At 56.3% G+C, this 57,671-nt stretch carries 40 protein-coding genes (2 of these 40 only partly in view); 20 read left to right on the forward strand and 20 right to left on the reverse strand.

The features are described 5' to 3' along the window. Positions 1 to 89: the beginning of an ATP-binding protein gene (locus GGR27_RS15450; protein ID WP_168038920.1), read on the reverse strand. Its footprint begins 1,162 nt before the window's first position; 89 of the gene's 1,251 nt are visible here — the first part of the coding sequence; its start codon is at positions 87 to 89; its stop codon lies off the left edge, out of view. Between the two features lie 299 nt (positions 90 to 388). Here GGR27_RS15450 and GGR27_RS15455 point away from each other — a divergent pair, with 299 nt between their 5' ends. After that, positions 389 to 1,291, forward strand: coding sequence for a metallophosphoesterase (locus GGR27_RS15455; RefSeq protein WP_168038922.1), 903 nt, complete (start codon positions 389 to 391; stop codon positions 1,289 to 1,291). 202 nt (positions 1,292 to 1,493) lie between these two features. Here GGR27_RS15455 and GGR27_RS15460 read toward each other — a convergent pair whose 3' ends face one another. Then, positions 1,494 to 2,591 (reverse strand): nuclear transport factor 2 family protein, encoded by a 1,098-nt coding sequence (locus tag GGR27_RS15460; protein WP_209037956.1) that lies wholly within the window; start codon positions 2,589 to 2,591, stop codon positions 1,494 to 1,496. An 82-nt stretch (positions 2,592 to 2,673) separates the two neighbouring features. Next, positions 2,674 to 3,927, reverse strand: a complete 1,254-nt coding sequence (locus GGR27_RS15465) for a helix-turn-helix domain-containing protein (protein ID WP_209037957.1) — start codon at positions 3,925 to 3,927, stop codon at positions 2,674 to 2,676. A gap of 86 nt (positions 3,928 to 4,013) precedes the next feature. Here GGR27_RS15465 and GGR27_RS15470 point away from each other — a divergent pair, with 86 nt between their 5' ends. The 4 genes from GGR27_RS15470 (at position 4,014) to GGR27_RS15485 (ending at position 7,701) form a co-directional block, all read left to right on the forward strand. After that, positions 4,014 to 5,018, forward strand: a complete 1,005-nt coding sequence (locus tag GGR27_RS15470; protein WP_168038926.1) for a Gfo/Idh/MocA family protein — start codon at positions 4,014 to 4,016, stop codon at positions 5,016 to 5,018. Positions 5,019 to 5,234: 216 nt separating this feature from the next. After that, complete coding sequence (locus GGR27_RS15475; protein ID WP_168038928.1) at positions 5,235 to 5,996, forward strand: bestrophin-like domain; 762 nt, start codon at positions 5,235 to 5,237, stop codon at positions 5,994 to 5,996. Between the two features lie 137 nt (positions 5,997 to 6,133). Continuing rightward, a complete protein-coding gene (locus GGR27_RS15480; protein WP_168038930.1) occupies positions 6,134 to 6,985 on the forward strand; it encodes an ATP-binding cassette domain-containing protein in 852 nt (283 codons plus the stop codon). Then, a complete protein-coding gene (locus tag GGR27_RS15485; RefSeq protein WP_168038932.1) occupies positions 6,982 to 7,701 on the forward strand; it encodes a hypothetical protein in 720 nt (239 codons plus the stop codon). Before GGR27_RS15480 ends, GGR27_RS15485 begins: the two co-directional genes overlap by 4 nt. Before the next feature lie 18 nt (positions 7,702 to 7,719). Here the strand turns inward: GGR27_RS15485 and GGR27_RS15490 are convergent, their stop codons facing one another. Beyond that, entirely contained in the window at positions 7,720 to 8,655 is a 936-nt protein-coding gene (locus tag GGR27_RS15490) for a transglutaminase family protein (protein WP_209037958.1), read from the reverse strand. A gap of 247 nt (positions 8,656 to 8,902) precedes the next feature. Between GGR27_RS15490 and GGR27_RS15495 the strand changes: the two genes are divergently transcribed. Continuing rightward, positions 8,903 to 10,501, forward strand: coding sequence for a circularly permuted type 2 ATP-grasp protein (locus tag GGR27_RS15495; RefSeq protein WP_168038934.1), 1,599 nt, complete (start codon positions 8,903 to 8,905; stop codon positions 10,499 to 10,501). Between the two features lie 56 nt (positions 10,502 to 10,557). Continuing rightward, a complete protein-coding gene (locus GGR27_RS15500; protein WP_168038936.1) occupies positions 10,558 to 11,499 on the forward strand; it encodes an alpha-E domain-containing protein in 942 nt (313 codons plus the stop codon). Positions 11,500 to 11,721: 222 nt separating this feature from the next. Here the strand turns inward: GGR27_RS15500 and GGR27_RS15505 are convergent, their stop codons facing one another. Both GGR27_RS15505 and GGR27_RS15510 read right to left on the reverse strand, forming a co-directional pair. Beyond that, the gene (locus tag GGR27_RS15505; protein WP_168038938.1) at positions 11,722 to 14,256 is read right to left on the reverse strand and encodes a T9SS type A sorting domain-containing protein; all 2,535 of its coding nucleotides are present in this window, start codon (positions 14,254 to 14,256) and stop codon (positions 11,722 to 11,724) included. A 134-nt stretch (positions 14,257 to 14,390) separates the two neighbouring features. Beyond that, a complete protein-coding gene (locus GGR27_RS15510) occupies positions 14,391 to 16,499 on the reverse strand; it encodes a T9SS type A sorting domain-containing protein (RefSeq protein ID WP_168038940.1) in 2,109 nt (702 codons plus the stop codon). Positions 16,500 to 16,834: 335 nt separating this feature from the next. Between GGR27_RS15510 and GGR27_RS15515 the strand changes: the two genes are divergently transcribed. The 5 genes from GGR27_RS15515 to GGR27_RS15535 all read left to right on the forward strand — a co-directional run bounded on the left by GGR27_RS15515 (position 16,835) and on the right by GGR27_RS15535 (position 22,512). Further along, a complete protein-coding gene (locus GGR27_RS15515; RefSeq protein WP_168038942.1) occupies positions 16,835 to 19,192 on the forward strand; it encodes a TonB-dependent receptor in 2,358 nt (785 codons plus the stop codon). Positions 19,193 to 19,373: 181 nt separating this feature from the next. Continuing rightward, positions 19,374 to 20,312 carry a DUF4249 family protein gene (locus GGR27_RS15520; RefSeq protein WP_168038944.1) on the forward strand — a complete coding sequence of 313 codons (939 nt, stop codon included), beginning with the start codon at positions 19,374 to 19,376 and terminating at the stop codon, positions 20,310 to 20,312. 157 nt (positions 20,313 to 20,469) lie between these two features. Continuing rightward, complete coding sequence (locus tag GGR27_RS15525; protein WP_168038946.1) at positions 20,470 to 21,699, forward strand: MFS transporter; 1,230 nt, start codon at positions 20,470 to 20,472, stop codon at positions 21,697 to 21,699. 43 nt (positions 21,700 to 21,742) lie between these two features. Continuing rightward, on the forward strand, positions 21,743 to 22,066 hold the full coding sequence (locus GGR27_RS15530; protein ID WP_168038948.1) for a hypothetical protein: 324 nt from the start codon (positions 21,743 to 21,745) through the stop codon (positions 22,064 to 22,066). Beyond that, positions 22,066 to 22,512 carry a type II toxin-antitoxin system VapC family toxin gene (locus GGR27_RS15535; RefSeq protein WP_168038950.1) on the forward strand — a complete coding sequence of 149 codons (447 nt, stop codon included), beginning with the start codon at positions 22,066 to 22,068 and terminating at the stop codon, positions 22,510 to 22,512. The genes GGR27_RS15530 and GGR27_RS15535 overlap by 1 nt, the downstream gene beginning before the upstream one ends. Positions 22,513 to 22,517: 5 nt before the next feature. Here the strand turns inward: GGR27_RS15535 and GGR27_RS15540 are convergent, their stop codons facing one another. After that, positions 22,518 to 23,468, reverse strand: a complete 951-nt coding sequence (locus GGR27_RS15540) for a carbon-nitrogen hydrolase family protein (protein ID WP_168038952.1) — start codon at positions 23,466 to 23,468, stop codon at positions 22,518 to 22,520. A 104-nt stretch (positions 23,469 to 23,572) separates the two neighbouring features. On the opposite strand from GGR27_RS15540, the gene GGR27_RS15545 reads away from it, so the two are divergent. The 5 genes from GGR27_RS15545 (at position 23,573) to GGR27_RS15565 (ending at position 31,328) form a co-directional block, all read left to right on the forward strand. Next, positions 23,573 to 24,181 carry an HAD family hydrolase gene (locus GGR27_RS15545; RefSeq protein WP_168038954.1) on the forward strand — a complete coding sequence of 203 codons (609 nt, stop codon included), beginning with the start codon at positions 23,573 to 23,575 and terminating at the stop codon, positions 24,179 to 24,181. 177 nt (positions 24,182 to 24,358) lie between these two features. Next, positions 24,359 to 27,604, forward strand: a complete 3,246-nt coding sequence (locus GGR27_RS15550; RefSeq protein ID WP_245184690.1) for a S41 family peptidase — start codon at positions 24,359 to 24,361, stop codon at positions 27,602 to 27,604. A 197-nt stretch (positions 27,605 to 27,801) separates the two neighbouring features. Continuing rightward, the gene (locus GGR27_RS15555) at positions 27,802 to 28,065 is read left to right on the forward strand and encodes a 4a-hydroxytetrahydrobiopterin dehydratase (RefSeq protein WP_320060360.1); all 264 of its coding nucleotides are present in this window, start codon (positions 27,802 to 27,804) and stop codon (positions 28,063 to 28,065) included. Continuing rightward, a complete protein-coding gene (locus GGR27_RS15560) occupies positions 28,058 to 29,527 on the forward strand; it encodes a hypothetical protein (RefSeq protein WP_168038958.1) in 1,470 nt (489 codons plus the stop codon). The genes GGR27_RS15555 and GGR27_RS15560 overlap by 8 nt, the downstream gene beginning before the upstream one ends. A gap of 160 nt (positions 29,528 to 29,687) precedes the next feature. Continuing rightward, the gene (locus GGR27_RS15565) at positions 29,688 to 31,328 is read left to right on the forward strand and encodes an NAD+ synthase (RefSeq protein WP_168038960.1); all 1,641 of its coding nucleotides are present in this window, start codon (positions 29,688 to 29,690) and stop codon (positions 31,326 to 31,328) included. Between the two features lie 49 nt (positions 31,329 to 31,377). Here GGR27_RS15565 and GGR27_RS15570 read toward each other — a convergent pair whose 3' ends face one another. Together GGR27_RS15570 and GGR27_RS15575 are read right to left on the reverse strand one after the other, a co-directional pair. Next, the gene (locus GGR27_RS15570; protein WP_168038962.1) at positions 31,378 to 31,764 is read right to left on the reverse strand and encodes a group III truncated hemoglobin; all 387 of its coding nucleotides are present in this window, start codon (positions 31,762 to 31,764) and stop codon (positions 31,378 to 31,380) included. A gap of 220 nt (positions 31,765 to 31,984) precedes the next feature. Further along, the gene (locus tag GGR27_RS15575) at positions 31,985 to 34,258 is read right to left on the reverse strand and encodes an aconitate hydratase (RefSeq protein WP_168038964.1); all 2,274 of its coding nucleotides are present in this window, start codon (positions 34,256 to 34,258) and stop codon (positions 31,985 to 31,987) included. Positions 34,259 to 34,869: 611 nt separating this feature from the next. On the opposite strand from GGR27_RS15575, the gene GGR27_RS15580 reads away from it, so the two are divergent. Next, positions 34,870 to 36,225: a T9SS type A sorting domain-containing protein gene (locus tag GGR27_RS15580; protein ID WP_168038966.1), complete on the forward strand. Its 1,356-nt coding sequence runs from the start codon at positions 34,870 to 34,872 to the stop codon at positions 36,223 to 36,225. Here GGR27_RS15580 and GGR27_RS15585 read toward each other — a convergent pair. The 3 genes from GGR27_RS15585 to GGR27_RS15595 form a co-directional block, all read right to left on the reverse strand. Continuing rightward, complete coding sequence (locus GGR27_RS15585; RefSeq protein ID WP_168038968.1) at positions 36,222 to 36,902, reverse strand: NUDIX hydrolase; 681 nt, start codon at positions 36,900 to 36,902, stop codon at positions 36,222 to 36,224. The two genes, GGR27_RS15580 and GGR27_RS15585, sit on opposite strands and share 4 nt — an antisense overlap. Before the next feature lie 53 nt (positions 36,903 to 36,955). Then, the gene (locus GGR27_RS15590) at positions 36,956 to 37,735 is read right to left on the reverse strand and encodes a uroporphyrinogen-III synthase (RefSeq protein WP_168038970.1); all 780 of its coding nucleotides are present in this window, start codon (positions 37,733 to 37,735) and stop codon (positions 36,956 to 36,958) included. 91 nt (positions 37,736 to 37,826) lie between these two features. Further along, the gene (locus GGR27_RS15595) at positions 37,827 to 38,777 is read right to left on the reverse strand and encodes a DUF4271 domain-containing protein (protein WP_168038972.1); all 951 of its coding nucleotides are present in this window, start codon (positions 38,775 to 38,777) and stop codon (positions 37,827 to 37,829) included. A 167-nt stretch (positions 38,778 to 38,944) separates the two neighbouring features. Between GGR27_RS15595 and GGR27_RS15600 the strand changes: the two genes are divergently transcribed. Next, the gene (locus tag GGR27_RS15600) at positions 38,945 to 40,246 is read left to right on the forward strand and encodes a sensor histidine kinase (protein ID WP_168038974.1); all 1,302 of its coding nucleotides are present in this window, start codon (positions 38,945 to 38,947) and stop codon (positions 40,244 to 40,246) included. Then, positions 40,243 to 40,971 (forward strand): response regulator transcription factor, encoded by a 729-nt coding sequence (locus tag GGR27_RS15605; RefSeq protein ID WP_168038976.1) that lies wholly within the window; start codon positions 40,243 to 40,245, stop codon positions 40,969 to 40,971. The genes GGR27_RS15600 and GGR27_RS15605 overlap by 4 nt, the downstream gene beginning before the upstream one ends. A 45-nt stretch (positions 40,972 to 41,016) precedes the next feature. On the opposite strand, the gene GGR27_RS15610 is transcribed toward GGR27_RS15605, so the two are convergent. The 8 genes from GGR27_RS15610 to GGR27_RS15645 all read right to left on the reverse strand — a co-directional run. Beyond that, positions 41,017 to 41,460 carry a GxxExxY protein gene (locus GGR27_RS15610; protein ID WP_168038978.1) on the reverse strand — a complete coding sequence of 148 codons (444 nt, stop codon included), beginning with the start codon at positions 41,458 to 41,460 and terminating at the stop codon, positions 41,017 to 41,019. A gap of 133 nt (positions 41,461 to 41,593) precedes the next feature. Then, a complete protein-coding gene (infB, locus tag GGR27_RS15615) occupies positions 41,594 to 44,434 on the reverse strand; it encodes a translation initiation factor IF-2 (protein ID WP_168038980.1) in 2,841 nt (946 codons plus the stop codon). A gap of 497 nt (positions 44,435 to 44,931) precedes the next feature. Beyond that, positions 44,932 to 46,170 carry a transcription termination factor NusA gene (nusA, locus tag GGR27_RS15620; RefSeq protein ID WP_168038982.1) on the reverse strand — a complete coding sequence of 413 codons (1,239 nt, stop codon included), beginning with the start codon at positions 46,168 to 46,170 and terminating at the stop codon, positions 44,932 to 44,934. 6 nt (positions 46,171 to 46,176) lie between these two features. Beyond that, a complete protein-coding gene (locus GGR27_RS15625; RefSeq protein WP_168038984.1) occupies positions 46,177 to 46,647 on the reverse strand; it encodes a ribosome maturation factor RimP in 471 nt (156 codons plus the stop codon). A 276-nt stretch (positions 46,648 to 46,923) separates the two neighbouring features. After that, positions 46,924 to 47,868 carry a fasciclin domain-containing protein gene (locus GGR27_RS15630; RefSeq protein WP_168038986.1) on the reverse strand — a complete coding sequence of 315 codons (945 nt, stop codon included), beginning with the start codon at positions 47,866 to 47,868 and terminating at the stop codon, positions 46,924 to 46,926. A 255-nt stretch (positions 47,869 to 48,123) separates the two neighbouring features. Continuing rightward, positions 48,124 to 49,839, reverse strand: coding sequence for a SulP family inorganic anion transporter (locus GGR27_RS15635; RefSeq protein ID WP_168038988.1), 1,716 nt, complete (start codon positions 49,837 to 49,839; stop codon positions 48,124 to 48,126). Between the two features lie 127 nt (positions 49,840 to 49,966). Continuing rightward, entirely contained in the window at positions 49,967 to 51,352 is a 1,386-nt protein-coding gene (locus GGR27_RS15640; RefSeq protein WP_168038990.1) for an MBL fold metallo-hydrolase, read from the reverse strand. 366 nt (positions 51,353 to 51,718) lie between these two features. After that, a protein-coding gene (locus tag GGR27_RS15645; RefSeq protein WP_168038992.1) for a SprB repeat-containing protein crosses the window boundary here: on the reverse strand, positions 51,719 to 57,671 show its final stretch. Its footprint extends 16,349 nt past the window's final position; only the last 5,953 of its 22,302 coding nucleotides appear in the window; its start codon lies beyond the right edge, outside the window; it ends in the stop codon at positions 51,719 to 51,721.

The raw sequence follows: 57,671 nt of genomic DNA on the forward strand, positions 1-57,671 counted from the left end.
TCCGCAGCAAGGGAACGCGTAAAAGAACGGGGCGTAGCGGCTAATAAAGCGCGGTGACGAGCAGCGAATTTCAGAAATGCTGATTCCATTCAGCAAAAGTAGGTCAATTTTGCTGAATGAGATCAGCAAAATGGGTTTAGTGTTTCATGATGTGGAAATAGAAAGTCTCAGTGGCGCAGGTGAGATGGGAGGCCAACTATCTCATCACGCCGTCCAGCGAAAGAATCAGCCGAGCCGGACCCTACGGGATTAGTCGGGTGATGTTCAAAACTGACGCTATAAGTGGTTTTGAGCAGTTGGTATCAATATCCTTCCTTAACTTTTCCTCAGTAATCGCACCAATTTCTGGCCAACATGCTCTTAATTGAGGAAGAATAAGCAACCATCCATGCAAGACCTAATCGGCGACATCCACGGCCACGCCACCCACCTCAAAGCCCTACTCGCCAAACTCGGCTACGCGCACGACGGCCACGCCTACCGCCACCCCGAGCGCACCGTCGTTTTCCTCGGCGACTACATCGACCGCGGGCCGGAGAACCCGGAAGTCCTGCGGATCGTCCGCGAAATGACGGAGGCCGGCACCGCCGTGGCGCTGATGGGCAACCACGAGTTTAACGCCCTCGCCTTCAACACGCGACTGAAAACCGGCGGCTACCTCCGGCCCCACTTAATCAAAAACATCAAGCAGCACGCGGAAACCTTGATGCAATTCCAGAACCGCCAGGCGGAATACTTCAAGCACATCGAATGGATGAAAACCCTCCCGCTGTGCTACGAAACGGAACATTTCCGGGCCGTCCACGCCAGCTGGCACCAGCCCAGTATGGACCACCTCCGCCACACTTTGGTAAACAACAGGCTAACGGAAGCGGCGTTACTCGCTACCGCCGATGAGTTCGGCCCGACCAACGACGCCATTGAAAAAGTCCTGAAGGGCTTGGAACTACCGCTTCCGGCCGGTACTTCCTTCCTCGACAAGGACGGCACCGAGCGCCACCACATCCGCTACCGGTGGTGGGAAAACCCGGTGGGCGCTACTTACACGCAGTTGGGCATTCACCCGGATGAAGGGTTGCGGGAGGTGCTTTATGCCGGTCCGGATAGTGTACATTACGGGGAAGCGGAAAAGCCGGTTTTCTTTGGGCACTACTGGCTGAAGGGGGTGCCGGAGGTTATCCGGGGGAATATTTGCTGTTTGGATTTTAGTGTGGCTAAGGGTGGGTATCTGGCTGGGTATCGGTTTGATGGGGAGAAAAAATTGGTAGCGGAGAATTTGGTTTGGGTTTGAGAAGAACGGCTGGTACGGACTAAGTGTACGTAGGCGCGGCCGCGGGTGCAAGGTTTTGGGGTGCGGTGCGCGGTGTAAATTCGGCACTCCGTTGACTAAGCCTTTTCACGACTTTCACCTGACCAGCAATCCGTACCCGAGAAACTCCTCGCGAGCGCGTTCGCTCAATTCAGTAACGGGGGGGCAATTACCACATTATGTGCTACTCCTCCCCCAACAACCGCACTAGCTCCCTGCCCACCAACCCCGCCGAAGCCGGGTTCTGCCCCGTCACCAGCCGCCCGTCCACCACCATATTTTCCGCGTAGTTCTCCTTACCGGTAAATATAGCACCCCGCTCCCGCAACACCGTTTCCAGCAAGAACGGTACGACCTGTTCCACCCGGCCCCCCAATTCTTCACTATCCGTAAACGACGTCAGGCGCTTGCCGTCCACCAGGTAGGAACCGTCGGACAGCGTGACGTTGACGAGCCCCGCCGGACCGTGACAAACGCCCGCGACCAAGCCATCATTCTCGTAGATGGTCCGTACGAAGCTTTGCAGCTCGGCGTTGTCCGGGAAATCCCACATGGTGCCGCTACCGCCAACGAAGTAGATCGCGGCGTATCCCTCGGGGTCGATCGCGGCCGGGGTAGCGGCGTGCTGCAGGGCGTACCACGCGCTGGCGTTCTGAACGAACCACAGGTTAAGGGGATCATTCAGATCCGCCCCGTACAGGAATGGGCTTCCACCCCGCGGACTGGCGAAATCCACCGAATACCCGGCGTCGTGGAGGGGTTTGTAGGCGTGGGAAATCTCGCCGAGGTGCGCACCCGTTTTACGACCGGTGTCGCCCAGCTTTTCGTGGCTGGTAACGACGAAGAGTACGCGTTTGGGGTTCGTTTGCCGACCGGCCGCCGACTTTACCGCCACGATCCATTGTCCGTCGAGCTTAAGCAAGTTGAGGTAATCGGCAAACTGGAAGCCGGGATACTGGATCTCTACGTGGGCCATTGCGGCCGCTCCGGCGTAATCGACTTTGATGATCCGGCCCATGCAGTCTTGCTGCTTACCGGGCGTCACGCCGTCGATGTAATCACCGATCGGCCAGGCGTACAGCGTGTCTTCTTTGACGATGCGGATGTCGGCGTTCGGGTGAAAGGTCTCGCGGAGGAGTTCCGGCTTGCCGAGATTACGGCCGTCGATGTATTTCTGAACGGCGACGCGGATGGCTACTTCCTCTTCCGAATACGGGAGATCCTGGGCGGCGAGGGTGGTGGTGCAAAACAGTAGCGTAAGGAGAAAAAAGTAAAAGCGCATTGCGGGGAGGGTTTTGGTGTAGCAATGCTCAAAAGTGCCCCCGTGGGCTGATCTGGCCTACCGAGATCGCGATCCCGGCGGACTAGATCGCGATGTCGGCCGCTTTTTGGTAGGATTTGGCCGTTTGCCCCGTAAATTCTCGAAAGTAACTATTGAAGGAAGACAAGCTGTTGAAGCCGCTGTCGTAGGCGATGGCAGATATTTTGTGGTCCGCCCGGTTGGGGTCCAGCAGTAATTTTTGCGCCTCCGCCACCCGGGCCCGGGCGATGTAGCGGGAGTAATTCTCTCCAGTCGCTTGGTTGATGAGGCGCGACAGGTCTTTGCCAGGCGTGCCCAGCCGTCCGCCCAGTTTGGCCAGCGTGAGGTCGGGTTCCAGGTGGGGGCGGGCGGTGGTCATGTAGTCCGTGAGCTTGGCCATACCCGCCGCGAGTTCCGCCGCGCCCAGCTGCACGCCAACGGGTTTGATGGGCTCGTCCGTGGCGATCGGACGGTTGTTCCGGCGGAAAAACCAGTGCAGAACGGATACGTACAGCAGAAAAGTGAAGGAGAGCGCTCCGGTGATGTAGGACGTGTAACTGGCCGTCTCGTAGGCAACGTAAACCACCAGCGTGCCGCCGACGATGTTGAGTAGCCAGACTTGATCGCCGGTAAGTTTGCCGTGTTCTTCCCACGCCGCCTTCAGGACGGGCCGCAGCCGCCACAAACTAAGCAGGATGTACCCCAGCCAAACCTTATAGATCGCCTCGACGATCCACCCCCAGTTCAGGTTTGGGCCGCCGTAAGGGTAAGCAAAACCCAGCACGGCGAGGGCGACGGCCCAGGGCGCAACGTGCAGGTACCAGCGCCGGTTAGCGACCTCCCCCGACGCGGTCGTCATGCTGCGCACGTACAGGTACAGAAAGGGGCCGATCAGGCAGCAAGCGATGAGGCCGGTGGTGATGAAAAGTGAAAACAGTCCGCCGTTGAAGTACAGAAAGACCGATTTAATGATCCGAATACTCAGCATCAGTAGCAGTCCGCCGAGGAAATAATCGGAGCGCCTTTTCTCCCCGCGCTTCAGCAGGAACCACGCGCTGAGCGCGAATCCGTTCAGGGCTCCGAGCGCGGAAAACAGGAAGATGAACTGCTGCTCGATGGTCATTGGCCAGCTAAGGTTGTTGGTGAGGTTCAAAGATAGGGGCGTCCCGATTGCTATCGGGATGGGTGCCAAGCTCAGGGATTGCGGAGCGCGGTGTAAATTAGGTGCTTCGTCGCTCACCCGGTTCACTTCACCGTATTTTACCGCCAATAACATAGGCCATGCCTCCCTCCCAAGACTCCAGAGGAGTCCAACCATAAACCAAGGGTGCAACCCTGGACCTAGTACCCACCCAAAACCAAAGGTTACTCCACTAACCCAGCACCCGCGACCGCGCCGCCCCCATGCAAAAACCCATACCCAACAAACCTCTACGCTGGGGAATAATAGGCTGCGGAAACGTAACCGAAACAAAATCCGGCCCCGCCTACCAAAAAACGCCCGGCTTCCAACTAAGCGCCGTCATGCGCCGCGACGCGGAAAAGCTGGCCGACTACGCTCGCCGCCACAATATCCCAAAAACGTGCACGGACGCCCAGGCGCTAATCGACGACCCCGAGATCGACGCCATCTACATCGCCACCCCGCCGGATGCGCACAAGGAATACGGCCTCCGAGTCGCCGCCGCCGGCAAACCCTGCTGCATCGAAAAACCATTGGCGCCGTGTTACGCAGATTCGAAAGCAATCGTGGAAGCCTTCGCCACCGCCAACGTACCGCTCTTCGTAGCTTACTACCGACGAACGCTGCCACGCTTCGAACAGATAAAAACCTGGCTGCAAGAAGGTGCCATCGGCGAAGTACGCCACCTCAACTGGCAATTCTGCCGCCCCCCGAGCGCCACCGATCTTGCTCGCGAAGACAACTGGCGAACCGACGCCAAAGTCGCTCCCGGCGGCTACTTCGACGACCTGGCCAGCCACGGCCTTGACCTCTTCACCCACTACCTCGGAAACATAACTGACGTCCACGGTTTTGCCGTGAACCAACAGGGTTTGTACGGTGCCAAAGACGCTCTTTCCGCCACCTGGCTCCACGCAAGCGGCGCAACGGGCGCGGCCAGCTGGAACTTCGGTAGTTGGCAATCAATGGACCGGGTAGAAATTTTTGGCAGTAGTGGAACCATCGAATTCTCCGTTTTCGCCGACGGACCGGTTAAACTTACCACCGATGACCGGCAGGCAGCTTTGAATATTGACCACCCGCCGCACGTTCAGTTGCCCCACGTAGAAAGCATGGCGCGGCACCTTTTTGAAGCGGAATTTGAGCATCCGTCGCTGGGGGCAAGTGCACTGCACACCAGCTGGGTAATGGACCAGATCTTGGATCAAGTAGCTAAGCTTACGTAGAGGGGTTTTCCCTAGTCGCAAAAAGAGTAGAACACACAAGACACAAAATAGAACATAAGCATAAAATAGAGTGCGCACGCTGATTTTTACTAGCTTTTACTTTTGTGCTTTTCCCTTCCTTTTGTGCTTTATGTGTTAAAAATCAATCAGAGACAACTGAAGTAACCCACCAAAAACCAAGTCCCCCAATTCCAGGTTAGGCCACAAACCCATTCCATGTTTCAGTTCAACAGCCTGGTCATCGCCGGCTTTCTCTTCCTGCTGATCGTCATCGCCAACGAAGTCGGGCTACGGATCGGGGAGTATTTCGAAGGCAAGTCGGACGAAGACATCAAGTCACAAACCACCGCCATCCAGGGGGGCATCATCGGCCTGTTGGCCCTGGTGCTGGGCTTTTCTTTCAACATGTCATTGCAGCGCTACGACAGCCGGGCCGGCGCCGAAGTGGCCGAAGCCAACGCCATCGGCACCGCCGTTTTACGAACCGATTTACTGCCCGCGCCCTACTCCACCCGCGCCCAGGAACAACTCGACGAATACATCGCCCTGCGGCTGGAAATCAACGACACCGACCTGACGCAGTTAGACGTGCGCAAACAACTCAACAACCGCACGTCCGACCTACAAAATCGCATTTGGAACACCGGGATGGACGCTGCGGAGCGGGAGCCCAACCCGGTAAAAACGGGCTACTACGTCCAGGCCATCAACGACATGATCGACGCCCAGGGCGCACGCAACGACGTGCTTTCTCGCCACATCCCGCCGGCGATTTTTTACCTGCTGTTCGTCATCTTCGTCGCAACGGCCGGCCTCATCGGCTATTCCAGCGGCCTGGGGCGCAAGACGTCCCGCGCACCTGCGCTCATCCTCGGCCTGCTGATTTCCATGATGGTTTTCATCATCCTCGACCTCGACCGCCCGCGCCGGGGCATGATCGAAGTGAAGCAGGATAGTATGGAGGCGTTGGTGAAGTAGTCGCTGTTAAGGGCGCTGTCGCGGGTGCCGGGTAAGAACGTAAGCATCAGGGTTAAGAGGTTTACCCCGTTAAGACCAGCATCAAACCATCCTCCGTGCGATCAGTTTATCGGACGTAAGCACCCCCTACTCACTGAATGACCCTAAAAAACATCGGTTTCCGCTACGGTACCCACGAGGTTTTTCGCGGGTTGAATCTTCGGTTGGAGCCCGGGACTATTTACGGTCTGGTCGGCCCGAACGGCGTGGGGAAGACGACTTTGTTGTCCATCATCGCGGGCATTCTACCGGGCTATACTGGAGAACTGTCTGAGATAGACCGCCCGGGCTTGCTCTTACAAAACACCTCCTTCTACGAGAACCTGACCGGCTGGGAAAACCTACAATTGATCTGCCGGGAGAAAGGTATTAACCAACGCGAAGTAGCCAAAGTCCTCCACCTGGTGGACGTGAACGACGCGCTGGCGGCGAAGAAATTCCGGGCCTATTCCCAGGGCTACAAACAACGCTTCGGGATCGCCAGAAGCTTCTTATCCAACGGCAATCTGGTGCTGCTCGACGAACCCTTCACCGCCGTCGACGTCGACACGATCGGTCTGCTGAAAGCGGCGCTCCTGAAATTCGTCTCCGCAACCGGCAAAACCGTCGTTATCTCTTCCCACCAACTGCGGGAAATTGAGGAGATCATTGACGTTTCGCTGGTCGTAAATAATAAATGCGTCACTGAATTCCTGGCGACCGCTACGGAGTCAGCTACCATCAATACGCTCTACATTACGCTGGGTACTACCCCGGAAACGGATGCTGACCTAAGTAACTGCCCACTGTTGAATGATACCAAAACCGTCGGTAATATTGTCGCGGCCCACTTGTTGCCGGAGGTCAGTTCCGGCCAGGTGGTGGATTGGATGGAAACCCACAAAATTTCCTGGAAGCGGATCGACAAAAAGATGCCGCTGGAATACCTCTACGCAACAACGACCAAATGAAGGCACCCTCCCTCTTCGTGCTGGAATTCAAAAAGTTAAGCCCCGCCTTACTTGCCTTCGTCGTGCTCGGGTTCACCGGGCTTCCGTTTCTGCTTACGGAGGTGTTCGTGGTGTTCAAGCGAAGTGCGCTTTCCGGTCAGCCGGTGGAATTGGTCGTGTCCAACAACGTCGGCTCCTGGTCAGCGCTGCTGTATCCGCTGCTCGTCATCGTGCTGACGCAGTCGGTGGTCGATGTAGAACGGCAGGGGAATCTGTTGCTCTACGGAAAGTCTTACCGGCGGACTTGGGTGGGTTTTTACGGGCGGAAAGTGGCCGTCGTGTTTACGCTCCTTACCCTGGTAACCTTGCTGAACGTGCTTTTCAATGGCTTGCTGGTCTGGTCCGTAACCGGGTTCATGGTGGCGAAGGACGCGGGTGCAATGATCGTTAGTGCGAGCCTGGATTTTTTGGCGGTACTGCTAGCTTTCATACCGATGATCTGCTTTCACTTGACGATTGCGTTGGTGGTCAGGAAGCCCGGGGTAGCCTATCTGGTTGGTATCTTGTTGGTAATCCTGGGTATACCGATCATCAATCTAACGGATTTAGTGGTCAATCCCTACAGTTTCGGAATCGCGGCGTTAAAGCCCGGGATCGATTATTTAGCCATTGCTGCTTCCGGAGCTATCATTACAGTAATGTCGTGCTACGCCGCTATTTGGAGGCTGAAGAAGTGAGGCCCCGTACGGTTTCCTTTAAACCCGCTCCACCTCCGTAGTATAATTAAACGTCACTTTTCCCAAATCCGCAGTCCCCACGATCGGCGCGGCGTTGGCCGGGTCGGCGGTGGCGGCCAGCGGAATGTGTCCTTCCCCGGTAAACAGTCCGGAAGTAGCGTCGATTCCCACCCAGCCGGCACCGGGGAGGTAGACTTCGCACCAGGCATGGAGATCGGCAAAATCTTCCTTAATACTATTCGGCTCGGGCTGTTCGGGAACGAGCTGGATGAGGTAACCGGAAACAAACCTTGCGCCCAGACCGAAGTGACGCAGCACCTGAATGAGTAACCAAGCCGAATCCCGGCAAGAACCATTCCGCCGGGAAAGGGTCGTCTCGCAAGTCTGTACGCCCGGCTCCATCCGCACGTCGTAGTCGACGTAGCCGGCGATAAATCCGGCGAGCTCCACGAGGGCATCCACCGTGCTTTTACCAATTAAACCTTGCACCTGCGGCCGCGCCACAAAATCTTTTAACAAGGGACCGCGCTCGGAAAGCTCCAGGTAAAGCCCGAGTTGCTTGCGAAGAGCAGGGGTGTAATCAAAAGGAAAATTCAGCGCCTCGTGCTCCAGGAAAAAGTCGAAAGGGTTGATGACGGACATCTCCGTGACGAGCTCCACGTCGATCGTCAGGTGGTCCGTCGGCTCCGTGAAAACGGCGCGTGCCTGGAAGTTGCCGAGTGGATCTTGCTGCCAATTGAGATAGTGGCCGGGCGGGTCGATGCGCAAACTATAGCGCTCGATCAGGTTACGCGCGTGCGGCGCCGGGCGGAGCCGGATCACCTGCGGCGACAGTTGCACGGGCTGGTCGTAACGGTAACTCGTGTGGTGACGTAAAGCTACGCGGAGGGGCTTGGGGGCCTGGTTGTCTTGTGGTCTGATGTTGTGGTAGTCTGGTGGTGTGGTAGCTATCAAAAAAAACGCTCCCGTCCTAATTGCTGGTGAATATAGCTGGTTTGTCGGAAGGTATTACCACAACCCGTGTTCGTTGATGAAGGTTATGAACGGGGCGATAGTGTGCAAGCCGGCAGCGCGTGTTTTTTAACAATATGGGGCCACGGTTCCTTTGTCAAGTCAATTGTGCCTACCTTGTACGATCGTAGCCGAGCTAATCTCAGCCACCGTTTTCTACCTTTTCGTTTCTCTAGTTCGACCATCAAGAATGAATAATAGCGCAGGTTTATTTGCCAATTACGACGTGCAGAAAGGCACGCTCGACGAGGCCTTTTCCAATTTTAAAGCAGCTTATCCGAAGTACAACCTCATTCGGGAACGATTCGGAAAACTGAAACTGGCCGAATTCCGCCGACTCAACGAAAGTGCTAAATTATCTTTCCTCAATCAAGGAATTACCTACGCCGTCTACTCGGATCAGGGTGGCGGCACGGAGCGCGTCTTCCCCTTCGATCTCTTCCCCCGCGTCATCACGGCCGGGGAGTGGGCGGACCTCGAAGTCGGCCTGCTGCAACGCAACAAAGCCCTCAACTTATTCCTGGAGGACGTTTACAACGACCAAAAAATCCTGAAGGATAAGGTCGTCCCAGAATCCATCATCCGTAGCTCGGCCCACTACGTCCCGGCCATGGAAGGCTTCAGGCCCGCCGGTGGCATTTACACCCAGATTTGCGGTACCGACCTGGTGCGGCACACGGATGGCAATTTCTACGTCCTCGAAGACAACCTGCGCAGCCCCTCCGGTGTCAGCTACGTGCTCTCCAACCGGCAGGCGATGCGGCGGACGCTTTACGACCTGTTCACCCAGACGCGGGTGGAAGACGTGAGCGAGTACCCGAAAATGCTGCTGGATACCCTGAAATCAGTAGCCCCACGGCCGGATAATCCTAATTGCTGCGTCCTCACGCCGGGTCACTTCAACTCAGCTTACTACGAACACAGCCTCCTCGCTCAGCGAATGGGAATAGACCTCGTGCAGGGCTCCGACCTGTTCGTCGATAAAGACGACATCGTTTACGTAAAGACCATTCGCGGCCCGCAACGGATGGACGTGATCTACCGCCGCATCGACGATGATTTCCTCGACCCGGAAGTCTTCCGTAAAGACAGTATGCTGGGCGTCTCCGGCCTCATGCGCGCCTACCTGGCCGGCAACGTGTCCATCGTGAACGCTCCCGGCACCGGAATCGCCGACGACAAAGCCATTTGTGCCTACGTACCCGATATGATCAAATACTACCTCGACGAGGAGCCGATCATCGCCAACGTAAAAACGTATATCTGCGACAAGCCGGAAGACCTGAAGTACGTGCTGGAAAACATGAAGGAACTGGTCGTTAAGCCGGTCGATATGTCGGGCGGATACGGCGTGCTGATCTGCGACAGGCTTAGCAAAGCCGAGCTGGAAGAAGCCGCAGCGGCCCTAAAAGCTAATCCCCGCAACTTCATTGCCCAGCCAAAGATCATGCTCAGTACCCACGGTACTTTCATTGAAGAAGAGAACGAATTTCAAGCCCGTCACATCGACTTACGCACCTTTACCCTGCTCGGTAAAGACACCGCCAAAGTCTTACGCGGTGGCCTGACGCGGGTGGCCCTGACGAAGGGGAGCCTCATCGTTAACTCGTCGCAGGGTGGCGGCTCTAAAGACACCTGGGTAATTGCCGAGGACGGCGTAACGCCAAAGGTGAAGCCACGCCACGCCGGTATGACGGCCAAGGGGCGGGCTAGTTTCCAGTCACAGTCCGGGGGCGGGAGTTCCCAGCAGCAAGAGAGCAGTGACGGCTCTCAGCAGCAACAGGGTTAAGCCAAGCCCAACCTTTTTTCGGGGTCCAACCCCACCAACCAACTTAGAATACCAGCATGCTCGCAAGAATTGCCAACTCCCTTTACTGGACCGGTCGCTACCTCGAACGCTCCGAACACCTGGCCCGCTACCTCGGCGTCCAGTATTTTTCCATGCTCGACGCGCCGATGAGCCAGAGCCGGGATTTTACGCTGACGAGCATCATCAATATGTACGGCTTGTCCGACGTACAAACGGGCGAACTTAAGGAGACGGATGTTCTGCGTTCCGCGGCGATGGATTACGATTCTCCCCTCTCGATCCGGTCCACGGTCCAGCTCGCGCGGGAAAACGCCCGGGTGGCGCGCCACGTGATCAGTACGGAATTGTGGGAAGCCATCAACGGCTTTCACCTGAACATGCAACGGGTAGACCCGGAATTTTTTCTCACCCACGGTTTACACGATTTCACGACGGACGTCGGCCGCAATTGCGCGATCGTCCGTGCACGGATCGACGATACGCTACTGCACGACGAGACGTGGATATTCATCAAACTGGGCATTCACATCGAACGGGTCATTCAGGTGATGCGGATTTTGGACAGTAAGCTGCACGATATCGACCTGATGACCGACCGTGGGGAGAACCGCGCGCTGCGGCAGTACCAGGGTACGGTAATCCTCAAGATCGTTGAGGGTTTTGATATGCACAAAAAGCTTTACCAACACTTACTTACACCCAAGACAACCATCGACTTCCTCGTCGGTCACCCTAATTTCGCCCGCTCGCTTACCTATAATATGAAGGCGGTCACCGATCTGTTGAAGCGGATGGAGGCTAGTGAATCGCGTAAGCCGAATAAGCTGCTGTTTAAGTCCGGTAAGATCTTTAGTGGTTTCCGCTACCTGGAATACGAAGACGTAAAGTCTGACATTGGCGGCTACCTCAATGATAGTTTGACGGAGGTTTATGCCTTGCACGACGCAATCGTGGCTAATTACTTTGGCGAGGAGTAGCTTTGTACTAAGGTTGAGGGCATCCTGCCCGAACGTAACGGCGGCAGCTCGATGTATAGCTACCGCCGTTACGTTCGGGCAGGATGCCCTCAACCTTTCCGTAGTAAGGGGGCGCAGACGCCGGTGCAGGAAGGATGGATAATGAGCAACATATACATAAAGAAAGGGAGTGAATGATTCGTCATTCACTCCCTTTTTCAGTGCCGTAAAACCCCCCTCAACTCAACGCTTCACAATCCGACGCATCACACCAGCCCCCGACGCATCGACAAGTTGCAAAAAGTAAACCCCCTGCGGCGCGGCGCTAAGGTCCAGACGAAGCTCACCGTAAGAAAGGTCACTGAGCACGGCAGGAACATGGCGCCCGTTAACGTCCAGCACGCGAGCCGTCATCCGGTCACTTTGGCCCGCCAGCGCGGGAGCTCTCACGGTGACTACACCCGAAGTCGGGTTAGGGTAGAGCTGCATTCCAACAGCCCAGTCCGCCTCGTTGGTGCTCACCGTCAGGTCGGGAAGTCCACAGGGGGAAGCATCCGCGGCGTCAGGCTTGGAGCCGATGGCGATGTAATCAATGATCAACTCGTTGCCGGGGAAGTTGTCGTTCTCCCGGTCGAGGTAAATCCATACGTCGACCAAGTCCGTGGCGTCGAAATTGGCCAGGTCGGTGGCGCTGAAGTTGAACTCCAGGTTAGACCAGCCCGTCAAATCACCCTGCACGGTATCGGTCAGGATCGCGGACCGGAAGTCGGCGGAGCCATCTCCTGAACGGAAGAGGATAGAGATCGGAACGGCCTCGGCGCTGCGGGCACGAACGTAGACGGTCGTAAATCCTGCAACGTTGGTGATCTGCGAACCGTCCGTGTTGACGGGGTTGATGACGAGGGGGCGGAAGGCACCGAAAGGAGCGTTCGCGGGGTCGATAACGGAAATGGACACTTCTTCACAATCAGGAACGAAGTTGATGCTCAGGCGATCCGATTCGGTGCCGCCGAGAATGGTCTGGTCCGTCAGGGTATCGAATTGTACGACGAACTCCGTGGGCTCTACCCTGAAGGTACAGGGCGTGTTCTGCGCGGCGTCGGGTGCTGTTCCCGCCGTGATGTGGTCGATGGAGAAGAAATTCCCCGGGAAGTTCTCCGTGCCCCGGTCGAGGTAAAACCAGACATCCTTGAAGCTAGCGGAGTCAAATCCGGCTAAATCAGCTTCGGTAAACGTAACGGTAATCTCCGTCCAGTCTTCGAGACCCGCGGGGATGTCCGTTTCCAGTAGTTCAGAGCGCTCGTCGGGCGTTCCTTCACCCGAACGAAGTAGGATGCTCACGTTGACCATCTCGGCGGAACGGACGCGCATCGTAACCGACAGCGGGCCGTCGACGCTCGTCAGCCGTTCGCCGCCTGCGTTGGTGGGGTTGACCTGGAAGGCGTTGAAGGGTGGAAGGGGCGCACCTACCGGATCGGTAATTGAGAGGTTAAGGATTTCGCATTCCGTATCCAGGTCAAAAGTAGCCGAGCTGCCCGCTCTGTTATCGGTACTGAAAGACGTAAGGGAATCAGTCTGGAAGTATTCCACGAAAGTACCCGCCACCACTTCCGCGAGGGAACAAGGTGAATTCTGCTCCGCATCAGCCATGCCACCAACGACGATGTGGTCGACGTAAAACTCGTTGCCCGGAAAATTATCGTTGTCACGGTCCAGGTAGAACCACAAATCCCTGATGTCGTCAAGGTTGAAATTAGACCTGAAACTTGACGAACCGAAGTTGACCGTTACTTCCGTCCATTCCTCGAGGGAAGCGGGTACGTCGAAACTACTAATGGTCGTCCGGCCACTGGGGCCACCGTTGCCGGAGCGGAGAAGCACGTCCACGGAAAGCGCGGCGGCGGAACGAACGCGCATCGTAACCGAAATACTATCCGGTAAGCTGGTAACGTCGTTTCCGTCGGCATCCAGGAGACGGACTGAGTAGGGCTCAGTCGCGCCCAGTGGTGCGTTCACCGGGTCAGCCACCTCGATCTTGAGTTGCTCGCACGTGGTGTCGAGGGTAAAAGTAGAAACCAGGCCCGCCCCGTTCATCGCGTTGAATTCCGTGAGCGTATCTCCTTGAAAGTAGTTTGCCGACAGCATGGGGTTCGTCATCGAACCACCACCACCGTCCAGTTCGCAGGGAGAGTTCTGCGCCGCATCGGCCGCGCCACCAATAACGATGTGGTCGACGTAGAATTCGTTACCGGCAAAATTGTTGTTCCCCCGGTCAAGGTAGAACCACAGGTCTCTGATGTCACTCGGATCGAACGAACTGCCAAAATCAGCGGAACTGAAGGTGACGCTCGCTTCCGTCCACTCGTTGAGGCCAGCCGGGACGTCAAAGCTCAGTGCGCTGGTCCGAAAGTCGGACGTCCCCTCGCCGGAACGAAACAGGATGCCGACCGGGAACGCCCCGGCGGAACGGACGCGCATGGTAACGGTCAGGCGATCAGTGAGGTCCTTGATGTCTTCGCCGTCCTCATCACGAACGCGGACGACGTAGGGGCTAGACGCCCTGAGCACTGCGCTATCCGGGTCGGTGACCGTGATTTGCAATTGCTCGCAGGGTGCGTCGTAGGAAAAGGTGGTGACGCTCGCCGCGGAGCCAGACTGGCTTAGCTCCACCAGGGTGTCCCCCCGAAAATAGTTGGCAGAAACCGCCTGGGCGCTCAGCTGGCTAAAACCCAGCGGGGCGAGAAACAGTAGTAAAAATGGTAAGTAGCGTGTTGACATAATTGACTTTTGTGTGGCTTGGAAAGTTGTTAAATATATTGAGTTCTTGCCGATCTCTATCCGGTATGATTCCTCGCACCCGTCCCGATTTAGTCGGGACGCCCCAGACAAATACGGAGATCAGGACCCCAGTGCTATTTTTTTACGATCTGGCTGGAAAGATACTCACCGTTGCGCATTTTGATTTTGAGAAAGTAGATGCCCGCCGGCCACCGGCTAGCGTCGAGGGTATCCTGACGGCCACTCTTCAAAATGAGTGCGCCACCTGCGTTGAAGACTTCGACGGACTCGTACGGCTCATCAGCGGCGATGGTGAGGCGATCGGTGACGGGGTTGGGGGAGACCGTGAATTCCGCGGCCGCAGCTTCGCGGGTAGCCGTCGTGCCGGAGCCGGTAAAGGTCAGCGTATTGGAGAACGGCGACGGGCAATCGGCACCGGTCGCGTACACCCGGTATATGAATTCACCCGAGCCGGTCGGGTAAGGCGTAGCGTAAAAGAAGGTGTTGGGGGGCAGGGTAACCAGCACGGAATCCGTCGCGCCGCCGTCACTGGAGACGACGACTTCGTAGCCCGTCTCGTTGGCGGCAACGTCGATCCACCGCAGCGAGATGTCGGACCCGGGGAGGGGAACCCGGGAAAGGCGGGCGGGCGCATCCGGACCAACGCCCCGTGCCATTCTTTGCGCCAGCTGAGCTGCGTAGAGGGAGGGGATGGCCAACTCCTGATTGCTCAGCTCGATGTAGCCGGCCGGCTGAGCAAATGGACCAGCACCGGTAACGTTGCTGCGGCAACCGACGGCGTAGTTCTGCCGGCGCGGGGGCTGCTGGATGATGATGCCGCGCGTCGGGGGCGTGCTCACGTTCCAGGCTACGCTGTTGGTGCTCGCCCAGCCGTGGCCGGTGCCGAAACTGCCCCGGTTGTAGAGGCCGATCAGGTTCCTGGTGCTGGAATTGATGAAGTCGATGTTGTCGTACAGTAAACCCTGGCTCCAACGGCGGTGCCCCTCGCTGGGGCTGTAATCGTTGTCGCTCACGGCGTCGTGGAAGACAATACCGGAGACGCTGCTCGTGCCGTTGGACACGAAGGAGTGGCGGCCGCCTTCGGCGCGGTTATCCGTAAAGAGGACATTATTGGTAAAGGTGCTGACGCAAAAGTTGTACCGGCGGCCCCCCGTGATGGGCGAGTGCGGCTCGCGGGCGGAGCAACCCGTCACCGTCACGCGGTTGCTGACGCTCATGTCCACCAGCGCGTAGCTGAAGTGGAGGGCCGTCACGTTGCGCACCCAGGCGTCTTCCACGCCGTTGAGGAAAATGGCGTTGCGGGCGTGGTCTTCGTCCAGCGGGTCGGTGCTCTCGATGTCGATGCGCAGGTTTTCGATGCCGACTTCGCGCAGGATTGTCCGGTCGTCGAACACGTAAATTTCGGACTGGGCCAGGGCGCGGTCGAGGTGGTCGAACACGGGGACGTCGAGCGTGACCTTATTTTCGGGAATATTGACGCCGGTGATGACGCGGTTGTAGTAAAGGTCGATCGTGCCGGGCGACCAGCCGGCGTCGTCGGCCGTGGCTCCGTTGTCGATGCTGGCGAGCCACTCCGGCGTGCTGGGTTGGGTGATGATGACTTTGTCGCCGACGCGGTAAAATTCGGCGGCGGCTACTTCGAGGCTGCGGGAGCCGGCGGGGACGAAATCACTCGTCACGTTGGAAGTCGAGCCGGCCACCGGGTTCCGCCAGGTCGGAGAGCCCTCCCCGCGCACGACGATGAGGTCGCGCTTTTCGGGGACGTTGCCCACGCCGCTGATGATGGTGTTGGCCGAAGCGTCCGTGCCCTGGCCGCTGCCCCGCAGGACTACGCCGCTCGCGCGCATAAAGAGTTGGCCGGAAACAACGTAGGTGCCGGGGTCGAGCAGTAGCGCACCCCGGTAGCCATTGGCGTCGGGCGTCCGGTCGGCAACCTGATTGAGCGCGGCCTGGATGCTGGCGGTGTTGTCGCCCGCTACGGGTTGGATGGTGAGCACGGTCGGTACGGTCGGCAGCGCGGTGGTGCCGTTCTTGTAGCCGGCGTGGCTGAAGTCGGGGAGGTAGTTGTTCTGGTTGTCGGCGCGGTAGCGGAGGCAGCTGTCCTGGTCGAAGTACACGATTTCGGCGGTGGCCTGGGCGGTTAGATTCAGGGCGGCGCTACAGAGGAACAGTAGGGTGAGAACGCGGCGGGGCAGGAAATAAATGGGAAACTGATTTGGCATAATCTGGAATAGGTGGGAGCGACCGGATTGGGAAAACTGCAACTGTGTTAAATGTACACAATTTATGTTTTGCTCCCGAAGATTATTGGGGGTAAGATTTGTCTTCACGTTGCTATTCCCCAAATGTACGGCACCCGCGGCCGCGCCCCGTTCAGGCTTGCTGGGGGGATGGGTGCGCGGACGCAGGTGCAAAGAAAAAGAAGGGGCAAGCGGCAGAAACGGTGGGTTAAACACCCGTTGGTAATAAGTTAAAAGTGGGACAAAGGCACCGGATTACTGAAGGGCGGCGTCATTTTGAAGTCTATTCCCCACTCACTCACCTCAAGAATAGCTTTTTGCAACGACTTCTCACCTGCCTCGCCCTCCTGGTTTCCGTGTCGCTTTCCGCGCAAACGACCATCTCCGGCTACCTCACCGACGCCGCCAGTGGTGAGCCTTTACTGAACGCGACCGTCCTCGACGTGCCTTCCGGCAAGGGAGCAATCGCCAATACTTACGGTTTTTACAGCCTCACCCTCCCCGCCAGCTCCGATACGGCCGTGCTCCGCTACAGTTACCTGGGCTACCGAAACCAGGAAATTTCCCTTCGGCTGACCGGCGACGAGAGCCGCAACGTTCAACTCAGCGCCTCGGCCGATCTACAAGAAATCGTCGTCACCTCCGACCGCGGCGAACGCATCGAGCAACAGACCCAGATGAGCCGCACGGAAGTCCCCGTCGCCCAGATCAAGCGCATCCCCGCCCTGCTCGGTGAAGTGGACATCCTCAAAACCCTGCAACTCCTTCCCGGCGTACAGTCCGGTGGGGAGGGGGCAACTGGCCTCTACGTCCGCGGCGGTAGCCCCGGCCAGAACCTCGTCCTGCTCGATGGCGTACCGATCTACAACGTCAGCCACCTGCTGGGCATCTTCTCGGTCTTCAACGCCGACGCCGTCCGCAGCGTAGCCCTGACGAAGGGCGGTTTCCCGGCCCGCTACGGCGGCCGTCTGAGTTCCGTGCTGGAGATTAACATGAAGGAGGGTAACCTTAATGAGTGGGAAGGCGAGGGCTCCATCGGCCTGATCTCCTCCAAATTGACCCTGAGCGGCCCGCTCCAGAAGGGGAAAACTTCCATCCTCGTCTCCGGCCGTCGCACCTACGCGGACTTCATCGCCAAGCCCATCATCAAATCTGCCGCCGCCGAGGAAGAAACGGACATCGACCTGAGTCTCTACTTCTACGATCTCAACGCCAAGCTTCAACACAAGATCAACGACGAACACCGGGTCTTCCTCAGCTTCTACAACGGCGCGGACGTATTCGGCACCGAGATCGAAGACCGCTTCGAAACCTTCGGCGCCGGCACCGACTGGGGCAATCTCGTCACTTCCGCCCGCTGGAACTGGGAAATTGACCCTAAACTGTTCATGAACACTACGGCGACGTACAGCCGCTACGACATCAATATCGATGCTTCACAGGATGACGGACGAGAGACGTTCGAAGCAAGATACCTCTCGGGCATTTACGACTTCGGTGGTAAGGTGGACTCCGACTACATTCCCAACCCCGACCACTACGTCCGCTTCGGTGCCGGCTGGACGAACCATACCTACCGGCCCGGGGCCGTGTCCATTAATGCTACTACCGGCGGGGAGGTAGACATCGATACGTTGGTGGGCTCCCAGGATGATTACGGTAACGAGTTTCAAGCTTACATTGAAGATGACTTCCGACTGGGCGCACTCAAGATCAACGCCGGCCTGCACGCTTCCGCCTTCGCGGTGGACGATGAGTTCTACACCAGTCTCCAGCCCCGCCTCGGCCTGCGCTACCTCCTGAAAAACGACCTGAGCCTGAAGGGCAGTTTCAGCACGATGCAGCAGTACATCAACTTGCTGACGAGCGAATCCCTGAGCTTACCGACGGATCTCTGGGTACCGAGCACGGGCCGCGTCAAACCCCAACAGAGTTGGCAGGTAGCGACGGGGGTGGCGAAGACGATCGATAATAAATTCGAGATCAGCGTGGAGGCGTATTACAAACAGATGAAGAACGTCGTGAGCTTCCGCGAGGGCGCTTCGTTCATCCGTGGGGTGGAGGACGCCTGGGAGGATAACGTCACGCAGGGCGACGGCGAAGCCTACGGGCTGGAACTATTTGTCCAGAAAAAGGAAGGCCGTTTTACCGGCTGGCTCGGTTATACGCTGAGTTGGAACTGGCGGCAGTTCGACGAGATTAATAACGGCGAGCGTTTCCCTTTCCGCTATGACCGGCGGCACGACTTGAGCGTGGTAGGGAATTACGATCTTTCGGATAAGGTGTGGGTGAGTGGCGCTTTTGTTTACGGGACGGGAAACGCCGTTTCGCTACCGACCTTCGGCTACCAGACCGCGCAGCGGCCGGACGTGCCGATCCGTGAGATTAGTTCGGAAATTGGCTTTCAGGAGGTCGGATCGAGTAAGAACAGCTTCCGGATGTCGAACTATCACCGGCTGGACGTGAGTATTTCTTTCCGGAAAGAGAAAAAGTGGGGGACGCGTACCTGGGTCGTTGGCGCTTACAATGCTTACTGGCACCGGAACCCTTATTTCCTGACGGCCGGGGAGGTGACGGACTGTAGTAGTGGCGGTGGTTGTGAACGTCGGCGGCGGGTTCGGGAGATTAGTATTCTGCCGATTATTCCTTCGGTGGCTTATCAGTTTAAGTTTTGATGGGTGGGTGATTAATGGATTAGGGTGTTTGTAATTTAATTAAAAGAGTCTTTATTCTAATTTTAGCTAGGATGTGACTATTGAAAATCAGTAAATATTTTATATCATAAACGTGGGGACAAGCCCCCACGCAACGTTAGATGGCCCTCCGAGCCTAAGAACAAGTTCTAAATTAATTGATATGCGTTATTTAGTATTGGCTGCCATATCTGCCTTATTCTTTTGTTCCTGTGGGGAAGACGCTTTCAGTACCACCGTAGAAATTCCCTTCCCGGAGCACGACCCGTTACCGGTGTTCACCATGGACACCAGGAGTGAGGATTCTACGCTGAACTTCAGGGTGAACCTGAGCAGAGGATTACTGGAGGAGCCCGTCAGTGCTGAGTACCGCTACGACATCAGCTTCCTGCGGAATGGGGAAGTTTTTTTTGCGAGGGAGGCCGTTACGATAAACAGTTCGGACGGAAACCCGAACAAAGTTAGACTCAACGCCCCCATTTCCGGTGACGTGGCCGATTACGAAGTGCAAGTAAATTTTGATGGCTACGAGGAGATGTCCGCCCGGCAGACAATGCCGACGAAGCCTTTTATTTCCAACGTAAGCTACGAGCGGGAGGGCACGGTAGACTTCGAAGGCTTTCGGCTGGACGAGATTGAGTTCGACCTTCAGGATGACCCGAATACTGTTGATTACTATGGTTTTCGCGCGGTAAACATATCGCGACTGTTCCGGCTGGATTGTGAGCCGGATACGGTAGCCGGGCAGACACCCGTCTGTGATACCGTCGCTTTTGATCGGTACGGGAGTGGACTCTTCCACCAGAGCCCGGACCCCACCCTCAGGCAGAGCGCCGGCTACGGACTGGTTGTTTCCGATGCGGCCTTTTCTGGCGGTCAGTTCCGCGTGCGCATGGCGGTAGAGAACAACAACGACGCCGACCTCACGCTGGAAGTCTACCACCTAACGGAGGATGCTTACCGCTACGGCATCTCGCGCCGTGCCTACGTCGATGCGGGAGTCAACCCTTTTGCGGAGCCGGTGAATGTGCACGATAATATAGAAGGTGGGTACGGGTATTTTATTCTTGCCAATCGCATTCAGGTGGAGCTGGTGGAATAGGTGTGGGTTACTACACTGATGCTCCTCCCGCATACCCCGCACCTGCGACCGCGCCCCAGGATAAAAAGTAGTCCTGCATCTACCATCACCATCACTTGACCAAAGATTTGACGGAATGGCCCCTCAATGCAAAGCACAAACCGGACCTTTGCGCCCAATGACCACCACCCAACTCCTCCGCCAACACCCCCGCTACCTTTCCTACGGCTTCCTCCACTTCTTTTTCTCCGCCGTCGGCCAGACCTTCTTCATCAGCCTGTTCGTCGACAGCATCAGCGAGGGGATGGGCTGGGAAAAAGGCACTTTTGCGGGCATTTATTCGAGCTTAACGCTGGTGGCGGCCTTCACCCTACCGTTCATCGGCGCGCAAGTAGACAAAATGCGCGTGCGCTACGTGAGCACGGCAACGATTCTGGCGCTGGCCATCGGCTGCTCCCTAGTCGCCCTGTCGCCTACCGCCTACCCCCTAATCTTCGGGCTCTTCATTTGTCGCCTGGGCGGCCAGGGGGTACTGACATTAATTGGCTCGACGACGATCGGGCGCTATTTTAACGAAGGGAGGGGCAAGGCACTTTCTGCCTCAATTATTGGTATTCCAATCGCCGAAGTAATTATTCCCATCGGGGCGGTTTATTTATTACAAACGCAGGGCTATTCTACCGTGTGGCTCGTGGCTGCCGGGGCTTTGTTGTTCGTCTTTCTGCCGGCTATTTGGACGCTCATTCGTCGCTACGACAATTTTCAACGGGCGGACACGGTGGCCGAAGAACAGGCCGGAGCACTAGAAGTCGGGGCGGAAATGCAACGTTCCTACAAGCGCGGTGACGTGCTGCGCGACCGGCGTTTCTGGCTCCTGTTACCGGCCATTGTTTTCACACCTTTCATGTTTACGGGCCTGATGTTCAACCAGTCGCTCATCGCCGAGCAGCGGGGTTACACGGCGCAGTGGATGGCGCTCGGTATCAGTGCTTACGGGACGGCGCGGGTGGTTTGCCTGCTCGTGGCGGGGGAGATTTCCGACCGGATGGGGCCGCGGCGGGCCTTACGTTTTGTCTATTTCCCGGCTTTCGCGGGCTTGCTTTGTCTGTGGGGAATGGAGAGTGACTTGGCGATTCCCTTCTTTTTCGCACTGGCGGGCATCACGGCGGGCATCGAATCCGTCCTCTGGCCGGCGCTGTACGCGGAGTGGTACGGGCCGCGGTATTTGGGGTCGATCAAGTCGATGCTGAAGGTCGTCGTGGTGGTGGCTTCGGCGGTGGCACCGGTGGTGTTCAGCTACGGCATTCAGTGGGATTTGGATACTACTTTATTATTGCTGGTAGGGTATGCGGCGCTGCTTTTGGCGCTGACGCAGGTGCAACCCGGGGGGGAAGAGCCACGTTTGTAACGGAACGGGGGAGTTGTTATCTTTCGGGTAAAATGCTGTTGCCATGGGGATTGACCAGATGAAAAGGAAATTGACGGACTTCATTAAGCACTCCGATAACGAAGAAGAGTTGCTCACCGGAGTCAAAAAACTAATCAGTAGTTACGAGCAATCAACTTCTGATATAATCGAGAAGAGGAGGAAAGGAATGCGGTTTCCGGATTTGTCGGCGCACCCGAACATTAAGCAGGGGTTCGATCTAGCTGATTATCCGGCTAGAGGTCCGCTCATCGAAAATTTTACGGAGAAGTTCTTTGAAGAAACAAAAGATCTGAAATGGGATACCACCGTTGAGGAGGATGCAGCAATGCTAAAATCTCTAGGCTGATGAGCTATGTTTTAGATACCAACGTCCTGCTTTATTACGTACGTGATGGGGAAACACGAAATTACATTGCTAAGGAATACGATCCGTTTTCACAGGAGGATCAGCCTGTGATTTCAATCGTAACGTTAGGCGAAATATATGTCTTAGCGGCCAAAAACGGTTGGGGGCAAACAAGGTTGGCAAAACTTGATAAGCTCATTACCCAGTGTCAAGTTGTTGAAATTAATAACAATGCATTAGTTAGTATGTACATCGAGATAGAGCACTTAAATCTCAATATTCACCCTAGCCTCTCTCATGGTGCCACGGACAAGCAGATGGGTAAAAACGATATTTGGATTGCGGCAACGGCTGCCGTAAGTAAACTACCGCTAATTACTTCTGATGCTGGTTTTAAACACCTTGACCCAATAATAATCAACCTGAATCTATATGTGGTAAAATAACTTTTTTATTTTTTGTCTGGTTTGACAAACCCCACCACCCCCTGCCTAGCCCGGTCCACCACCAACCGCGTAACGTCCGGCCGGCTATAATGCCCACTCGGGTCAAAATTCTGCCGTTCCCGCAGTACCTCCCGCGCGTCCAAATCCGCGTAAACTATTCCCTCTTCCCCCGTCAGTGGCTCCACCAGCCAGGTGCCGTCCGGATTGGCGATGCAGGAACCACCGTCCGCCGGCACGTCGGGCATAGTGCTTGTGATTAATTTGTAGTGCGGCGTTTCCTTCGGTACGTCCTCCCGCCGCATCAATCCGCAGACAGAAACGCAATAGCTCCGCCCCTCCCGCGCCAGGAAGCGGGTGAGTACCTCCGTATTTCGGGTATTCCCCGGCCAGGTGGCAATGTGTAAAGTTTCTCCCTGGGCATAGAGTGCGGCGCGCGGTAGGGGCATCCAGTTCTCCCAGCAGTTCAGGCCGCCGAGCTGGAAACCTTCGATGGGGAAAGTCCGTAGGCCGTGCCCGTCGCCCGGTGCCCAGATGAGCCGTTCCTCGTAAGTCGGTTGTAGTTTTCGGTGGACGTTCTGGATGATCCCGGCTGCGTCGATGTAGACCCACGAGCAGTAGAGCGAGCTTCCGCCCCGGTCGAGTGGCCGCTCCACGATGCCCAGCACCACGGCCACCGCGCGCTCCCGGCAGATCGTCGTGATCGGCTCCAAATCCCCCCGTTCGATGCAGACCGCCTCGGTGGCGTAGTGCGCCCAAATATCTTTCTGGATCGGATCGTCAAAGCTCGCCCCGCCCGTCCCGGACAACCAAAAGGGGTAACCCGGCAGAATCGCTTCGCCGAACGTCACCAACCCGGCACCCGCGTCCGCGCCCTGAATGATGTACTGAATGATCTTATTGGTCGTGGCCAAGCGATTGAGCCAGATGGGGGCAATTTGAGCTAAGGCAATTTTCATGATCTTTTATTAATATCTACGGTCCGGAGTCTAAGGTCCGTGGTAAAGTAACCGATTATGATTTACTTTACCCCAGACCCCAGACCCCAGACCCCAGACCAAAAATGCCCCACACCATAATCTTCGACATCGGAAACGTCCTAATCTCCTGGGACCCGCGCCGACTATACAACAAACACTTCGCCACCCCCGCGGAAGCCGACTGGTTCGTCACCAACATCACCCACCTCGACTGGAACGAAGAACAGGACCGTGGCCGCCCCGTCGCCGAAGCTACCGACCTGCTCGTGGCCAAACACCCCGAATGGGAAACGGAGATCCGGATGTATTACGACCGCTGGACGGAACACTTCGACGGCGCCATCGACGGCACGGTAAACATATTGAAAGAATTATCGGATAGTGGTGACTACCGCCTGCTGGCCCTCACCAACTGGAGCGCCGAACTCTTCCCCTGGGCACTGGAAAATTTCGACTTCCTGCAACGGTTCGAACACATCACCGTCTCTGGAGAAGTGAAGATGAAAAAGCCGAACCCGGATATCTACGAGCATATTCGTGAGAATTATGAGCTGGGCGACTTTTCAGGTTGTATATTCATTGACGATTCAGTACGTAATTGCGCGGCGGCCGAGGCGCTGGGGCTGGAAGCCATTCGCTTTGAAAACCCCGCTCAGTTACGTCAAGCACTGAGCGAGCGGAGTATCTTATAGGGTGATATTCTATATTTTAAGTACTTAGAAAATTTATTATTACTTCTTTCTTGCTCCAACGGCTATCATGTCCCCCCTCTACCTTTGGAGAGGGGCCGGGGGAGAGGGTTACAAAATGTACGTTTAATATCGTCCAGGTATCCAGGCTGATTATTTCAATAGATAAAACCACCATTCATGCGCCGTCATATCTTCTTGCTCCTGCTCCCCTTACTTTGCACCTGTGTCCGCGCCCAGACGACGATGCTTCACCAGCCAACAATGTCAGAGGATCACGTTGCTTTTACCTACGCAAACGACCTTTGGGTCGCCGACCGGGACGGCAATAATCCGCGCCGACTAACGATCGATGAAGGGCGGGAAAGCAACCCGGTCTTCAGCCCCGACGGAAAAACGATCGCCTTTTCGGCGCAATACGATGGGAATACGGACGTATTTACGGTGCCGGTCGAAGGCGGCGTGCCCGAACGGCTTACCTGGCACCCTGATGCCGATCAGGCAATGGACTGGCACCCTACGGATCGAAAAATTCTTTTTGGTAGCCGGCGGCAAGTTACCACGCGCGCGCACCAGCAATTGTTTTTAATTGGTAACGAAGGCGGCCACCCCGAAGGATTAGGCATCCCTACGGCCTGGAATGCCACGTATTCCGCTGACGGAAGGCATATTGCTTATAATCCGCTTCCCGAAGCTTTTAAACAGTGGAAAATGTACCGGGGCGGTCGTTTCAGCCGGATTTGGATACAGAATTTAAATGATAATTCCGTAGTGGAAGTCCCCACCGAAGGCAGCAACGACGTGCAGCCGCAGTGGGTTGACGGGAAGGTGTATTTCCGGTCGGACCGCGAAGGGGAATTTAATTTATTTGTATTCGACCCGGAAAATAAGTCGGTAGAAAAGCTGACGGATTTTACGGACTTCCCGATTCTGGATTTGGGCGTGGCCCCGATAGCTATCGGGGGTGCAATGGTTTTCGAGCAAGCAGGCCGTTTGCACACTTACGACCCCGCAACGAAGCGCACCGAGACTATAGACATCGACATCAAGACCGACCTACCGGAAGTCCGCCCCCGCATCGTCTCCGGTAAGGACCACCTCCGCAGCGTCGCCCTCAGTCCGAACGGTAAGCGCGTCGTGGCCGATTACCGGGGTGATATTCTGACGGCACCGACCTCGAAGGGCGACGTCCGCAACCTCACCGCCACGTCCGGCACCCACGAAAGCTACCCGGAATGGTCGCCCGACGGCAAAACGATCGCCTACTTTTCCGACGCATCCGGCGAGCACCAGCTGCACCTCTACGACGTAAAGACGAACGAAGCCCGGGAAATAAACCTTAACGGAACGGGCTTCTACGCCTACCCACACTGGTCGCCCGACAGCAAGCAAATCGCTTTCGTCGATAACGGCCGTAACCTTTACGTCGTCGATGCCGCTAGCGGGGAAGTAACCAAGGTGGACCAGGACGATAACTTCTTCCCCGGTGCTTATCGCGATCTCTTCGGGAGCTGGTCCCACGACAGTAAGTGGCTGGCCTACGCCAAGATAACCAACACTAATTTTGAGCGCGCTTTCGTGTACGAAGTCGCTACGGGTGCCAGTAAGCCGGTCTCCGACGGGTACAGTAACGTGACCGAACCCATTTTTTCCCGCGACGGGAAATACCTCTACCTCTCGGCCTCCACCGACGCCGGGCCGGCGATCAACTGGTTCCAGCAATCGAGCCAGGATATGGAAGTCTCTAACTCCGTCTACCTCGTTACGTTACAAGCCGAAACCGTCTCGCCCCTCAAGCGGATGAACGACGTTGAGGTGCTGGAGGAGGAAGGTGAAAGCGATGAAGTAGATGACGACGACGATGACAGTGACGACGAAGACAAAAAAGAGGAAGAAGCACCCGCCGTCCAAATCGACTTTGCCGACATTGAACAGCGCATCATCGACCTACCCATGTCCGCCGGTAGCTACGATAATCTCGCGGCAACGGAAAGTGGCTTGCTATTCATCTCCCGCACCGACGAGGGCAGCAAACTCATGCACTTCTCCCTGGAAGAACAAGAGGCTAAAGAAGTTATGGAGGCGGACGGCTTTATGCTGAGCAGCAATGGCTCCAAAATGCTCGTCAACGCGGATGGCACCTGGATGCTCGGCGATACGGGGAAACAAGCTGAAGACAAGGTGAGCCTCGACGGCCTCCGCGTGAAAATCGACCCCCGCGCCGAGTGGGCCAACATCTTCCAGGAAGCCTGGCGCGTCAACCGCGACTTCTTCTACGACCCCGGCATGCACGGCGTCGACTGGAAAGCTGCGCGGGAGAAATACGAACCCTTCGTCGCGCAGGTCCCCACCCAGGACGATCTCTACGAAGTGATGACCTGGATGATGAGCGAGCTCGGCGTCGGCCACCACCGTTTTTCAGGCCCCGCCCCACTAACGGATCGCCCCGATCGGATATCTGGTGGTCTCCTCGGTGCTGACCTGGCGGTGGAAAATGGTCGCTACCGCATCAAAAAGATTTTCGGCGGCCTCAACTGGAACCCTGATTTGCGGAGCCCGCTCACGGAGCCCGGCGTCAATGTAGAAGCAGGGGAATACATCATCGCCGTAGATGGCCAAAACGTCGTCGGTACGGATAACTTTTACCGATTTTTCGAAGACAAAGCCAGCCGCATCGTTACCTTGACCGTCGCTCCGAACGCAGACGGCAGCAACTCTCGCGACGTAGAAGTCACGACGATCGACGGCGAATACGACCTTCGCAACCGCGACTGGGTGGAGGGCAACCTCAAACGCGTAACCGAGGCGACGGACGGGCGCGTAGCCTACGTATACGTCCCCAACACCGCCGGCGCCGGCCACCAGTACTTCAAGCGCTACTTCTTCCCCCAGGTGAACCGCCAAGCCATTATCGTTGACGAACGCTTCAACGCTGGCGGGCAGATTGCCGATTATTACGTCGAGTTGCTTAGCCGGCCTTACCAAAATAGCTGGACCTACCGCTACGGTGCCGATCAGCAGGGGCCGCTGGCGGCAATTCACGGGCCGAAAATATTATTGGCCAATGAGATGGCTGGCTCCGGCGGCGACCTTTTTCCCTACTTGTGGAAATTGTACGGCCTCGGCCCCATCGTAGGTAAGCGGACTTGGGGCGGACTGGTCGGCGTCCTCGGTTACCCTGAATTCATTGACGGTGGTTCCGTCACCGCGCCCAACGTCGGGTTCTGGGATAAGGATGGTTACAGCGTGGAGAACGAAGGCGTCGCGCCGGATATCGAAGTCGATCAGTTGCCGGCCATGATGAATGAGGGCCGCGATCCGCAACTGGAACGGGCGATCACGGAGATCTTAAAAGCATTGGAGGAGAACCCGCCGGTGGTGCGGGAGCGGCCGGCGTTTGAGGTGCGGGGGACGGGGCGGAAGTAGTACGAATTTATTCCATGAAGTATGGTCGGATAAGTCCCGGAGGGGCGTCTACCGTAGCGAGGGTGCGTAGCCCCTCGTTTTCGTTATGAATAGCTAATCATAATAAATATGCGCGGTCGCTGGTGCCAGGTGAATGAAGGAAAAGCAAAGGAAAGCACCCACAACATTCACCCCCGCCCCAACGTCTAACCGAAGCGATAACCAAGCCCCCCATGACCAACTGGAAAGAAGAAAACAACGCCCTCCACCAAGAATACAAGTTCCAAGACTTTACCCAAGCCTTCGCCTTCATGGCCGAAGTAGCCTTTGCCGCCGAAGCAGCTAACCACCACCCGAACTGGAGCAACGTCTACAACACCGTCACCATCAAACTGACGACGCACGACGCCGGCAACACGGTGACGGAAAAGGACCGGAAACTGGCTAACAAAATCAGTGCGATCTTTGCCCGCTATGCGTAAGTTATTCTCTCTCCTGTTTCTCTGCCTGTTTACCGCCACCAGCCTCACGGCTGGAGAGCGTTACTACGATTTTAACGACCGCGCCCAGGCCATCTACACCGAGATCTTCGCCCTCGAACTCGACCGTGCCGAACTGGACATCCAGGCCTTCCGCCGCACCAACCCCACCAACCTCGTCGCCGAGCACCTGGAGAGTTACCTGGATTTCTTCCAGCTCTACCTCAGCGGCAACGAGCGTCTCGATGCCCGGCTAGAGAGCCGTTTCGACCGTCGCCACGAAGCCCTGGAATCTGGTGATGATGACGACCCTTTCTACCGCTACGCCCTGGCGGAAAACTACCTTCACCGCAGCCTGATCGACCTCCGCTTCGAGCGCTACTTGGCCGCTTTCCGAAACCTCAACCGGGCTAATAAATTGCTGCGCGATAATGCTGAGCGCTTCCCCGCTTTTTTGCCGAATTATAAAGATCTTGGTGTCCTACACGCTGCCGTGGGGTCTATTCCACCCTCCTACAAATGGGGCGTAGAACTCTTTTCTTCCCTCAACGGCACCATCGCCGAAGGACGGCGGGAAATGCAACGGGCCTTGCTGGATACAGAAAGTCCTTTCTACTTGGAAACAACCGTAGTGGCCGCCTTCGTAGAGCTGCACCTGGCGGGTAACCCCGAACGCGCTTACCGAATGGTGAACGAACTGGCACTGAATCCTGAAGCCAGCGGTTTACACTGCTTCGTCAGAGCTAATTTAGCGATCTACAACGGACGAAACGCAGAGGCCATCAGAATTTTGGAAGCCCAGCCCCGCGGCGGTACGGCAACTGACTTTCCTTACCTGGATTTCATGCTCGGCTTGGCAAAAGTGCGCAGCCTCGACCCGCTCGCCAGAATTCATTTTCAGTCCTTCATCAGTCGCTACGCCGGTCGCCACTTCAAGGAAGAGGCCCGGCAAAAGATCGCCTGGTCCTACCTGCTCCAAGGTGACGAGCAGAACTACCGCAAGACCATTCTCAACATCAACGGCGGCAGCAATGCCGGTGGTGACGAAAATGCCGCCCGGGAAGCCGCCGCCGACCGACCACCCCACGTTGGGCTCCTCCGCGCGCGCCTGCTCTTCGACGGAAATTATTGCACCCGCGCCCGCGCCCAACTAAATGCCATCGACCAGCAAACGCTAACCGAACTCGAAAAACTAGAATTCCTCTACCGCACCGGCAGGGTATACGAAGGCCTCAAAGATTACGAAAACGCGCTATCCTTTTATGGGCAAACCGTCACCAAGGGCCGCGACAATCCCGCCTACTTCGCCTGCAAATCCGCCCTACAGGCCGGCTTAGTAGAAGAGAAAAGAAGCAACAACCAACTAGCGGAGGAACATTTCCGTACCTGCCTCGACATCTCCCCAGCGGAGTACAAAGCAGGCCTACACACTTTAGCAAATGCCGGACTTTCACGAGTAAAATAATGGTATAAACACTACTCGTTTCCTGAGTGACGACGGTGCTACTATCACACCTTCTTCTCTCTCCTTTATCCTCCTCCACTTCCTACGGAAACCGCCGGAGGCACCTTAGCTTGTTAGTTAAACTAAGTCAACCTATCTTTGCCCCACCAAAGCGAAAACCATGAACATAGCCCTAGCCCAAATAAACGTCCACGTAGGAAATTTCGCCGCCAACCTAGAAAAAATGCTAGGCTACGTAGCAAACGCAAAAGAACAGGGCGCAGACATCGTCGTCTTCCCCGAGCTAGCCACCACCGGCTACCCGCCCCGCGACTTTTTAGAGTTTGACGACTTTATCGACAAAGCGGAAGAAGTTGTAAACGAACTAGCAAAAGCCGCCGAAGGCATCGCGATCGTCGTCGGCTCCGTGAGCCGCAATCCGGTGGTGGAGGGAAAAGACTTGTACAATAGCGTCTATTTCCTGTCCGGCGGCCGCATCCAGCAGGTGCAGCATAAGACGCTGCTGCCGACTTACGACATCTTCGACGAATACCGCTACTTCGAGCCGGCGCACGAATGGAACGTGGTCCGCTACCAGGACAAAACGATCGCCATGGTCGTCTGCGAAGACAGCTGGAACGTCGGCAACGAAAACCCACTCTACAAGATCAACCCGATGGACCAGATGATGGCCCACAAGCCCGATCTGATCATCAACGTCTCCGCCTCCCCCTTCAATTACGAACACGCCGCCGAGCGTGTACGGGTCATGAAAGTCAATGCGGAACGCTACGGTATTCCGCTTTACCTGGTCAACCACGTCGGCGCGCAAACCGAGGTGCTTTTTGACGGTGGCTCCGTTGTCGTCAACCAGAAAGGGGACGTGATCGACGAGCTTCCCTACTTCCAGGAGTCCATGCGTATTTTCAACACGGAAGAAGTCTGGTCGGGTGACAACATCTCCGGCGAGCAGCCGCGAAATAAGATGACGCTAATCCACGATGGGATCGTGATGGGGATCAAAAATTACTTCGGTAAGCTAGGCTTCAAGAAAGCTATTTTGGGCCTGAGCGGTGGTATCGACTCCGCACTGGTTGCCGTACTCGCCGCCCGCGCGCTTGGGCCGGACAACGTCCGCTGCATCCTCATGCCGAGCCAGCACAGTTCCGACCACAGCGTGAATGACGCCCGCCAGTTAGCCGAAAACTTGGGTTGTCAGTACGACATCGTTCCGATTGAAAGCATTTACAATAGTTATATGGACGTTCTGAAGCCTTTCTACTGGGGCAAGCCGGAGGGGCTGGCCGAAGAAAACCTCCAGGCCCGCGCCCGGGGGATGCTGCTTATGGCCTTCTCCAACAAGTTCGGTAACATCCTGCTTAACACCTCCAATAAATCCGAAATGGCCGTCGGCTACGGTACGCTTTACGGTGATATGTGTGGCGGCCTGAGCGTGATCGGCGACGTCTACAAAACGGAATGCTTCGAACTGGCTCGATACATGAATAAAGACGGTGAAGTCATCCCCGAAAACATCATCACCAAGCCACCGAGCGCGGAACTGAAGCCGGACCAATTCGACTCCGACAGCTTACCCCCGTACGATCAACTCGATGCGGTGCTCTATCAGTACGTAGAAATGACCCAGTCTCCCCAGGACATTATCGACATGGGCTTCGACGCCGAACTCGTTCGGAAAACGCTTCGCTTAGTCAACATCAATGAATTTAAGCGCTACCAGACGGCGCCCGTGTTGCGGGTGAGTAAAAAAGCTTTTGGGATGGGTCGGCGGTTGCCGATTGTTGGGAAGTACTTGAATTAAGTCTTTTCTTGATCTCAACCTTACACCCGCATCAGTGCCTAACTGCTTTCTACTGAATAATCGGCCCCCGCTCGCCCCGTGGCTTGATTTTTGCGCGTAGCACTTCGCCCATTATTTCAACTCTGCGTAGCGCCTCTTCCGTTACGGGCCCCATGTGCGTTTCCCGAATTAACGAGGAGAACATCTCCGTCCAACGGTCCACGTGCGCCGCCGCAATCGGTAGCCGCATGTGCTTCCACATGAACCCGCCCGGATAACTCGACTCACCGAGCAGCACCGTGCACCAGAAATCAGTCACCGTACCGAGGTGCCCCGACCAGTCGCCGTGGCCGAGCGCGCCGAGAAATACGGGGCCGAGTAGTTCGTCGGTGCGGGCCTGCTGATAGAAGGTTTGTAGGAGCGCGTCGATTTTTCGGCGGGTGTCTAGGTCGGTCATGATCGTATAAACATTGTTTCCGTTGAATGTAGCATTCTCGACCCTACTAAATTATTAACACTCAAAAACACACACTAGCCCACTGCCTTGAAGACTGCAATTAAAAAGCCTGCTCTCTTTCGAGAGCAGGCTTATACATTTTTTAGGCCCGGAGGGTCGTCTATAGTAGCGTGGGGATGCTTCCCCACGTTTTCGTTGAAAATTGTATTGAGTTTCCAATCTACTTCCCAGCAGCCACATCCTCCCGAATCTTATTCAAAGCAGAACCAGCCCGCACCCAGTCAATCTGAGCCGCATTGTAAGTATGCTTCGTCTTAACAACATCAGCGGTACCGTCAGCGTGCGTGAACGTCAGTTCCAATTGCGTATTCGGCGCAAAGCTGCTGAAGTTCTTGATGCTGATCTTATCGTCCTGACGAATCTTGTCGTAGTCTTCAGGGTTAGCGAACGTCAACGCTAGCATACCTTGTTTCTTCAAGTTCGTCTCGTGGATCCGGGCGAATGACTTCACCAGCACCGCGTGGACACCGAGGAAACGGGGCTCCATGGCCGCGTGCTCACGGGAAGAGCCTTCACCGTAGTTCTCTTCACCCACGACGATCTGGCCCACGCCCTGGTCGCGGTACGTGATGCCGGATGTGGGTACCGGGTGGTACTCGTTCGTCAGGTAATTAATGACGGTGTTCGTCTTACCGTTAAAAGCATTCTCGGCACCGATCAGACAGTTCTGGCTGATGTTTTCCAGGTGGCCGCGGAACTTAAGCCACGGGCCGGCCATCGAAATGTGGTCGGTCGTACACTTACCTTTCGCTTTGATCAACAAGCGCATGTCCTGGACCTGGGCGTGCTGAATCGGCTTGAAGGGCGTCAGTAGTTGAAGGCGGTCGGAGGTGGGGTCAACGACGATGTTAATGCCCGAACCGTCATCGGCCGGAGCCTGGAAACCAGCATCTTCGACGGCAAAACCGTTCGGGGGAAGTTCGTAACCGCGGGGTGGGTCGAGTTTTACGTCTTCGCCCTTGTCGTTCTTCAACGTGTCCGTCAACGGGTTAAATTTCATGCTGCCAGAAAGCGCCATGGCCGTTACTAACTCGGGGCTGGCAACGAAACCGCGGGTGGCGGGGTTACCGTCGTTCCGCTTAGCGAAGTTTCGGTTAAAGGAAGTAAGGATCGAGTTGGCGCGCGTAGGGTCATCCGTATGGCGGGCCCACTGGCCGATGCACGGGCCACAGGCGTTCGCCAGCACGACACCGTCGATCTGCTCGAAAGCATCCAGAATGCCGTCGCGCTCCACCGTAAAGCGAATCTGCTCTGAACCGGGCGTTACCGTAAACTCTGATTTGAACTTCAGGCCTTTTGCCTTGGCGTCCTTAGCGATGTTGGCGGCGCGGTCGAGGTCCTCGTAGGAAGAGTTGGTACAGGAGCCGATCAAACCGACTTCGAGAACGGGAGGGAATTCGAACTTGTCCACGGCGGCGGCGAATTCACTGATCGGGAAAGCGCGGTCCGGTGTGTAGGGACCGTTGATGTGTGGCTCCAGGGTATTGAGGTCGATTTCGATGACCCGGTCGAAGTACTTTTCGGGGTTATCGTAGCAGGCTTGATCGCCGGTGAGGTGCTCGGCAACCTGATCGGCCAGCTCGGCCACGTCGGCGCGGTCGGTGGCTTTCAGGTAACGAGACATAGAGGCGTCGTAGCCAAAGGTGGAGGTCGTCGCACCGATCTCGGCACCCATGTTACAGATAGTTCCTTTACCGGTACAGCTAATGCTCTTAGCGCCCTCGCCGAAGTATTCGACGATCGCACCGGTTCCGCCCTTCACGGTCAGGATGCCGGCAACTTTGAGAATAACGTCTTTCGGGGTCGTCCAGCCACTGAGTTTACCGGTCAGTTTAACACCGATGACTTTGGGCTGCTTGAGTTCCCAGGGCATACCGGCCATCACGTCGACGGCGTCAGCGCCACCGACACCGATCGCGACCATACCGAGACCACCACCGTTCGGCGTGTGGCTGTCGGTTCCGATCATCATACCGCCGGGGAAGGCATAGTTTTCGAGGACGATCTGGTGGATAATACCGGCTCCGGGCTTCCAGAAACCGATGTTGTACTTATCGGAAACGGTGCTGAGGAAGTCGTACACTTCTTTGTTCACGTCGTTGGCGACGGCGAGATCGACGTCGGCACCGACTTTGGCCTGAATGAGGTGATCACAGTGCACGGTGGAGGGCACGGCTACTTCCGTACGGCCGGCCATCATGAACTGGAGCAGGGCCATTTGGGCCGTTGCGTCCTGCATCGCCACGCGGTCGGGCTGAAAGAAAACGTAGTCGCCGCCACGGGCGTATTCTTGTAGGGGACTCTCCGGGTGGAGGTGGGTGTAGAGAATTTTCTCGGTCAGGGTGAGGGGGCGGCCGAGTTTTTCGCGGGCTGCGGTTACTTTGCCGGGGAGGTCTGCGTAGACCTTTTTGATCAGTTCAATGTCGAATGCCATGTGCTAACTATATATTTTTGCTTGGGTGATTGACTTATTTATGTGCGCTATCGCGGGTGCAGGGTAGGTGACCGAGAGAGCAAGGCTCGGGAAGATAACGCGCTAAGTTGTAAAAGGTGGATAAAGGTAGGAAAATAGGGGTGCGCGATGAATGCAAGGGGTGCCGCATCCTTAAATATTAAAAATTAGTCATTTGTCTTCCCCCGCTTTTATTTCCAACTCAGATGTCATATTTTTATCTTCATACCCTAAAACCGAACACCGTGAAATCGAATATTTTTTACCTAGCTCTACTTTTGCTGCCTGGGCTCCTCACGGGGCAGATCACCCTGGATTGGGATACTCCGATAAGTGCTTCTGCATCGGGCTCGTACTCACTCCCCGGGCTAAGTTTCTCGAGTGTTACTTCTGATTTGGCCGGAGGGGCTTACGTTACGGGGCACAGCAGAAACCCCGGACGGAGCCAACTCAATATTGGCACCAGTGGCCCATCCGCCAAGGGTAAGGATTTCCATACTCAGTTTATTGGAAAGCTCGATGCCGGTGGGAAGTTACTTTGGTTGAGGCGTTTCTCTGGCACAAATAGTCACTGGATCGACCCAGAGAATCTAATGAAGTTACTACCCCTACCGGACGGTAGACTTCAACTCGTTTCCATCGTTAAGCAAAAGGTACAGTTCGGGAACGAGGTGCTGGACAGTATCACGTCCCCCAGAAACTTACTAATTGCCACTATCTCAGCGGAAGGCACGGTTGATGAATTTAAATTACTCAGCACCTCGTTGGAGTACGTAGATGCCATCGTCGGGGCAAAAGACGGGGGGCTCATCATCGCGGGCCGCGTAGATGAATTCAATCTTCACCTGGGCCCCCGGTCCGTACGAACCACCAGCGCACCAGCTTACGCAGTCGCCAAACTTTCTCCGCAGGCAGAGGTACAATGGCTCGCCCCGTTGAGTGCCGAACTATCCTGGGTTCGTACCGGCCCAGTGTACGGTCTACTGGAAGATCGAGATGGTAACGTAGTAATGACTGCTTCACCGGGCGGGGTTAATATCAGTATTACGGGGAGAGGGTGCCTAGAAGAACCCGTCTTTTTTCACTTAGCCAAATTCTCCGGGGCAAACGGAGAGCGGCTTTGGCTCCAACGGGTGGCAAGCCCCGGGTTCGGCTTCGTCAGTGGCATTGCGGAAAGCCCAACGGGAGACTTTTACCTGGTCGGTGCCGCAGCCGGCTTGTTTGCCGACGCCACCGGTCAATTTGACCAAGTCAATAATGGGAACTGTAACAACACCCGGGGCTTTCTGCTGCGAACCGACGCAACCGGCAACACCTACGACTTTGATGTATTCGAGGACCGGTTCATTCCCCAGGCTGTTCACTTCAGTCCCGACGGTAGCTATCTCTTGGGCGGAGGGTTTGCCGGGTCCGTAACTACACTGGAAGACGTACCAAAACCACTCTACGCCCTGAAGTATTACGATCGCTACGACGGGTTAGTGAGTGACTACCAATTCGGCGACGACCGCTCCGCAAGTTCTGTGACCTGGCTATCGGTTAGCCCCGGAGTAAATAACACTATCTACGTTAGTGGTGAGTATAGGGAATGGGATATGGGTTGGGGCTACCGCCCCGAGATCGGAGCCGAGCTAACTAAGTATCAATTCATTGCTAAAATGACCTTGCTGCCAGCTCCTGACGTCTCGGATAAGGAGGCTTCCATCGCGGACGTAAGCGTGTACCCAAATCCAGCATCCGATCTCGTCAACGTAGCAACGCCCGGCGGTGCTACTGATGATTGGACCATAAACCTGTACGACATCGCGGGCCGGCAGGTCGACAACTACCGCGTCCTCCGCAGCAGAAGCCAACGGCAAGTGGACATTAGCCAGTTGCCGATCGGCGCTTATGTGTTAATTTTGAATAGCGGAAGCGAACGCCTCGTTCACAAAATACTAAAGTTCTAACTTCGTGAAATATGGTTAGAATCAGTACGTAAAAGCGCTACTAATTCCGCGACGATCATGCTCGTGGCCCCCCAAATTTCTTCCCCCGCCACGTCGTAATAAGGTATCTTCTCGATCTTAATTCCACGGGACGTTCGCTGGTCACCTAGTTTTCGAGCACCCGACTTCATAAATTCCGCAACCGGTACCGTAAGCACCCGCGCCACCTCTGCTTCTTGCAATTTAAACCTCGGACCCGTCCCGATAGCTATCGGGACGCCCAAATCCCCCCCCGGAAGCCACAGACCAATAAATGGGTCAACAACGAAATTGCTAACCGGGATGTAGAGTGGCGTCAAACCACCAAGAAGCTCGATTTCCGCCCGGGGGATGCCAATTTCTTCTTCCGTCTCCCGCAACGCCGTATCCACCGCGTCAACGTCACCCGTATCAACCGAGCCACCCGGAAATGATATTTGACCGCCGTGGCGATCGCCCGGCGGGCTCGTTCGCTGAATGAACAGCAAGCTCAATTCGTCCGCAACGTAGTAAAGCAAACCCAGCACGGAAGCCACCCGCGCATCTTCTGGTGGCTCCGGAAATTCCTCCCGGCCCGGCGGAGCCAGCAAAACCTGTGCCGACCGTCCGGGTAGTATACCATCCGCAAAGGCCGCACGCAGTTGAATCAAATAGTCCATAAACGAAGCGGAAAACCCACTAAAAGCGCACTGTCTAACGATGACGAAGCTGCCTACTTATTACTAACCTTAAGGTAATTCTCCAACGCCATTTCCATGCTCGGAACGCTCGGCGGGTTGGGCGAAATGTCGACCGACAGGCCACGCTCCTCACAGGCTGCCGTCGTCTTGCGGCCAGCAACGGCCAGGCGTGCGTCCTTCTGCTCGAAAGTAGGGAAGTTGTCGTAGAGCGAGTCGATCCCGAGGGGGCTATAAAAAATGAGGATGTCGTAAAATACTTCTTCCAGGTCGGAGAGATCGGCCGAGACGGTGCGGTACATCTGCGCGGGCGTCCAGTCGAAATCGTTGTCCGTCAAGTACTTAGAGACGAACTGCGAGCCAAGGTTGTTGGTGGGGAGCAGGAACTTTTCTTTGCTCCGGTGTTTCTTCAGCGTCGGCGCGAGATCCTGAATGGTACGCTGGCCAAAGAATACTTTCCGCTTGCGGTAGACGATGAACTTCTGGAGGTAGTTGGCCACCGCTTCGGTGATGCAGTAGTACTTCGTATCCTGGCTCATCTCAATCCGCATCTCCTTGCAGATTCGGAAAAAATGCTCGATGGCCATTTTCGAGGTGAAAATGATGGCCGAGTACTCGTCGGGGCGGATGCGCTCCTTGCGGAATTCTTTCTCGGTCAGGCCCTGCACTTCGATGAACGGGCGCCAGTCGATCCGCAGGTCGTATTTTTTCTCGAGGCGTGCGAACGGGCTGCGTTCGGGGACGGGCTGGGAAACGAGGATGCTTCTTACCGGCTTGGTGGTGGTGGCGGGTTTTTCTTCGCTTGTGGTGGCCATATGTTTATACTTCAGTTGTGCTTTAGGGGGAGGCGATCCAAAATCAGGACGAGAAAAAGCGCCGCGTCGGGTGGTGAACGGGCAAAAAAAATCAGACTAGTGTGTTGCTTAAATAGCGGTAAAGAAGGAGCAACGGGGCAATTTCGACGGTACAAATATACAAAATTATGTGGACGGGCCGCGCGCCCACCAACGGCGCGGCGATCAACAAACCCCGGGCCAAATGGAATAAGTAAATCAGGGCCCCCACCGCCAGGCCGCCGTACAGAAACCAGGGCCGCAGCGCTTCCGGAGCGTAGCTGGTACCCAAATTAATCGGCACCAACACCAAACCCGCCAGAATGGAGAAGACCATTAGCACAAAAGCGTAGCGGCTAATCTCTTTCCGCACCGGGAAGAGCCGCCCGAGCACCCAAATGATCCACTGCTTTAGCCCCACCGCGCCCGCCACAATCAGGGCATAAGTCAACCAACTACTCCAGATGCCCCGGTTTAGACTGATGCTTTGACTTACCGCAAATAGGTAGAGAAAAAAGCCCGCCACGAGGAAGAAAAATAGGTAGCAAATCCACAGCGCCGTTTCCTCCCCGCCGGACCGCCGCGTGTAAATCTGGTTCATGAGGCTGTCGTTGACCGTCCCCCGGATGCACTGGCGCAGCAAGCCACCGAACAACACCCAGAGGCTGGCCATCGCCACGAGTAGAAGCAACTGAATGGCCAGAATGCTACCTTTTCCCTTATTCGGGTCGGTCGATTGAATGACGAGCGGGCCAGACTGACTGAGCCCCGTTGCTCCGGGAGGTGGCGCGGTCGCGGGTGCAAGGAGATTGGGAAGGAGCGGGGCATTCGTGGCTTCCGGCCGGACGTCGAAGGGCGAATAATTTGGACGGCCCGCCGGAGGTTTTTCCGTACCGGCCATACCAGCCGCGGTGGGCAGACGGGTAGTGATCTCGAACGGGTTCGAGCGATCCTGGGCGGGTAGGGCGGTCTGAATTAAGACCAGGACCAGGAAAATGAGGGTGGTACGGAGTGGGGGTAACATCTGGGGCCGAAGATACGCGTATCCCAACTACCGAAAACGCATTCGCTCCCACCCCACACCGGGTAACTAGACCGCTGAAAGTCCCGGTTAATGCGTTGTTAACCAAGCCGGTGATCTATCTAACCCGTCCCTGACCCGGTCATATTTACGTTTCGTAACTTAGGTCCATGCAAAAAAGCGTTCTTCGGCGGGTCATCGTTCTCGGGGTTGTTGCCATCCTCGGCATCGTCGGGATGCAATCCTACTGGGTCGTGACGACTTGGGGGCTCAACGATACTGAATTTAGCCAGAAAGCTAAACTCGCCCTTTACGGCGTTGCCCGGCAAATCGCCGCGGCCAACAACGCGGATTTGCCGAGTCAAGACATTATCCGCCAGCAGTCCAGCAACTACTTCATCGTCAACATCGAGAGTGAGATTGACGCCCTACAGTTGGAAGCGCTGATGCAGGAAGAGCTGGTACGCCTGCACCTGGACGTACCCTTCGAATACGCCATCTTCGACTGTACCTCCGACCAAATGGCCTACGGTGCCTACTGCCAGGCACCGAGCGGCAACGAAAATATGGACCTCGACCTGACGGGAAGTTACCTCCCCCCGGATAAAGAATTGCTCTACTATTTCGGCGTAAAGTTCCCCACCCGCACCGGGTACATCTGGGAAAAAATGCAGCTCGTCTTTTTTCTCTCGATCATTCTTGCCCTAACGGTCGCATTTTTCATTTACTCAGTAATTGTCATCCTGCGTCAGCGCCGCTTGGCTTCCATGCAGAAGGATTTTATTGACAACATGACGCACGAGTTCAAAACGCCCCTGTCCACCATCCGCATCGCGGCCGGGGTCTTTTTGCGTGATGAACGAATTCAGAAAGACGCCCGACTTTCCCGCTACGCCCAGTTGATCCACCAACAGTACGAGCGCCTGAACGGGCAAGTTGAAAAAGTGCTCAACATCGCTCAGATTGAAAAAGGGAGCTTTGAAGTGAAGAAGGAACGAGTCGATCTGCAAACACTGCTTCCCGACCTACTCAACAGTACCCGCGCCCGAACGGATGAGCTCAGCGGAGAACTGACCACGAACTTCCCACGGGAACCGCTTCCGCTGCTAGCCGACCCCGTGCACCTGTCCAATATTCTCCACAACTTACTCGACAATGCCGTCAAGTACAGCGGTGAAACGCCGAGAATTACTGTCTCCGGTATTCACGAGGGGAATAACTTGCGAATGAGTATCTCCGACGAGGGGCCGGGCATCGCGGCGGAACACCGCGACCGGCTCTTCGAGAAGTTCTACCGCGTCCCGACCGGTGACGTCCACGACGTAAAGGGCTTTGGTCTGGGCTTATTCTACGTGGCGCAGATCTGTAAAGTCCACGGGTGGCCCATCCAAGTCGACAGTGAGGTCGGTACGGGCACGACCATTACGATCACCTTTCCCATTTTGCCCGTCCCACAAGCCATTGCCACATGAACCCCGCCCCCGCTTCTGAAACTACGACCCGTGCCCACCTTCTTTACGTGGAAGACGACGAAAGCCTCAGCTTCGTTACGCGGGACAATCTGGAGTTTAGTGATTTCAGGGTGACGCACTGTGCATCCGGTACGGAAGCCGTCAAAATCATTAACCGCGAGGGCTTTGACTACGATCTTTGTTTGCTGGACGTCATGCTCCCCGGCGTCGACGGCTTCGAACTGGCCGAACGCATTCGAGCCAAGAATCAGGATGTCCCCATTCTCTTCCTGACCGCCAAGAGCCTCAAGGAAGACCGGCTGCGCGGCCTCCGCCTCGGTGCCGACGACTACATCACCAAGCCCTTCAGCATTGAGGAGCTCATCCTGAAAATTGAAGTCTTCTTACGCCGCAACCGCGTCCGCCCTTCTTCCCCGGCCTACGACCCCAAGCAAATCGGCGACTACCACTTCGAGCTCGACAAGCTACAGCTCACCTACAAGGCGGAAGCCCCCCGCCGCCTCACCCGCCGCGAAGCCGAACTACTACAATACCTAACCACCCGCCGCGACCAAGTGAGCGAACGGGGAGATATTCTGGAAAAAATTTGGGGGGAAAACGACTATTTCCTCGGGCGTTCGCTGGACGTCTTCATCAGCCGGCTACGGAAGTATTTAAAGCAGGATGGGCGGATTGTTATTGAGAATATTCATGGGGTTGGGTTTACGCTTATTGTTAAATCCTAATCACCAGAGTTTTGGGCCACAGAAACACAAAAAGCACAAAATTCCTTATGGCAGACTTGCGTAAAGGTCATTGACTAAAGTTAGTCGTCCGTCATTTGCTATGTTAGCTGAATTGAAGTTTAGGATTAGGGCTTTTGGCATTCTCAGTAGGTTTATGTAATTGAGGGCTTGAGCTTTGTGAACTGGTAGCACTTCCTTTACAGCCTTCAACTCGACAACAAGAATATCGTCAACAAGCAGGTCAATTACACTCTTCATACTAAGCTTAGTACCCTTGTATATGGGATAGAACGAAACTTGCCTTCGAAAGGGAATTTCAGCTTTACCCAGTTCAATAGCGAGGCACTCTTCGTAAACACTTTCTTTAAGACCCGCTCCCATATGACGTTGGACCTCAATGGCAAGACCAACAACCTGATACGTCAAATCATCAATAGAAGCTTTTGTAAACTGCGTAATTGTTGGTTGGAAGGCTGACTCAGTGTTCATGATGCTATTTTCTCATAAAGAAACAACATTATGTCACACCACATAACATTTTGTGTTTCTGTGTTTTTGTGGCAAAAAAAAGCCCAACTTGGATGATCCAAGCAGGGCTAATCTTAAAACTTTAAGTGTTTTACTACTTCATTTTCTGAGCAATCTCAACAATCTCATACCCCTCAATAATGTCTCCGGGCCGGATATCATTGTAGTTCTTGATGTTGAGTCCACACTCAAACCCGGCGCGAACTTCCTTCACGTCATCCTTAAAGCGCTTCAGACTAGCCAGCTCGCCAACCGTACCCTCTTTGAGTGGGTAGGTAACGATGCCGTCGCGAATGATGCGGATGAGCGTATTGCGGGTGACCTTGCCTTCGTCGACGTAACAACCGGCGATGGTACCGATCTTAGAGATTTTGAAAGTCTCGCGAACACTGATCTGGCAGACGGTACGCTCTTCCTTGGTGGGTTCGAGCATGCCTTCGATGGCGTCCTTGATCTCGTCGATCGCCTGGTAAATGATCGAGTAGGTCTTGATCTCCACGCCTTCGCGCTCGGCCAGCTTCCGGGCGGAGCCACTGGGGCGAACCTGGAAGCCAACGATGATCGCATCGGAAGCGGTCGCCAAAAGGATGTCGGAGTCAATAATCTGACCTACCGCCTTGTGAATAACGTTTACCTGAACGGTTTCCTGAGAGAGCTTGATCAGTGAGTCGGACAGAGCTTCTACGGAACCGTCAAAGTCACCTTTAACGATTAGGTTGAGTTCCTTAAAGTTACCCAGTGCGAGACGGCGACCGATCTCGTCGAGCGAGATTCGCTTACTGGCCCGGTTGGCTTGCTCCCGGTTGATCTGTAAGCGGCGACCGGCTAGTTGGCGGGCCTCTTGCTCACTGGCCATGACCTTCAGCATCTCACCGGCCTGCGGTGCTCCGTCGAGACCGAGGAGTAGCGTCGGGCTACCCGGCTTGACTTCCTTGACGCGCTTACCGTATTCGTTGAACATGGCTTTCACGCGGCCGGAATTCTCACCGGCAACGATGATGTCCTGAATCTTCAGCGTACCGTGGTTGACGATGACCTTGGTAACGTAACCGCGGCCTTTCTCCAGCGATGCTTCCACGATGGTCGCAACGGCGGGGCGGTCTGGGTTGGCTTTTAGTTCGAGTACTTCGGCTTCTAGCTGAATGAGTTCCATCAAGCCTTCGATGCCGATACCCTTGAGGGCGGAAATATCCGCACTCTGGTACTTACCACCGTAAGCTTCGATGGGGTAGCCCATCTGCGCGAGTTCTCCTTTAATCTTGTCGGGGTTAGCACCGGCCTTGTCAATCTTGTTGATGGCAAAGATCATCTTGACGCCGGCGGCCTCAGCGTGGCTAATGGCTTCCTTCGTTTGCGGCATGATGTCGTCGTCCGCGGCGATGATGATGACGGCGATGTCCGTCACCTTGGCACCACGGGCACGCATGGCCGTAAAGGCTTCGTGACCCGGTGTATCCAAGAAGGTAATTTTCTTGCCGTTATCGGCCCGAACTTCGTACGCACCGATGTGCTGCGTAATGCCGCCCGCTTCACCCTCCGTTACGGAAGCTTTGCGAATGTAATCGAGTAAGGAAGTTTTACCGTGGTCGACGTGACCCATGACGGTGACGATCGGCGGGCGTTCCTGAAGATCCTCCGGCGCGTCTTCGAATACTTCTTCTTCTTCAACATCTTCTTCGACGGTGATGAATTCGATTTCGTGACCAAACTCCTCGGCGACCAGTTCGATGATCTCTGCATCGAGGCGCTGGTTGATCGAGACGATCACGCCGGTGTTCATACAGGCCATGATGACCTCGCCGATACCGACGTCCATTACGTTAGCTAACTCCTGAGCGGTTACGAATTCCGTTACCTGGAGCTTGTCCGTGCTGCGTTCCGCCTCGACGGCTTCCTGACGTTCACGGATGCGATCCCGGTTATCCCGGCGTTGACGCTGACGCTTCTTCTTGGCGCCACCACCACCGCCCTGGATGCGGGCCATGGTTGCTTTGATCTTGTCTTCAATTTCCTTAGCGGAAACTTCTTTGGGCTCGTCGCGGCGGCTGTTGCCTCCGGTGCGTCCTCGATTGCTCGCTCCACCGGAATTGGCACGACCACCACCACCCGTAGAGGGGCCGGTGGTGATTTTCTTACGCTTACGTTTACGGCGCTCACCTGCATTAGCGTCCGGCTTTTTGATCTCGATCTTACCCATGACCTTTAAGCCGCGCAGTGCGGGGGTCTTGGAACGGATCGTATCTGGTTGATCGGACGCGGGGGCGGCTCCACCGGGGGTAGTACCTGCGCTCGCAGCGGGTGCGGCCGCAGGGGTTGCCGGAGTGGCTGGCTTAGCGGGCTGCGCCGGAGTGCTCGGAGCCTTGCCGGCTGGGGTAGCTGGGTTTGCTTTGGCAGCTGGCCGGGGTGTTGGCTTGGCGGGTACTGGTTTTTTCTTCGGCTTGGCACGATTCTTCGCGGCATCCAAGTCAATTGTTCCCAACACTTTTAGGCCGGGGACTTTGCGTCCACCACTTTCGTCTACCGTAGCTGGTGCCGCGGGTGCAGATGGTGGTGGAGGGGGCGTACCACCGGTAACGGGGGTAATGGTGGGAGCGGGCGCAGCCGACGGGGCCGACGGGCGACCCGGCAGTGGCGGCGGCGGTGCGCCGCCTACGCGGGGTGATGGTGGCACACCTCTTCCTGGAGCCATCGGTGGTGGTGGTGGCGGCGGTGGTGGTGGCACGGCGGTGGGCCTGGTGTTGAATTCCAGGGCGTCCGCCTTTTTCTTATCCGACGCGGCGCTCGCAAAAGCTGCACGGACGACGTCTTCCATTTCAGGGGTCAACTTCGAAGTCGGCTTGTTGTCGATCTCAAAACCCTTCGTGGACAGATGCTCGACGATTCTCGAGGTCCCTACGTTCAACTCGTTTGCTACCTTAATTAGTCGTTTACTCATTCGATCAATTATGCACAATACATCAGGTAACCGCGCTGTACAGACGCGGGGCAATTTAAGAATACCCTAAATAGCCGTTTGTTTTTCCCCTAGCCATACCGCTCTGAGGGGAACAGGACCGGGACGAATTCCCGGAAGCGATGCAAAGATAGGCAATTAACTAAAGCGCCGCTTGCGGCGGGGTGGATAGTCGCTTACTTATTTCCGCGTATGAGGTGCGTCACCGAAAAATCCGGCGAACCCGGGCCTGACCCCGGAGCGCGTTATCCAACAACGCGACTTTATACTTTGTTGAACGCTTGTGTTTCTCGCCATCAGCGACACTAGGCGAAACCGCGCTCGCAGGGCGTCACCGACGGGTGCCTTCCTTGACTACCGTGCGGCAGAAAAGCCAACCTTTCAAATTTGCCCACAAAAGGTAAGTGTGAAAAGTTGGCTTCAGTCGAGGAACCTGATGGTGCTTCACTAAGTCGTGCGCCGTTCAGGCACCGCCGAAATTACTCTCCGTCAAACTCCGCAGCCAGGACGGCAAGCACGGCAGTGACGGTTTCTTCTTCCAGGTCCGTCCGGCGAATGAGCTCTTCCGGCGTCGAATCCAACACGGACTTTGCCGTATCGAGGCCGATGCTCTTGAAAGCGTCGAGTACCCAGGCTTCGATCTCGTCCTTAAATTCGTCGAGGTCGACGTCATCAATTTCAACTTCGTTGTTCCGGTATACGTCGATCTCAAATTCCACCAATCGGCTAGCCAACTTGATGTTCGTACCACCCTTGCCGATGGCCAGACTGACCTGGTCAGGCTCCAGGTAGACCTTGGCGCGGCGGGCTTCCAGATCCAGCTCGATGTTGCTCACGCGGGCGGGCGTGAGGGAACGCTGGATGTAGAGGGACGTGTTGCTCGTGTAGTGAATCACGTCGATGTTCTCCTGGTTCAGCTCCCGGACGATGCCGTGGATGCGGGAACCTTTCATACCGACACAAGCACCGACGGGGTCGATACGCTCGTCGTAAGATTCGACGGATACCTTGGCGCGCTCACCCGGGATACGGACAATACCCTTGATGGTAATCAGACCGTCTTCGATCTCGGGGACTTCCTGCTCCATCAATTTAGCCAGGAAGCGCTCGTCGGCGCGGGAGACAATGACAACGGGGTTGTTGTTGTTCCGCATCTCGACTTCCTTGATGATACCACGGACCATATCTCCCTTGCGGAAGTAGTCACCCCGGACGGTTTCGGTACGGGGAAGGACCAGCTCACGACCATTAGAGTCATCGATAACGAGGACTTCGCGCTTGAGGATCTGCTGCACTTCACAGAGGACTAAATCACCGATGCGCTCCGTGTAATTACGGTAGAGCTCATCTTTCTCGATGTCCATAATGCGGCTAATCAGCGTCTGGCGCGCGGCCATAATGGAACGGCGCCCGAAGTCTTCTAAGAAGAGTTGCTGGTAGCATTCTTCGCCGACTTCGTAATCGTCGTCCACGGCCAGGGCTTCGGAGAAGGAGATCTCGGAGAGCTCGTCGGTGACTTCACCGTCCGGGACGATTTCGCGGACGCGCCACAGTTCGAGGTCGCCCCGGTTAGCGTTCACGATGATGTTGAAATTATCGTCGGTGGTGTACTTCTTCTTGATCAGGGTCCGGAAAACGTCTTCGAGAATCCGCACCATGGTGGGGCTGTCGATCGATTTGCCGGAGCTGAATTCTTTGAATGTATCTACGAGATTCATAATTCGCTAGAAGCTAATTTTTACGATTGATTTTTTAATGTCGGCAAAGGCCACCGGGGTTTCTTCCACGACGGTCACTTTGCGCTTACCCTCCTTGCGGCGGATTTTGGCGGAAAGGACAACGCCTTCTTCGGTGACGCTGATGAGCTCGCCTTTGTACTTGTCGCCCGCGTTCGTCGTCACTTCCAAGGTACGACCCTTATTCTTGACGTACTGGCGGTGAAATTTTAGCGGCCGGTCCACGCCGGGGCTGCTGACGTTGAGGGTATATTTTTCGCCGAGGGGCTGTTCCGCATCGAGGTAGGCTTCGATGTGGCGACTGAGGGTGCGGCACTTTTCGAAGGTCATCGGGGAGTCGCTGTCGACGTAGATATCCACTTTCGTGTTCGTGTGGTGCACGTCCACGACGAAGGCGTCGCCGAACTCTTCGTTTTCCGCGATAAAATTTTCCAGTAATTTGGTGATCTTCTCGACCATATCCCTTTGCTGTTTTTTCCCGATCACACTGCACCTGCATCCGTGCCCAAATCACCGCACATAATGGCTGCGCTAAAATTTGGGTGGAGACACAAAAAAAAGGGAACCTTGCGATTCCCTCCGTGGTATTTTTTGCGACCTTGTTTGGCAAAGATAACGCGCATTTGTCAAATAGGTTGATGTTGCCTTAAATGCACCGCGTCCACACTCCATATTGGGGCGCGGACGCGGGTGCAAAGTTGACCAAAAAAGCAGGCCAGTTCGGATGAATCGCTACTAGAAGTTAGTGGGTAGCAAAACCGTAGGAATCAGGTGGACCACACCGTTCGTGCCCTGGATGTTATTAGCTGAGGAAATCTCTACGTTCTGGGCCGGATCCGACGTAGTCGTGATCGTCGTGTTTCCGGTGCCACCAAAAGTAAGCCCTTCACCCGCCAGCAGGGTATTCGCCGTGCTGGGAATGCCATCCGCCCGCACGTTGCCGTTGACGACGTGGTAGGTAAGAATGTTAGTCAATTCCGGTACGGTGAGCGTGGCGACCGTGCTGTCAATGGCGGTGAAAGCAGCGTTAGTGGGGGCGAACACCGTGAAGGGTCCGTCGTCGCTCAGTGCTTCGACGAGACTAGCCGTTCCCAGGGAGCTAACTAAGGTGCTTAGTCCGGGGGCATCTTGTGCAATCTGGACGATGTTCTGAGCCATTAGGACTTCATCGATGATGTGGATGACGCCATTGTCGGCGGCTACGTCAGCGGTTGTCACGGTGGTCGATCCATTGACGGTAACCGCGCCGTTAGCATTGTTCAGTACGAGACTCAGCGGAGCATCGTCCGGGCCGGTCTCATTTAGCGTCGTTGGGAAACTAGTGCCAGCAGCAATGTCGGCGGCGAGGACTCTCGCGCCCAGTACGTGGTAAAGCAGGATGTTGCTAAGCGTGTCATTATCCATGGCGGCCAGGCCGGCGGCATCGATGTTGGCGGCCGCAAAGGCGGCGTCCGTTGGCGCGAAAACGGTAAAATTGCCGCTGACGTTATCGAGCACATCGTCCAGGTCCGTCTGTTCCAGGGCGGCGCGGAGGAGGGTGAAATCATCGTTGGTATCCACAATGGCGGAGATGGTGTTGGGACGAACCGCGTCGGTGTCGTCATCGTCTTCGCAGGAGGAAAAACCAAGGGCGAAGATGGCCAGGATGGCCAGCAGGAGGGGGGAAGAGAGTTTGAACATTAGGTTATGAGTTTAAAAACGGGGCGGGATTGTTGGTTTGCCCACTCCGCAGGTGTAAAAAATGGATTTTAAGTGAAACACACGCTAATCACGTAGCCAGTCAACGAATGCCGTGGACACATAAGCACGGAAACGTACCTAAGTTTATTCCCTTAAGGGAGCATTGTCTGGGGCCGGACAGAGTTGGGATTAGTTATTCTCCAGCACTGTTTAACGTGCAATAAAAGGGGGTTTAGGATAATAACTGACTACTCGCTAACGGTGCTGCACGGCCGGCAAATCCCAGCCCCGGTCCCCCCGCTCCTCCGCAATGTGGGTCAGCGCATCCTGGATCGACAGGAAAAAGTAAGCAGCCCCCATCCGCTCCATCATGCCGGATTTGTAGAGCATGTCCCGCACCGGGCCGATTACGCCACAGAGGTAGAGCTCCACCCCCCGCCGGTCGAGCACGTCGAGAAACTGGGAGAGAGAAAACAGACCACTGGTGTCGAGGTCGTTGATCGTGTGCGCGTCGATGATGACGGACCGGAGCGCCTCCCCCCGCGCGTCAACGAATCGCTCGAGTTGCTGGCGAAAAAAGTCTGCGTTACCGAAGTAAAGTTCCGCATCGAAACGCATGATCAAAATGCCCGGGTCGGTCTCGGCGGCGGCGAAGCGGGCGCAGTTGCGAAAAGCGTTCGTACCGGGCACGCGCCCCAGCTCCGCCATGTGTGGCCGCGCGGCGCGGGCGAAGACGAAATACAACGAAAGAACTACGCCGCCGGCTACGCCGTACTGAAGGCCGGCAAATAGCGTAAATAGAAAAGTAATGGCGAGGGTAGCAAACTCTTTCGGCGCTAGTTTCCAGAGGCGTTTCATCTCCGCCACGTCGAAGAGCTTACGCACGGAGTAGATGATCAGGGCGGCGAGAACGGGGATGGGTAAATAGTAGAAAAGCGGGGTAAGAAAAAGCAGCACCAGTACCAGCAGGCCAGCCGTAAAGAGCGAGCTCAGCGGCGTCAGCGCGCCGGCCCCTTCCCCCACCGCCGACCGGCTAAAGCTAGCCGAACTCGGAATGGCCTGAAAAAACATGCCGAGTAGCTTACTGAAACCGAGGGCAACCAACTCCCGGTTGGGTTCAATGCGGTAATGCTGGTGCCGCGGCGAAAATGCCTTGCCGATCGAGAGCGTCTCGATGAAACTGAGCAGCGCAATCACGGCCGCCACGGGCAACAACTCCAGTACCACTTCCCAGCTAAGAACCGGCATGGCCAAACCCGGCAAACCCGAAGGGACCGCACCCACGATCTTGACGCCCCAGTCCGCACCCACCAGCGCGATTAGTGCGGTGGACGTAACGATCAGCACCAACATGGTCGGAAACTTCTTCGGTAGGAATTTTCCCGCCAGCAGCAACAACAAGAGCGTCAGTAAACCAAGCGCCGCGGAGGGCAGGTGGAGCGCCCCGACGTTTCGCGCCAATTCTAACACCGTATCGTGAAAGAAACGCGTTCGTTCCGTACGAACCCCCAGCAATGCATCCGCCTGAGAGAACATGATCAGTACCGCCGCCGCCGAGACGAAGCCGGACAGCACGGGCCGGCTCAGCAAGCTGCCAATGCCGCCAAAGCGCAGTAAGCCAAACAGCAGCTGGAGCACTCCCGTCAGGCCACCGAGAAGGATGGCGTAACCAATAAAGGTTTCCGAGCCCGGCTGCGCCAGTCCGGCAATGCCGTTAAGGCAAAGCAGCGAGGCCAGCGCCGTCGGTCCTACCGATGTGTGTGGCGAAGAAGCAAAAAGCGCGTAACCAACGAGTGGTACCAATGCGGCGTACAGGCCGTAAACCGGTGGAACCCCGGCCAGCAGCGCGTACGCCATCGCCTGGGGCACGAGCAGCACCCCGACGGTCAGGCCGGCAACTAGGTCAGTGACGACCGTAGCCCGACCAAAATCGGGGGGGGCGGGGAACCATTTATCGAGGCGAATGCGCACGGGCGTTTGTTGGTCTGACGTGAAGGGGCGTTGCGGATCTCATCCTGCACCCGGACTTTTCGACCAGCAAGAACGAGGGGCCGGGGTGAGCGGTACGCCGCACGAAATTACTGGCGGAGCTTTAATACTACCCGGTCACTTCTTGTCCCAAGATCAAAGCCACCTTATCCTGCACGTTTACAATGTCGTCCACCCCACGGGATTTTAACAGGCTCGTAGCGATGGTGGATCGGTAGCCACTGCCACAGTGCACGTAGATCGTCCCTGCTTTCGAGAGTTCCCCCCGACGGCTACTGAGTTCATTCAGGGGAACATTGCTGGCAACACTCAGGTGGCCACCCTTAAACTCTGCCTCTTTGCGCACGTCTAGCGTCGCCGGTACTTTACCGGCCCGCAGACGCTCGCCGAACGTGTGCGCGTCGATGGTTTCCAACTGGTCGAGCTCGCCACCGTAGCTTTTCCAGGCTTCGATGCCCCCTTCTAAATAGCCTAATACGCCATCGTACCCGACACGGCTAAGGCGTTCGGCGGCCTCGGCTTCGCGACCCGCGTCGACAATCAGGAGGATGGGTTGCTTGAGGTCCGGCACGAGCTCGCCGACCCAGGGGGCGAAGGATCCGTCGAGGCCGATGAAAATACTGTTGGGAACGAATCCTTTTACGAATTCCGCTTTATCACGGACGTCGAGCAGGAGGGGGCGGTCGTTGTTGGCGGCGCGTTCGAATTCAGCGGGGGGAAGGGCCTGGAGGCTACGGTCCATCACTTTTTCGAAGCTTTCGTAGCCTTCCTTATTCAGGCGGACGTTCTCGCCGAAGTAGGCGGGCGGGGGAAGCAGTCCGTCGGTCACTTCCCTGATGAATTCCGCGCGCGTCATGTCGGTGCGCAGGGCGTAATTTGTTTCCTTCTGGTTTCCGAGCGTGTCCTGGGTTTCGCGACTCATCTTCTTGCCACAGGCCGAGCCAGCGCCGTGGGCGGGGTAGACGATTACGTCGTCGGGCAGCACCATAATGCGGCGGCGGAGGGATTCGTAGAGGAGGCCAGCCAGATCTTCGACCGTGAGGGCGCCGGACTTCTGGGCGAGGTCGGGCCGGCCAACGTCACCGATAAACAAGGTGTCGCCGGAAAAAAGGGCGTGGGGCTTGCCCTCCTCGGTTAATAATAAGTAACAAGTACTTTCCAGCGTATGACCGGGCGTATGGAGTGCGCGGATGGTGAGTTTGCCGACGTGGAAATCTTCCATGTCGTGGGCGGTATGCTTCGCGTAATCCGTTTTGGCCCCAGGGCCGTACACGATGGTTGCGCCGGACTCCTTCGCCAGATCGAGGTGACCACTGACGAAATCAGCGTGGAAATGAGTTTCGAAGATGTATTTGATCTTGGCCCCGGCGTCGTTGGCGCGCTTCAGGTAGGGTGCCGGGCTGCGCAGCGGGTCGATGATGGCGGCTTCCCCGTCGGACTCAATGTAGTAAGCGCCCTGGGCGAGGCAGCCGGTGTAGATTTGGTCGATGATCATGGATGCATGAAGGTTTGTTCATGTATTAAGGTGTTAGTTGGTGTTTGGTTGAAAGGGGGTGTTTTACCTAAGTGCGTGCGCTATAATTCAGCTTCGTTGCTTTTTTTTGGCGCGGTCGCGGGTGCAGGGTTATGGGCCAGAAAACGATTAACTCACGGTAAGGTGCCGTAAACCGGGCGAGACGGTTTGTCTCCTTTCCCAACTACGTGGCACTCCCGATAGCTATCGGGACCGCGCCCAGATTATTTACTACGGTACCGAACCGAATCTTTGCGTACCGAAGACCGGGGTTTGTAAAACAAAAAATCCCCGGCCAACTGACTAAAATCAGCTAACCGGGGACTCACCAAATAAAGGAATCAACCCTTAATTCATCCGAACGTGCGGCACGATGACGGTCGTCTCCCCGGCGCGCACCATCATGATGTAAAGCCCCGTGGCCATACGGTTAACCAGGTCGAAGGGGACTTCCCGGTAGTTCTCTTCCCCGCGTAGTACCCGTCTTTCCACAACCTGCCCGGTTGCTTGGTTAATAATAAACAGTTCGGCGTCCATCTCCTCGCGCAGTTCAAGATCAACTTGAAAGGCACCCCGGTGCGGGTTAGGCCACAGCTTAGTGTCCACCACGTCATCACCCAGGGTTACCGTGCCTCCGCCGGTAGCGTCCGCCTCCGTAACGGTGACCGTCCGGTAAAGGGAAACGGTGCAACCGCCGTAACTAGACACGATCCCGATCGAGTACTCACCGGGTGCGGCGAACTCCAACCAGGCACGGCGGCCGTCGTCGGAAATGCGCAGTATCTCTACGCCCGGGTCGAGCTCCCACGTGCTGCTGTCGGGTAGCGAATCAGTGATGTCAATCACGAGCAAGCCGTTGCTGCCCATCACGTAGTTGGAAGCAAAGAGAATGTCGGGTTCAATCGATCCCTCCCGGGCGATGTTGACGTCGAACTCCCGCTCCAAACTACAACCGGTGTCGCTGTCCGTAATGCGCACGGTGTGTAAGCCGGACACGCCGGATTGAAGCCGGGGCGACTGCTGGACGGTCCCGTCGGGCAAGCTCCATTCCACCGCAAACCCTGCGGTAATCACGGTACTCAGGTCGAGTTCCGCAATCGTATCCCCGCAGAAATCCAGGTCGGCAACCAGACTGTCCAGCAGGGTGAAAACCGGGAAACTGTTAAACGTGAACCTGCTGTTGGCCGCGCAGCCCCGGCCGTCGGTGACGACTACGGCAACTGTACCGAACAACTCGCCACGCTCGGGCGTGCCCTGCTCGCCGTCCCAGGTGAAGGTGTAGTCGCCGTCACCACCCGTGGCGGAGAGGGCCAGGAAGCCGGGTTCGTTAAAGCAGGCGGCGTCGAGGAACTGTACGACGACGATCCGCAGCGGTTCAAAGCTTTCGATAACGACCGTGTCGTAGCTCTGGTAGCAAGTGTTAACGCTGTCCGTAGCGGTCACGACGTAAGTGCCCGGAGCTAGATTCGGGAAGCGATTGACCTCCGCAAAATTGATACCGTCGATGCTGTAGAGCAGGTTGGCGTCCATGCTTTCGACCACGATGTCACCACCGTCCGTACAGTCCGCGTTCAACTCAGCGTAAGCGCGGAACTCGACGTCGAGAGTCTGTGATTCAAGTGAGACGGTGCGCGCCGTAGTACAGCCAGTCGTACCGATGCGGCCGACGATTCGGTAAATCCCCGCGGACAGCCCGTCAAAAACGGGGCTACTTTGGAAAGTAAGACCTCCGTCGTTGCTGTAGTTATCACAGTCGGTACAGTCAACGGTCAACCGACCATTGGCTTCGTCGCAAGTGGGACGTTGGTCTACGGTGACGGATACTTCGGGGTTCTCACACTCGATCGTTGCAATGGTGAAGCTGCAGTCGCGCTCGCAGCCGTTACCGTCCGTTACCGTCACTTCGTAGACGCCGTCGTCTCCGACGCTGATCACGATGCTGTCGGAGCTGACTTCCGTCGTGAGCGCAAGCTCACCTCCGGAGGTTACCCTCACCCTGTACACCGGTGCGCCACCGGAGAAGCGAATGAGGGCGGTTTTTGTGCCCGGTTCCACGGCGCAGGTGACGGAGTAATCCTCGCAGAAACCGTTGCCGACGGTAGCGCGTGCCGTGGCCCGGCAGCCATTGGCGTCACGGACGCTGACGGTGTACTGCCCGGCGGTAAGCTCGTCGATGGTAAAGTCGGCTACGTCGCTCGTACTCGCGCTGTCGATTACCTCACCATTAACGGTCGTGCCCGCTAGGCTTATCACGTAAGGGCCGTTACCGTCACCGATGTTTATCCGGATGTTGCCATCTCGCCCGCCCGCCACCGAGGTATTGAATCCCGTTGCGGTCACTACGAGCGGATCAACGGGGTCGATCGTAATGGTATTGCTGAGCGTGCAGCCGTCTTCCGTCGTGAGGGTGACGCGGTACGTACCGGGTTTGACGCCGGTCAGAGTAGGTGAGGTGGCACCCGTGCTCCAGCGGTAATTAGTGATTGTTACCCCGGGAAGAGATACCGCGATGCTGCCCAAATCATCCGCGCAATCAAAGCCTTCCGCCACTAGTTGTGGCGACAAAAGCGTGCAGTCTACACCAAGAATACTAGCAGTACAGCTCGTGGAACAACCAAAGCGATCTTCAACCCGGAGCGTATAGTCACCCGGTAACAGGTTGGGTACGCTGCTGGCGCCGGCGCTGATGCTTCCGAAGAGAACTTCATTCACGTAGAGCGTGTAGGGCCCCGACTCCCCCGCCAAGGAGAGTTGAATCTGACCCACTCGCTCACCCGGCAGTAAGGTATCCGAAGTACAAACTAATTCAAGTGGCGCCAGCGTCTCGATCTCTACGGGTAAGATCCGGCGGCACCCACCGGCTTCCGTTAAGTCAACGCTGTAGCTTCCGGCGGATAAGCCATTTACCTCAAAGCGTACGTTACCGTTGTCCTGCGTTATTGGTCCGGTCACCGTGCCGACCGCGGGGAAATACCGCAGTTGGTAGGGCGCCGTGCCCCCGGTCAGTTCGATTTCGAAGCGACCGCTGGCCGCATCGTTGCAGGTCACGGGGGTGACTTCGAGACTGTACTCTACCTCCTCGCAGGCCGGGTCGGCCTCGCCGGTAATCGTGCCGCTGCACGTCAAGTCACTCACGCATCCGTTTGCGTCGGTGACGACCACTTCGATGGCGTAGTCGCCCACGGGAAGGCCCGCAACGGCAAAGGTCTGACCGTTCTCCAGTAAGTAATCGTTGCCTGCGTAGGCTACGGAGTACGGTGGGTTGGTCCCTTCGATGCCGATTAGGGCACCACCGCTGGGCGCAAAATTGCCCGTGCTTACTAATTCATTGATTGGCGTACAGATTAGGGCGGGGGCCGCGGGTGCGGGGTTGGTTCGTGAAGCAGAGTCGGTACAGCCCGTCTCCAGGTCAGTTACCGTGACGCCGTAATTACCTCCCCGGTAATTGTCGATCCGGTTACTGGTTTGTCCGTCGGACCACAAGTACCCGTAGCGCCCGCTTCCTCCCGCTACCGTTGCGGTCAGTGCGATTGAATCGTCGGGGCAAATCAGTTCGCCTTCCGCCTCGATTGAAACCAGCAACGTGCTACAGTCTACGACCGCCTGAATAACACCTTCACACGTCATGACCAGCGTACATCCGTTCGCATCGGTTACGCTGATCGTCTGGCTGTACGGTCCGCTCGGCAAGCCGTCGATGGTGACTTGCTGATTTTCGTCTACCGTAAGTGGTTGCCCACCTTGGTCTACGGCCCCATAGGGTGAGGTGCCGCCGGCGAGTTGGAAGACGACAGCTCCGGTTCCCCCCGCCACCGATGGTTGAGTAGTGCTACATGCGTAGCTAAGGGTTGCCGGAGCGGTAATGGTTATGCTCGCACTATCGACGCACCCCGTAACTGCGTCCGTTACCGTGACGGAGTAGCTCGCCGGCCCGGTGACTTCGATGGACGTCAGGTTGGGAGATTGCTGCCCGTCGCTCCACGCGTAGTTCAGCTCGCCGGTGGCTCCTGCAACAGACGCCGTCAGCGTAGTCGAGCCGTCCGCACAGTCCAGCACGTCATCGCTTGCCGTGAGGGTAACGGAAAAACTGTCGGCACAATCCGCCGCGTCGATAGTGATTTCGCCCGCACAACCGACTTGTTGTTCGCAGCCGCTGGCGTCCGTCACGGTGAAGCTAAGATCGTACGGTCCTACCGCAAGATCGGTAACGGTTATTTGATTTAGCGCGGTGACAACGACCGTTTGACCGGTGTTGAGATTAGTCGCTACGTAAGGTGCGGTTCCGCCGCTGATGGTCAGGGTGACCGCTCCGGTGCCGTCTTCAGCTTGTGCGTCCACTTTTTCGCAGTCGGTAGTGATGGCTACTGGGGCGGTGACCGTGATGCTGGCGCTATCAATGCAACCCGTAGCTACGTCGGTTACCGTAACGGAGTAATCCGCTGCGCCGGTGACTTCAATGGAGGACAAGCCAACTGCCTGCCGGCCATTACTCCACGCGTAGGTTAATTCCCCCGTGGCTCCAGTAGCGGAAGCAACTAGCGTAGTCGATCCGCCCGCGCAGTCCAGGACAGTATCATTTGCCGTGAGGGTGACGGAGAAAGTGCCGGCACAATCCGCGGGCGTAATTTCAATTTCACCCGAGCAACTGACTTCCTGCTCGCAACCATTTGCGTCCGTTACGGTGAAGCTGACCCGGTATGTCCCTACGTCTAGGCCAGAGATGTTGATCTGATTTATTGCGGTGACGGTAGCGGCCTGGTTGGTGGACTCGTCAATTGCCGTGTAGGGTGCCGTGCCACCACGAATGGTCAGCGTGACCGATCCCGTACCGGTTTCGGTTAGCGCGTCCGTCTTATCGCAGGCGGCGGTAATGGCGGTAGGTGCGGTGATGACTAAACTTGCCGAATCAACACAGCCCGTGGCCGCGTCCGTAATCGTGACGGAATAGTTACCGGCCCCAAATACTTCTATCGAAGCCGACGTGGCTGCTTGCTGCTCTTCACTCCACGCGTAGGTTAATTCTCCCGTGGCTCCCGCAACGGTAGCCGTCAGGACCGTTGATCCGTCCGCGCAATTCAGGACGTTGTCGTCCGCCGTAAGGATCACGGAGAAGGTGTTCACGCAATCTTCCGCATCAATTTCAATCGTACCCGCGCAACCGACTTGCTGCTCGCAGCCGTTTGCATCCGTCACGGTGAAGTCGAGTACATAATCTCCCGTAGGTAGGCTGGTAACGGTAATCTGGTTTAGCTCGGTAACAGCCGCGGCTTGGCCGGTGACGTCGTTGATCGCCGTGTAGGGTGCCGTGCCGCCGCTGATGGTGAGTATAACCGATCCGGTGCCGCCTTCGATTAGCGCGTCCGTCTTATCGCAACTGCTCGTTATGGGAGCGGGGCCGGTAATTGATATACTTGCACCATCAACGCATCCCGTAGCGGCGTCAGTAACCGTGACGGAGTAACTCGCTGCTCCGGAAACCTGAATGGAACTCAAGTCAACTGCTTGCTGTCCGTCACTCCAGGCGTAAGTCAGTTCGCCGGTTGCTCCTGCTACGGTAGCGATTAGGGTGGTCGGTCCGTCAGCACAATCCAGTACGTTAGTATCTGCCGTAAGCGTGACGGAGAAGTTGTTGGTACAATCTTCCTCCTCGACTTCAATTTCGCCCGAGCAACCGACTTGCTGCTCGCAGCCGTTGGCATCCGTGACGGTGAAGCTGAGTTCGTAAGCTCCTACGGGTAGGCTGGTGACGACGAGCTGGTTCAGTTCGGTAACCGTAGTAGCTAGATTGGTGCTATCATTGATTGCCGAGTAGGGTGCCGTGCCACCGGCGATGGTCAGCGTGACCGACCCGGTACCAGCTTCAATGCGCGCGTTCGTTTTATCGCAACTGCTCGTGATCGGCGCGGAGCCGGTGATCACGATGCTATCGGTACCGACGCACCCCGTAGCCGCGTCCGTAACGGTGACAGAATAACTCGCCGCTCCGGAAACCTGAATGGAACTCAAGTCAACTGCTTGCTGTCCGTCACTCCAGACGTAAGTTAGTTCACCGGTTGCTCCTGCTACGGTAGCGATTAGGGTGGTCGGTCCGTCAGCACAATCCAGTACGTTAGTATCTGCCGTAAGCGTGACGGAGAAGTTGTTGGTACAATCTTCCTCCTCGACTTCAATTTCGCCCGAGCAACCGACTTGCTGCTCGCAGCCGTTGGCATCCGTGACGGTGAAGCTGAGTTCGTAAGCTCCTACGGGTAGGCCGGTGACGACAAGCTGGTTCAGTTCGGTAACCGTGGCAGCTAGATTG

It is taken from the genome of Neolewinella antarctica, from assembly GCF_011927835.1.
Taxonomy (GTDB): Bacteria; Bacteroidota; Bacteroidia; order Chitinophagales; family Saprospiraceae; genus Neolewinella; species Neolewinella antarctica.

Excerpts from the sequence above, each read along its gene's own strand:
- nusA (WP_168038982.1), bottom strand. The coding sequence starts at position 46,170 with ATGAATCTCGTAGATACATTCAAAGAATTCAGCTCCGGCAAATCGATC.
- GGR27_RS15540 (WP_168038952.1), bottom strand. The coding sequence starts at position 23,468 with ATGAAAATTGCCTTAGCTCAAATTGCCCCCATCTGGCTCAATCGCTTG.
- GGR27_RS15530 (WP_168038948.1), top strand. The coding sequence starts at position 21,743 with ATGGGGATTGACCAGATGAAAAGGAAATTGACGGACTTCATTAAGCAC.
- GGR27_RS15640 (WP_168038990.1), bottom strand. The coding sequence starts at position 51,352 with ATGATCATCGACCAAATCTACACCGGCTGCCTCGCCCAGGGCGCTTAC.
- GGR27_RS15600 (WP_168038974.1), top strand. The coding sequence starts at position 38,945 with ATGCAAAAAAGCGTTCTTCGGCGGGTCATCGTTCTCGGGGTTGTTGCC.
- GGR27_RS15535 (WP_168038950.1), top strand. The coding sequence starts at position 22,066 with ATGAGCTATGTTTTAGATACCAACGTCCTGCTTTATTACGTACGTGAT.
- GGR27_RS15570 (WP_168038962.1), bottom strand. The coding sequence starts at position 31,764 with ATGACCGACCTAGACACCCGCCGAAAAATCGACGCGCTCCTACAAACC.
- GGR27_RS15475 (WP_168038928.1), top strand. The coding sequence starts at position 5,235 with ATGTTTCAGTTCAACAGCCTGGTCATCGCCGGCTTTCTCTTCCTGCTG.
- GGR27_RS15465 (WP_209037957.1), bottom strand. The coding sequence starts at position 3,927 with ATGGTTGGACTCCTCTGGAGTCTTGGGAGGGAGGCATGGCCTATGTTA.
- GGR27_RS15580 (WP_168038966.1), top strand. The coding sequence starts at position 34,870 with ATGAAGTTACTACCCCTACCGGACGGTAGACTTCAACTCGTTTCCATC.
- GGR27_RS15480 (WP_168038930.1), top strand. The coding sequence starts at position 6,134 with ATGACCCTAAAAAACATCGGTTTCCGCTACGGTACCCACGAGGTTTTT.
- GGR27_RS15610 (WP_168038978.1), bottom strand. The coding sequence starts at position 41,460 with ATGAACACTGAGTCAGCCTTCCAACCAACAATTACGCAGTTTACAAAA.
- GGR27_RS15500 (WP_168038936.1), top strand. The coding sequence starts at position 10,558 with ATGCTCGCAAGAATTGCCAACTCCCTTTACTGGACCGGTCGCTACCTC.
- GGR27_RS15495 (WP_168038934.1), top strand. The coding sequence starts at position 8,903 with ATGAATAATAGCGCAGGTTTATTTGCCAATTACGACGTGCAGAAAGGC.
- GGR27_RS15470 (WP_168038926.1), top strand. The coding sequence starts at position 4,014 with ATGCAAAAACCCATACCCAACAAACCTCTACGCTGGGGAATAATAGGC.
- GGR27_RS15520 (WP_168038944.1), top strand. The coding sequence starts at position 19,374 with ATGCGTTATTTAGTATTGGCTGCCATATCTGCCTTATTCTTTTGTTCC.
- GGR27_RS15575 (WP_168038964.1), bottom strand. The coding sequence starts at position 34,258 with ATGGCATTCGACATTGAACTGATCAAAAAGGTCTACGCAGACCTCCCC.
- GGR27_RS15510 (WP_168038940.1), bottom strand. The coding sequence starts at position 16,499 with ATGCCAAATCAGTTTCCCATTTATTTCCTGCCCCGCCGCGTTCTCACC.
- GGR27_RS15595 (WP_168038972.1), bottom strand. The coding sequence starts at position 38,777 with ATGTTACCCCCACTCCGTACCACCCTCATTTTCCTGGTCCTGGTCTTA.
- infB (WP_168038980.1), bottom strand. The coding sequence starts at position 44,434 with ATGAGTAAACGACTAATTAAGGTAGCAAACGAGTTGAACGTAGGGACC.
- GGR27_RS15545 (WP_168038954.1), top strand. The coding sequence starts at position 23,573 with ATGCCCCACACCATAATCTTCGACATCGGAAACGTCCTAATCTCCTGG.
- GGR27_RS15485 (WP_168038932.1), top strand. The coding sequence starts at position 6,982 with ATGAAGGCACCCTCCCTCTTCGTGCTGGAATTCAAAAAGTTAAGCCCC.
- GGR27_RS15565 (WP_168038960.1), top strand. The coding sequence starts at position 29,688 with ATGAACATAGCCCTAGCCCAAATAAACGTCCACGTAGGAAATTTCGCC.
- GGR27_RS15560 (WP_168038958.1), top strand. The coding sequence starts at position 28,058 with ATGCGTAAGTTATTCTCTCTCCTGTTTCTCTGCCTGTTTACCGCCACC.
- GGR27_RS15550 (WP_245184690.1), top strand. The coding sequence starts at position 24,359 with ATGCGCCGTCATATCTTCTTGCTCCTGCTCCCCTTACTTTGCACCTGT.
- GGR27_RS15455 (WP_168038922.1), top strand. The coding sequence starts at position 389 with ATGCAAGACCTAATCGGCGACATCCACGGCCACGCCACCCACCTCAAA.
- GGR27_RS15460 (WP_209037956.1), bottom strand. The coding sequence starts at position 2,591 with ATGCGCTTTTACTTTTTTCTCCTTACGCTACTGTTTTGCACCACCACC.
- GGR27_RS15605 (WP_168038976.1), top strand. The coding sequence starts at position 40,243 with ATGAACCCCGCCCCCGCTTCTGAAACTACGACCCGTGCCCACCTTCTT.
- GGR27_RS15505 (WP_168038938.1), bottom strand. The coding sequence starts at position 14,256 with ATGTCAACACGCTACTTACCATTTTTACTACTGTTTCTCGCCCCGCTG.
- GGR27_RS15625 (WP_168038984.1), bottom strand. The coding sequence starts at position 46,647 with ATGGTCGAGAAGATCACCAAATTACTGGAAAATTTTATCGCGGAAAAC.
- GGR27_RS15590 (WP_168038970.1), bottom strand. The coding sequence starts at position 37,735 with ATGGCCACCACAAGCGAAGAAAAACCCGCCACCACCACCAAGCCGGTA.
- GGR27_RS15525 (WP_168038946.1), top strand. The coding sequence starts at position 20,470 with ATGACCACCACCCAACTCCTCCGCCAACACCCCCGCTACCTTTCCTAC.
- GGR27_RS15630 (WP_168038986.1), bottom strand. The coding sequence starts at position 47,868 with ATGTTCAAACTCTCTTCCCCCCTCCTGCTGGCCATCCTGGCCATCTTC.
- GGR27_RS15585 (WP_168038968.1), bottom strand. The coding sequence starts at position 36,902 with ATGGACTATTTGATTCAACTGCGTGCGGCCTTTGCGGATGGTATACTA.